This window comes from Psychrobacillus sp. OK028 (assembly GCF_900103605.1).
Taxonomy (GTDB): domain Bacteria; phylum Bacillota; class Bacilli; order Bacillales_A; family Planococcaceae; genus Psychrobacillus.
This window is the reverse complement of the sequence record NZ_FNHY01000008.1, coordinates 57,672-115,342: the sequence shown is the minus strand read 5'-3', so window position 1 is coordinate 115,342 and position 57,671 is coordinate 57,672. Positions and strand designations below refer to the sequence as shown.

Here is a 57,671-nt window from a genome sequence, read left to right as displayed (position 1 = left end):
CGTAACTATGTTAGTTACAACTATTTCAAAAAAGGATTCATCTTCATCCAATCTTTTTACTTAATACTTTGACTAGTTCTTCCATTGTGATTTCTTTTAATACCACTTCCATTGCATCTTGAGCCCGAAATAATATTAACTCCAACACATCTTGTATATTAGCCCCGACGGGACAATTAGGGTTAGGGTTTTCGTGCATTTGAAAGAGCTCTCCATCCTCCACGACTTCAACAGCTTTATACACATCAAGTAAGGTTATATCCGCTAGATTCCTTTGAAGAGTTGCACCTCCAAGACCACGACGAATGTCTAAAAGACCAGCTTTTTTCAGTTTTCCCATCACTCTACGGATAACAACAGGGTTGGTGTTTACGCTTTCTGCAATCCATTCAGATGTAGAAACAACATTTTTATTTAATGAAATTAGTGATAGTACATGTACGGCTACAGTAAATCGACTACTTATTTTCATATTATTCTACCTCCGATGTAACCATTATAATTACAACCATTTTGTTCTGTCAATGAAGCAATCTTTTTGAAAAATGAATGTAATTCCTTCTTCCTATAAGATGAATTTTTCTATAAACTAAGTGTATGATTACTTTGAAGAAAGAGGCGATTAACCTTGAGTGACTTAGCGAGTGAATTAAAACCTGTCAAAACTCCCCACCGAAGTACCCCCAAGAAAGTCGTGTTTGTCCGTTTATTTATGATTGCCATAGGAGCTATATTAATGGCTATTGGATTAGAACTATTTTTAGTTCCTAATCAAATATTAGATGGCGGTGTTGTAGGCGTATCTATCATCATATCCCACTTAACAGGAGTGCGTTTAGGGATCTTTATATTTATCCTAAACATCCCATTCTTTTTCCTCGGATATAAACAAATAGGAAAAACCTTTGCATTATCCACATTATTCGGCATTACTATCCTGTCCATTTGCACTTCTTACCTACACAATATAGATGCTATTACTCCTGATCTCTTACTTGCTACTGTATTTGGCGGTATCGTTCTAGGTACTGGTGTTGGCATAGTTATTCGATACGGTGGATCGCTAGACGGTTCAGAAATACTTGCCATTTTGTTTAACAAGGCTACTCCGTTTTCTGTAGGAGAAATCATTATGATTATTAATCTGGTTATCTTCGCAGTTGCTGGCTTTGTATTCACTTGGGAACAAGCCATGTATTCATTTTTAGCTTATTTTATCGCCTTTAAAACGATTGATATTGTGATTCAAGGATTAGATGAGTCAAAATCAGTCTATATCATTAGTGAAAATATAGAAGATATCGGTGACGCAATTATGGACCGGTTGGGACGTGGCGTGACTTACTTACACGGAGAAGGCGCCTATACGGGAGATAATAAAAAAGTCATTTTCACAGTAATCACTCGTCTAGAAGAAGCAAAACTAAAATCGATTGTTGAAGAAATAGACGACCACGCCTTTTTAGCAGTAGGCAATATTGCAGAGGTGCGTGGAGGTCGGTTTAAAAAGAAAGATATACATTAAGAAAAACCGAGCAAAAAACGTCTGGTCCTTTAAGAATAAAAACCTAGGTATGCCATTAATTGTAGCGAAGGCCGGACGCTTTCCGTGGGCACGGCCCGAGCCTGTAGTCTCTCCCTCGTGCTGTTCCCACAGGAGTCGCCGACCTGCGCTACAAATCCATAATAACCTCTTTTATATTAGTATAGTTCCATACAATATTATTTAAATGAAAGTCTGTCTTTACTTTTATCATTGCACTACAATCCTAATCCAAAAAGATTACTGGTAATTGGATGATTGTTTAATAAAATTTGCCCCATCTCTTTATGTTAAGGATAAGCTATTCCAAATCTTCGTGTAGTACTACACATTCATTGATTGAAGTGTAAGGTGGCGACTTCTGCGGGATGAGTGAGACAGATGAGATATCATAGCGGCGCGAAAGCCACGGTGATAGCTCATCGCTCACCCCGCGAAGGCCAACAGGATGTTGGTCACGAAGGCGTTGAGGCCCACAGGATGTGGGTTATGCAATCGTTGCCGCAGGACGCGGCGTACTTAGATTGCCTTCCCTTTCCGATGTGGCGCTCTTAGCCTTTGTACCCCACCTGTAACGAAAATCATGGGATTATTCATTCTTACTAATCCTTGAACCCAGTATTCATGGAATATTTTTATATCTTTCTTATCTTTTTAGAAAAGCGCAAGCGCAGGAAGGATTTCTTTCTTGCGAAAAAAACCGACTCCACAAGGAATCGGTTATTCATTATACTAATGCTGTTTCTTTATCGAGCATCGTTCCATTTTTCGCCAGGTTCGCATGGAATGAAAATGCTTTTTCTAGGACATGTGGAGTTTGTCCACCTCTCGTTAATGCTTCTTCATAGTAATCACGTAACTGCTTTTTGTACATTGGATGTACACAGTTTTCAATGATTAGCTCTGCACGTTCTCTAGGTGCTAAACCACGCAAATCTGCATAGCCCTGTTCGGTTACCACTACATCTACATCGTGTTCCGTGTGATCTACGTGAGCTACGAAAGGTACAATACTAGAGATGTTCCCGCCTTTGGCAATAGATTTTGTTACAAAAATAGCTATTCTACTATTGCGAGCGAAATCCCCGGAACCGCCGATTCCGTTCATCATTTTAGTACCTGATACATGGGTTGAGTTAACATTTCCATAAATATCAAATTCTAATGCTGTATTAATAGAGATAAGACCTAAACGGCGAATAATTTCAGGATGATTTGTAATCTCTTGTGGTCTTAGCACTAATTTATCTCGGTACTCTTCCAAGTTACCATATACTTTATCCATCATTTCCTGTGAAAGTGTTATTGAGCAGGCAGAAGCAAAATTTACTTTGCCGGCATCTATTAGTTCAAATACAGAGTCTTGAAGAACTTCGGAGTATACTTGTAAATCTTCAAATTCTGAGTTAATCATGCCACCTAGCACTGCATTGGCAACTGACCCTATACCAGCTTGAAGTGGTGCTAGCTTGTTAGTTAATCTACCAGCGCTTACTTCTTGACGAAGAAAAGAAATCAAGTGCTGTGCCATTTCTTCTGTTTCCTCATCTGGTGGAACAATTGGTGATGGTGAATCTGTGTAATTAGTAAATACGATTCCTTTTACTTTTGATGCATCAAAAGGGATTCCAATTTGGCCAATTCGCTCTTCTGCACTCATTAAAGGAATCGGTTGTCTGCTTCCTTGAGCAGCTGGTTCATATATATCATGAAGTCCTTCTAACATTTCAGATTGCTCTACGTTAATTTCTATAATGATATTTTTTGCTTGCGAGACGAAGGTTGTGGAATTACCCACAGATGTTGTAGGAATAATCATTCCATCTGCAGTAATTGAAACCGCTTCCACTACTGCGAAATCAATAGTTGGTAATACCCCAGAACGGATTAACTCTGATGTATGGGACAAATGCTGATCAACAAACAAATGATTCCCAGCATTAATATGTTTGCGCATCGTTGCATCCGCTTGGAATGGTAAACGTTTGTGCACAATTCCTGCTTCAGATAGTAACTTATCAATATCAGAACCTACGGAAGCGCCTGTAAATATATTCACTTTAAAAGATTCAGTTGCTGCTCTTTCAACCAATGCTAATGGAACCGCTTTCGCGTCACCCGAACGTGTAAACCCACTTAATCCAAGTGTCATACCGTGTTGAATCCATGAAGCAGCTTCTTCTGCTCCAACTACTAAACTATGTAAACTAGTATCCTTAATACGATCTAAATTATTTAACATATTAGTATCCCCCTCAAAGTGCATTTAAATTATTTTACCCCCTTTTGTCACAATTTTGTTGAAACTTGTCGAAGACACCTTATAATTGATTGAAACAGAAAATTTTCGTGATAGAACAGAAAATAATTATTTAACAACTATTTATATTTTTATTGTTAATAAAAAAACGCTTGAATTTCGGAGAAAATTCCCCTTATTCAAGCGTTTTGTATTAGAATCCTAATAATTTACGAAAATAACTAGCATAGGACTGACTGACAGATATTCTCTCTCCATTCACCATAGCTAATAAAAAAGTTGAATGTGTGTCGGGGAAAATCTCTTTAATATGATGCACATTGACGATAAAAGAACGATGACAGCGTATGAACAATTCCCGAGGTAGTCTATACTCAAAATCTTGAAGAGAGCTAGTGTGAGTTCCAGCAAAAGACTTAGTAACAATATGGGTTTTACGATCTTTTGCTTCCAGATAAATCACGTCAGAAAAAGGAATTGGAATCCATCCGTCCTGAGTCTTTATCGTAATGACAGATTTGCCGTCTGTAAATGCTGGATAAATTGCTAACACACAGCCTTCTATTTCACCCTGATGCATAAAAGGCACCGCCATCCCGTGATATGGGACGCCAAAAACCTCTCGATTGATAAATTCAGATACCTTTTGTCTGCTTTGAAGTGCTTTATAAGCTAAAGTTTCCTCTTTTAGTAGATCTCCAGGAGTAATTTTTAAGTCAATTCGCTTACTTGGTCGATAATAAATATACTTTTCCGTATCGGAGACAGCGATAGACACTTCATCAGAAAATAGTTCTCCAACAACATCTAATAATGCTACTATGGATAAATCCTTCATCCTTCCATCTCCTTTTCCCGTTAACCTACTCACAAACTAGTATTTCGCGTGTAAATTGCTGTTTTTTCGTTATGCACCGGTCTTTAATATGAAGCCCTACCGTTTCTAGTCGGTCATCCATCGATTCGATTGTAACAATCACTACTTTTTTAGCTATTCTACGAGCATGCTTCAAAATAGTGAATTGTTCCTCCCAGGATGCATGTGTATACAAATTATATGGTAAGTCTATTATCGCTACATCATACATCTCATTGATGTCTTCAATGGCACTCTTACGAACATCTCCAGTTAAGCCAAAGTAGGCAATATTTTCTCTAGATCCCTGACATACAAGAGGGTTTATATCCCTACCCACAATATCTATGCCCATGGATAATGCTTCAACAAGTACTGTACCGATTCCGCAGCAAGGATCTATAGCTTGAACACCTTTCGGGTGCGGAACAGCGATATTAGCTACTGCTCTGGCTACTCTTGTACTAAGGGCTGTAGAATACTCCCGTGGTTTTTTTATATGCTTAAACCAAATAGGTTCGCTTTTTGTATATAATCCAAAATACCAACGCCCTCCAAAAGGAACTACTGCAAATAACTGATCCGGATGATGTAAATCGAATTCCCCTTGCATGTCACTTCCAATAGCCCTTTCTATTTGAAGTCTTTCTGCATTTTCAATTTTATCGGTCCCTTGTCGGTCATTTATTTTTAAGAATATTACTTTGTTTGTTTCGTCCTCGGAACCAAAATTCGGGGCTTGAGCGATAATTTCCTCAACTGTGTCTCCTTCTGCTAATACCTCTAATCTCCCTTTCATAAAAGGGCTTCTACTAGGATCTATTTTGATGGAACTCTTTAATATTTTTGTTTCGGAGTCTATATCAAAAAAAGACCGCATCTCTAAATGACATAGAGAGCGTTCGTCCTCATTATATGCGTATGTATAAATAAATGCCGGTTGTCGGCTGCTGTTTATCAATGTATTCCCTCCAATAATACTCCTATTATATCATGTGTCTCTATTCAAATCATTTTTGCAAACAGTGAATAGTAATTCATTATTCAATAGAATATAATACAAATAAGTTTCGGAATTTTTTAAAAATGGGGGATATAGATGGAATGGGATGTAATTGTAGTTGGCGCAGGACTATCAGGACTCGTTGCTACAGCTGAACTAGCCGATGCAGGAAAGAAAGTTTTACTGCTCGATCAAGAGCCTGAAGCATCATTTGGGGGGCAAGCTTGGTGGTCATTTGGAGGATTATTTTTAGTGAATTCCCCAGAACAACAAAGATTAGGAATTCACGATTCATATGAGCTTGCCTGGCAGGACTGGCTAGGAACAGCAGGTTTCGATCGGGAAGAAGATGAAGATTATTGGGCGAAAAAATGGGCGGAAGCTTATGTACGCTTTGCTGCAGAGGAAAAACGAGATTGGCTTCACGCACAAGGGGTTAGATTTTTCCCTGTAGTAGGCTGGGCAGAACGTGGAGGCTATCTTGCGGATGGACATGGAAACTCTGTACCTAGGTTTCATATCGTTTGGGGTACCGGACCAGGTATCGTTAAGCCTTTTGAGACTCGTGTTCGAGCTGCCATCTCTAAGGGAAATGTGGAATATAAACCACGTCACCAAGTAGATGAACTCACCAGGGAAAATGGACGAGTTATTGGTGTGAGTGGTTCACTATTGACCCCTAGTTCTGCTGGACGGGGAGAACCAAGCCAAAGAGATGTGATTGGTAACTTTCAATATGAAGCTAAAGCCGTGATGGTTACTAGTGGCGGAATAGGTGCTAATCATGATTTAGTAAGAGAAAACTGGCCTTCAAGACTTGGTGAACCACCAAAGCAGATGATTTCTGGAGTTCCAGAGCACGTTGATGGCCGTATGCTTGCCATTACAAGGAAAGCTGGAGGTCGTTTAGTAAACAAGGATCGTATGTGGCACTATACAGAAGGTATTAAAAACTGGAATCCCATCTGGCCACTTCATGGGATACGTATACTCCCAGGTCCTTCCTCCATCTGGCTAGATGCTACAGGACAGCGCTTTTCTGCTCCTAATTTCCCAGGCTTTGATACACTGGGGACACTTGAGGCTATCCAAAAAACTGGATATGATTACTCTTGGTTTATACTTACCGAGAAAATTATTGAAAAAGAATTCGCACTATCAGGATCAGAGCAAAATCCAGACTTAACACAAAAAAGTATTATACAAGTATTGAAGCGAATTCTACCAGGACCCACTGCTCCAGTAAAAGCATTCATGGAAAAAGGAGAAGACTTTGTCGTATCAGACAATTTAGCAGACCTTGTAAATGGGATGAATAAAATTACCGGTGACAATCTATTAAACTTGGAGCATATTGAGAGTCAACTAGTCGCAAGGGATCGTGAAATCGATAATAAATTTACTAAAGATCTTCAAATTACTGCTCTACGTGGAGCTAGAAACTACATAGGCGATAAATTAATACGAGCAGCATCTCCTCACAAATTATTAGATCCTAAAAACGGTCCTTTAATTGCTGTTCGATTAAATATTGTGACTAGGAAAACCCTTGGAGGACTGCAAACTGATCTAGACGGTCGTGTTCTAAATGAGAACGGACTTCCCGTACCTGGTCTGTATGCAGCGGGTGAAGTAACAGGCTTTGGTGGAGGTGGAGTTCATGGATATCGCTCTTTAGAGGGGACCTTCCTAGGAGGCTGTATTTTTACAGGTAGAGAAGCAGCAAGAGCCTTGGTTCGCAATTTAAAGAATATGTAAATGCGGAAGTCATCTTTAAAAATAGACCTCCATTATCCAGAAACTAGAGGTCTATTTAGAGCAAAATGTGCTTTTGGGAAGCTACTCATTTTATACTGCTTTCTAATGTTTTAATTATACGAAACAACAGTTCATTCACAGGTGTTTTTATATGTAACTCTTGTCCAAGGTCTATCACTTTTCGCGAGAACATTGGCACTTCTGTAAGCCTCCCTGCTTCAATATCCTGGAGCATGGATGGCTTTCCTTCCTCACTTAATCCGCTAATAATCGTATTAAAAAACACCTCAATATCCTCTTCTCCTAATAGGATATTCTTTGCCTGAGCTAATTGTACAACCTCCTTCATTGCCTCCTTTGCAATTTCTTTTGCATATGAAACCTTTTGGAAAGTACCATATGAAGCCTTAGTTACTGCAGATGTTTGATTTATACCAACATTGATCATGAATTTATACCATAATACATGTTCCATATCTATTGGAATATCATTTCGAATATTTGCCCTGTCAAAGCAATCTTTTATCGCTAAAAGCTGTGGTGAAATCACCTCATTAAATTTCTTTCCAAATGAAATTTTTCCTGCATTGGAACAATAAACACTGTTGCCCTCTCTAGTTGCATCAATCCCATTGCTAATAGCATAAATAACTTTCTCTTCCCCATAAATATTAGCTATCTCTTCTTCACTCGTTATTCCATTAAGTAAAGACATGATCATCGTATTTTCTCCGACATGATTATGTATGTCTTGAATTGCCTGTGGAAGATGATTATATTTTACGGAAACAATGATTAGATCTGCCGGGATGGTTACTTCTTCAGGGGTAATGAAAACAAATGGAACTCTTTCTCCATTTACATACACCCCTTCCGCCTCGTAACGGGATTTTCTTTCCGTATCTACTAAAACTCGTAAGTTCACATTATTTACTTGTCTCAAGAGATTTCCATAAACACTCCCTATCGCACCTAAACCTATTAATGTAATATTCATGATCATTCTCCTTACTGTAAGTATTTATATATTTCCTCCCCGATTTGAGAAAGAATTCTTTTCGAAACTAAATCATCTTCATCCTTTGATAAAACCGTTGCCATTAACTTCCGATTACCTACATAAAAAATTCCAACATCATGACGAGTTCCCGGTATCCACCCAGTCTTATTAGCTAACTCCCATGGCGTCATTCCATGATCAAAATCAGTATATGGAGACGGTAATTTTTCTGGCAAACAATCTCGTACCTGTTGTTTTTTCATCACGTCTATCATTTGCTCACTTGCCGTTCTACTCACTAAGCTCCCAGAAGCCATCTTATTTAAAAGCATTGCTATGTCCAATGCAGCTATACAATTTGTACCTTCCGGATTAGGCTTACTCAACATCAGCTTGTTATAAAAAGTACTATAAAACATGTCAGCTTCTTTCATGGAATTCTGTATATTTTCTACTCCTACAAGGTCGATTAAAAGATTTGTAGCTGTATTATCACTTTGAATAATCATAAGCATAATGATGTCTTGAAGTGGGAGGGATGAGCCCGGAGTAAAATGCTGAAGCACACCCGAGCCTCCTACATAATCTTTTTTATCGAGGACGACTAAATCGTTTAGGGTCAAGTCGCCCTTGTCTACTGCACTATAAACCGAGGACATAATTGGTATTTTAATAACACTTGCCGCATAAAAAAGCTCCTGTTCGTTATGCTCCCATCTTTCTCCTGAATTTAAATCCTCTAGAACGATCCCCCATGTTCCTTTTGAAGCTGCTATTAATTGTTGAACTCTGCTCACAAGCTCTTTCACCAATTCATCCTCCTATAATAATTTATTTAGTTTATTATAGAATACAGGAATTTATTAGAATATTAAAATAAAAGTGAACCGATTTTATATTGCATCGGTTCACTCTTACTTTTTATAAATCTTGATAATCTCTTTGATATTTACCGCCGTCTTTTACTTCTGAATGATATAAAGCCTTTAAAGCAAAGCTTTTCTCTAAATCATGTTCTTTCATAACCTCTTTTAAACGCTTGTTTAACTCCGGGCTATATTTCACTAGCTCTTCCATTTTAGATTTCGAATATTGCATAATTTATCCCTCTTTCTAGGTTGTTATAGTCTTCCTAGTATAGCACTGAAACAAGACCTTTCACCGTAATTTGCTATAATTAAGTTCAGAGGTGAGAAAATGCACAAAACCATTGGAATTCTTGCACATGTGGATGCTGGAAAAACTACTTTTTCGGAGCAGCTACTTTATCATACAAATACAATTAGACAACGAGGACGAGTTGATCACCAAGACTCGTTTCTTGATAGTCATACAATAGAAAAAAATAGAGGAATCACCATCTTTGCAGATCAAGGAATTTTTTCCTACAATAACTCTACTTACTATATTATCGATACTCCTGGGCATGTCGACTTTTCACCAGAAATGGAACGGGCTATTCAAGTGATGGACTATGCAATCATTATTATCAGTGCAGTAGATGGTATAGAAGGGCATACAGAAACTGTTTGGCAATTACTACGAAAACACCAAGTACCAACCTTTTTCTTTATCAATAAAACCGATCACGAAGGAACAGATCCAGCAAGTATCCTTGCTGAAATTCGTACTACCTTATCGGAAGATATATGCGATATAACGAATACTTTCAACGAAGAACTAATAGAATTTATTGCCGAGCGAGATGAATCCCTTCTAGAAATTTATATGGACAGCGGATTTGATAAGGACATATGGACACAATCACTTCAACATATGATAAAGGAAAATAAAATCTTCGCCTGTGCTAGTGGTTCCGCATTGAAGGATATAGGAATAGTAGAATTTTTAAACAAGCTAGATTTATTAACCACAACCTCCTATAAAACAGACGGAGCATTTGCAGCACAGGTATATAAAATTCGACACGATGAAAGTGGAAATCGGGTTACCTTTTTGAAATTAGTCAACGGAAAGTTAAAAGTCCGTGATAGTGTAACCTATAGCGGTCAAACTGAGAAAATAACGCAAATCCGCTTATATAGCGGCAATAAGTTTAAAACCGTCGACCAGGCTTTAGCAGGTGAACTTGTTGCTGTTACGGGATTAACAAATGCTTCCATTGGTGATGGAATCGGAGCTATTTCCCAGAAAATAGAGTTCGCTATGATACCCACTTTAAAATCTAAGGTTCTCTTCGGTGCATCTATCCATGTAAAGGAAGTATTGCGTTGCTTTAAATTATTAGATGCAGAAGACCCCTCTTTACGTGTGTTTTGGGATGAACACTTCCAAGAAATACATGTTCATGTAATGGGAGTTATCCAGCTAGAAGTAATCGAGCAAATTGTATTGGAGCGTTTTGGTTTTCACGTAACCTTTGGAGAGCCTAAAATTCTTTATAAGGAAACTATTGATAACTCTGTTCGTGGATATGGACATTTTGAACCGTTAAGACATTACGCAGAGGTGCATCTATTAATCGAACCTGCAACAAGAAATAGTGGAATTACATTCGCAAATGTATGTCATGCGAATGATTTGTCCATTGGTAACCAAAACCTAGTTCGACATCACCTTTTCGAAAGAGACCATCACGGTTTACTAACAGGTTCTTCTTTAACTGATGTGAAAATCACTTTACTCACAGGTCGCGGACATAATGAACATACACACGGTGGCGACTTTCGAGAAGCAACCTATCGCGCACTTCGTCAAGGATTAGAAAAAGCAGAAAATATTCTGCTGGAGCCCTTTTATGATTTTACGATTAAAGTACATATGGATTTAATAGGTCGAGTATTATCTGATATCCAACAAGCTTCTGGAACATTCGAACCTCCAGAAAATGCCGGAGATAACGTTCTCGTAAAAGGAAAAGTGCCCGTGGCAACATTTATGAATTATAGCACTGTTTTTGCATCGTTCACGCATGGCAAAGGATCACTAAGCTTAGTCTTTGGTGGGTACGATCGCTGTCATAATGCAGAGGATGTAATGGAGACAATTGGTTATGATAAAGAAGCAGACCCTGAGTATACGTCTACCTCTATTTTTTGCGCTAAAGGAAAAGGATATCCAGTCTATTGGGATGAGGCGGAAGCCTCTATGCATTGCCTATAGCTTATGGAAAATGTAAAGCACTCCACTTATTAGCGGAGTGCTTACTTATGCTAAACGGAAGATTAAAAACCGTTCATTATTATTATCTTCATATAATCCCGGAAGACGGATCTCCTTCCATAATTCAAATACTGTATGAATTTCTAAAAAATGATTATATTCCGAGGTGGGATAATAGAGGATGACATCCACTGAGCGAGGATGGTTTTCAACGGACCTGAGGATATTATCGATAACCTTTTGAAAAATCTGTAATGAAAACGGATTAAAAAAATAAAATCGATTGTCCTCTTTTTCTATGTCGTATCCCTCTGCAAATATATGTTCAAACTGAATCGTAGCCCTTGAACTTTTGGCACGCTCCATATACCTAGTTAAGTTCTCCATAGCTTCTTGATAGAGCTGAGCATTCATTTCTACTCCTATCGCAGATGCATGCAAGTGATGAAAAACGTAAAAAGGAAATCTACCCTTCCCACAACCAAAATCTACAAAACGATCAGATGTCTTCCATTCGTATTCGTCAAAAAGAATTTCCAAAGCGGAATATGGGGTCGCTTCATATCGATTATAGTGAGATGATTGATGATTCCACTCTCTTACACCTGTTGTCTTAATACGTAATAACCTGTCATGATCTTGTTCCTGCACAGGATACCCCCTAACTTACTTTACTCCAAACACATGCTGTTGAACCCAAGCATCCGTTTTACCCATTTCACTTTCCACATTTGTTAAAAAGTTAACCGTATACGGGTCACCTTTCACAACTGCTGTAGACAAAAAAACTGGATTCTCTAGAGTCACTACTTGTTTACCATTAATGTTTTTCTTCAAAACCTCTATTTTAGCAATTCCGCCAATATTAGTATACTCGTCTTTTTGACCCGATAAAAAATTACCTAACGAATAAAAAACATGTGTCGGATGACCATTTTCGGACAAAATCAGTTCATATGGTTGGATCACATGAGGATGATGACCAAATACAATATCTGCTCCTGCCTCTGCCATTGAACGAGCAAGTTGTTTCTGGTTATCATTTGCCTCCAGGTTATACTCCGTACCCCAGTGGATGCTGACCACAACAAAATCTACTTTTGTTTTTAACTCCTTGATTTCCTTTGCAATTCTATCCTCGTTTATCCGATTTACTAAATAATCCTTACCTACTGGAGTTTCATGACTATTCGTTCCATATGTATAACCTAGGAGTCCAAGCGATACATTCTCTACTTGGAATATTCGATCTACCTTTAGATCCTCCACTGATTTATACGCACCGATATACGGCATTTCTACCTTCTCCATCTGCTGAATTGCTTCTAAAAGACCCTTTTCTCCTTGATCGAGTGTATGATTATTCGCTATCGAAAGAACGTCTACTCCTATTTCTTTTAAATCACTAATAATATGTGGAGGACTCGAAAAGTTCGGATATCCAGATACCTTAAAAACTTCACCTGCAGGAATGGACTCCTGGTTTGCTATTAACAAATCAATGGATTGCAATTCTTCCTGTACTGGAGAAAGAGAAGGGAGATAACTGGTATAGTTGTAGAGTGGTAAATGTAATAATACGTCTCCAATCATCCCTATCTCTATTTTCTCCTCCTCATAACCCATATAAAATGTCGAAAATTGTTTCCCGTGGAACTCTTTATTAAATGTAATAGGTTCTTCTATTTGTAGATTAAAATAAAACAAAATAGAAATCGTAACGATTAAAAAAGCAGCTAAAGATTTGATAAATAGCACCTCCACTCCAATCATTTACATCGATAACGTAAGTTATACAAACTTTCTTCTTATTAAATATGATATGAAAACTTTCAACAAAACATATTAAATATAGACAGAAAAAAATATTAATATATCAGTAACTTAAATTTATAGACTTCATCGAGTTTTTCTATATAAAAATTCAATTCAACCCAACAAAATAAAGTTTTCATAAGTTTCTTTCATCGGACTACTATTATATGAAAATATTAAATTTCTTTCATAAGTATTTGATATACAAGCAAAAAAAGAAAAACATATGGTTACATATGTTTTTCTTTTCTACTTTTTTTATTCCATAAAAAAACATATAAAAAAGCACCTGCTCCTAATAATCGTAATCCAGAGCTAATGTACATGGAGAAATCCATGCCGATAAGATCCAGCAACCAAATCCCAATCTGAGGTGCAACAAATGCCACAAAGGCAAGTAGAACATTATACGATGTTATACAGTATGTACGGTATTTTTCGGGTGATTGCTCCAACAACAAGTTAAATAACAGCAGAACTGTACCAGATAAGAAAAACCCAGAAGTTGTTTGCATAAGGGTTAAATAGTATAAGTTTGTAGAAAGTACTGTTAAAAATGGAGTGGTGGACATTCCAATTGCCGCCCATATAAACACTTGCATATTAGAATACTTATCGGCCCATTTCTTCCATAGTGGAAACGTGAGAAACTGCATAAGCATACTTCCAACAGAGAACATACTAATCCAGAAGATGGTGGCCCCTGCTATTCGGACATTATAAATATTAAACAAGCCCCAGGCCATTTGCCAACCAAAGTTAAACAAAAGAGCAGCTACTAAAAACCAAACATAGCTTGGATATTTGAAAATGATCCAGTCCATCGATTTCTTTTTTATTTGCTCATCTGAAGTTTCTACAACGTCCTCTTCCTGTTTTAACAAAAAAAACACTTCTACTAATCCGAAGCAAAACGCTAGTGCAAACAGAACTTGATAAGCAATAATACTTTCGGTCGCATCTCTCATGAATATTCCGATAAGTAATGTCGATATAAGTCCAACCAACGTTAGTAGACGATTACGATCACTAAAAAATTGTCCTCTTCTCGATTCATCAATCATTCCACTTATCAAGGTTTGCCAACCTACATTGGCGATCGTGTTCGGGACACTGATAAAAGCAATAATCCCTAAGAAAGCCCATGACTGAAACGAATTAGAAGGTAAATATACAACGAGGACAATGAGTAAGAACATTAACCGCGCTAGTAAAACAGACATCGCCACTAGTTTCTTTTGGGTGCTCGCACGATTAAGTAGAATCGCTGCTGGTATAGTCATTAACAGAGCTACCAACGGAGGCAAAGAGCTTATTAAGCCTACTTGATAATTAGTTGCTCCTAATATAGTTATCGCAAAGATAGGGAAAAAGTTATTGGAAAAGTTAAGCGCTATAGTAGATGCCATTCCATGGTAAATACTAATCTTTTCATTGTACGGTCTCAAGTCTTGTCAGCCCAATCAAATTTAATAAAGGATATGCTAGAATTATATACTTGCTTTGTCAAAAAACAAGTACTTCGGGACACAAAATTTATGATGATTTTAAAAAATCTTAAATCTAACTATTTTAGGATTTCAAGTAACATAATACTTGTTATATTCGTGACTATAAGCACTCTTTTATTTACAAATGCAGAGGAAAGAGTATAATGATTAGTTGATATAGATGAACAAATACGGAGTATAATGCACTGCAGAATATATAAAAAAGCTTCACTTTTTTGAGAAAATGAGGTGTTAAAAAATGGATCAAGAACAACAACTGACGCTTGTTGAACATTTAACAGAATTAAGAAAAAGACTTATAGTTGTTGTGTCAACTTTCATACTCTCCCTAGCCTTAGGATTTTGGTTAGCTCCCAAAACACTCACTTTCTTAAAACAGCAACCTACTGCCATGAATGTTGAATGGAACGTTTTTGGCTATACAGATGGTTTAATGATTTATGTTAAATGTGCGTTAATACTAGCCATATTAATAACTTTACCAATCGCTCTGCAGCAAATCTGGTTATTCGTAAGACCTGGTCTTAACGAGAGCGAAGCAAAAGGGACAGGCTATTATATTCCTGTTTCATTTTTCTTATTTCTATTAGGTATCAGTTTCAGTTATTTCATATTATTTCCATTGATGCTGAATTTTATGTCTAATATTAACGATTCTATTGGTGCTTTAGAGACATATGGGATGAAACAGTATTTCACTTTTATGTTTAACCTCGTTATTCCAGTAGGAATCGTGTTTGAACTTCCTGTAATTATTCTTTTTCTAACGAAATTGGGTATAATAAATCCAGAACGTTTAAGAAAAATGAGAAAAATTGCTTACTTTGTACTAGTAGTAGTGGGTGTTTCCATTACACCACCCGACTTTATCTCTGATTTCATTATTATTGTGCCTTTGTTATTACTGTTTGAAATCAGTATTCTTGTTTCCAGCTGGTCTTATAAGAAACAATTGGCGAAACGAGCACTTGAGGATGAAATTTTAGAACAGTAGTTTATACGCACACCAGCCACTGAAAATTTATCTACTAAATTAGAGGAGGAACTTCCATGCCTAACATTGGAGTACCAGGATTAATCATCATTTTAATAATTGCTTTAATCGTCTTCGGCCCAGCTAAGTTACCCCAATTAGGAAGAGCAGCAGGACAAACTTTAAGAGAATTCAAAAATTCAACAAAAGATATTGTTGATGATGTAACGGAAGAGTTTAAATTAGACGACAAAGAAGCAGATACTAAAAAGAAAGCATAATAAAAAACCAACTATCTTTGAAAGATAGTTGGTTTTTATTATGCTTATATATTTTACGAAAGGGGATTAGCTGCTGGCTTTCCAAAATAATACCCTTGAAATAACCTATACCCAGTTTCTTTCAGCCATTCAAAGTCTTCTCGCTCTTCTATTCCTTCTGCTAGAGGAGTAGATCCAACTTCTACTGCCTTTTCTAAAAACTGTTGGGCAATAGCTTGTTTCTTTATATCGTTTGAAACTCCTTGAACGTACTTCATATCTAATTTCATATAATTAGGTTTTATACCTCCTAGCATTTCCATCGTACTATAGCCCTCTCCTACATCATCGAGTGCATATTCAAAACCTTTTTCTTTATAAAATGTAAGGATTCTTTTTAAATGCTCTATATCTTCTACTTTTTCTGATTCCACTACTTCAAATACCAATTGGACAGGATTTATACCTAGTTCTTCTGCTAAGGCAGTAGTAGATTTTAAGCAAAACTCTGGTGAATAAATAGATGTAGGAATGAAATTGATAAATGCTTTCTTTTCTTTAATAACCGCTGCATGTTTTACCGCGGTCATTCTACACGCTCTATCCAAAGCGTAAAGCCTTCCCCTTGCCTTAGCGGCAGAGAATATTTCATTTGGATATATCATGGAACCATCTTCTTTTGGAAATCTCGCTAAAAGTTCATAACCAAAGACTTGTTCCTGTCTATTTACAATTGGTTGATAATGACAAATCATTAATTGTTTTGCGATGACCTCATCGATCCATTGAACTTTTAATACTTCCTCTATTTTTGTAATAGGCTCCCATCTTTGTTTAGATATTCTGAATAGGATTTGCGAAGTATCCATATGATCTTCGCAGAAGTCTATAAAATCTCTAACATCTGACTCACTAAGAATAAACTTGTTCTCTTTTGTATCTACTAATATGTTCCTACGTTTTAAATGCTTTAAGACACTATCTAACAGAGAGGTATTAAAATCTCCGTCTACTTTGAACTCGAATTTCAAATCATTTACTTGGCAATTATTGCACTCCAAATTCTTTCTCCCCTTTTTAGTTTAGTAGCTATAAAGTGAAATATCCCCTGTTCAGCACTTTGCTTCACAAGGGATAAGCTACCTATAGATTTTGGAAAAATACTCGTATGACATCTGCTCCACCTATAAAGGTGCCAAGCGATCCAAATAAGTTAGTTAATACAACGACGAGTAAAACTCGAGTTACTTTGTTTCTCCAAAACCCTTTAATCGTAAAAACATCTTCTGATAAACTTTCAAAATCGGCTATTGTGGGACGCTTGGTATACGCTTGGGCAAGTCCAGAAAACCAACCGGATGCCAAAATAGGATGTAGCGCCGTAACTGGTGCCGTGATGAATGCCGCTAAAATCGCCAATGGATGTCCTAATGCTACTGCCGCTCCAACTGCAGCCATAGATCCAGTCCAAAGAACCCAGCTCAGCGCTTGATCAAAACCTGCAGAGGGATTCGCAATGAATGTAATCACGATTAATGCCACAATTAATATCGGAATAGCCCAACCTATTATTTTAGGAACAATAGATTTTGGTGGTAACGCAGATAGTTTAACTAAATCCTGCTCCTTATGAATTTCCTTGGTAATACCAGGTACATGCGCAGCGCCTAAAACGGCTACAATTTTTTTCCCAGGTGCTTCTTTGATTTTTTGAGCTAAATATTGATCGCGCTCATCGATTAACGGTGTTTTTAGCTTTGGAAAGGATTCTGTAAACTCCGCTAGAACGGCATTTAAAGTATCCTTGGACTTCATATTCTCCATTTCTTCTTCCGTAATAGTATCCTTACTGAAGATGCTAAAGAAAACGGAAGTAAGTAATTGTATTTTACCTGTCCACCCCAGATTATGCCATATACGCGAAAAAGTAGTTTGGATATTACGGTCAGCTAATACAATCTCAGCCCCGTTCTCGTTAGCACTTGCAATACCTTGTATCATTTCTTGACCTGGTTTAATATCAAACTGTTTAGCCATCCGATTTTGGAAAGATGAAATGGCCAAGTTCATTAATAGTAGGGTAGCTTTCTTATCCTTAATGACTTTGAAGATATCCGTCTGCTTCCACTTATTATTATCTATAATGGATTGGTATCTTTGCTCATCCAATTCAATACAAACAGAATCCGGTTGTTCTCTATCAATAACTTCCTTAACCTGTTCTGCACTCTGTCTAGATACATGTGCCGTTCCGATGAGAATAATTTCTTTGTCATTTACATGTAAACGTGTAATATTTTCTTCAGACATAAACTACTTCCTTCATCTAGTGTATTATCTCTTAGCAAAATTACTAAAAGATTCCTTATACTCATAATGAAGTAGATTAGCCCAAATTTCAATGATGTTGCTGCTTCATTTGAGATCTTTTTTGAAAATCTTTCATTTGAGTCAACTTCATAAAACATTTTAAATAGTGAAATCCAACCAACACTGATTTCAGCTCTAGGCGGACGCTTTCCGCTGGAGTCGTCGCCTGTCGCTCCAATCAACGGTATTAACCTTATAAAAAACATAGTATTATTAAGTTAACATTCGTGTTTTAAAGTGAAACAGGCAGTTATGAAATTTGATTCATTTAGTAAATTCACTCTCGCTAAGCGCGAGAAAAACGTTTTTTCGCATAAATGTAAGTTACTGCTAGCGCTGAAACTAATACTGTTCCTTTAATGATATCAAAAGCATAATAAGGTAAGTTTAAAATGGTTAGTCCGTTCAGTAGGATTCCAATTACTGCAGCTCCAAAAAAAGTTCCCAGTGCATTAGGCTTCCCAATTCCAAGTACGGAGTAGCCAACAAAGACTGCAGCAACAGCCTCCATTAAAAGTGGAGTGCCGGCATCAATTTGACCTGAGCCTACCCTTGCTGTGAATAATACCCCTGCCAATGAGGCAAAAATACCAGAAATGATATACGCGATAAATTTAACTTTACGAGTATTCACACCTGACAATGTTGCAGCTTCCTCGTTTCCACCAGTCATATATAATATACGCCCCCAGCGTGTATGATTCAGAACGATATAAGCTACTATTACGAGTATTAACATTATCCAAACAGGTACAGGTAAACCAAACAATCTACCTTGGCCGATCCAGAGAAATGCTTCTGAAAATTGCCCTGGGGCAGTTCCACCAGAGGTAAGTGGCATATTATTGTAAATGGAGTATCCTTCTGTATAGGTCCGATGAAAGCCGGCGACAATATACATTGTGCTTAGTGTTGCTAGTAAATCAGGAATACCTAAAATGACAATTAGAAAACTATTAACTAATCCAACTAATACCCCTACAAGAATAGGTACAATTAATACAAGCCATAGAGGCATTTCATACCAAACCATTAATGATGCGGTCACAACTGTTGATAGCGACATAGTGGAACCAACACTTAAGTCAAAACCTCCTACTACAAGTGTGAAAGTTACTCCTAATGCCAAAAGGGTGACGATTGAAATAGAACGCAGAATATCCGTAAAATTTGCATATGTAAAAAAAGCATCACTTATTGAACTAAAATAAATAATAATACATATAAGAAGGGCAATAGCACCAAATTTAAATAAAAAGTTAACACCTGTTTCTTGCAACTTATTCTTCCTTACCTCCGCTTGCATATAGCAAAATCCTTTCCTGGGTCGCTTCTTCCCGTGATAATTCCTTCACGATTTGACCATCATACATAACTAAAATGCGATCAGAAATTCCTAAGACTTCATGAATTTCACTTGAAAAGTAAATACAGCTCTTTCTTTTTCGGGCAAATTCACGCACTAACCTATAAATATCTGTCTTTGCCCCAATGTCTACTCCCTTTGTTGGCTCATCGAATAAATAAAGAGTCGAATCTAGGGAAGTCCATTTGCCTATAGCAACTTTTTGCTGATTTCCTCCACTCAAATAAACAAGAGGTGTCTCTGTGTTGCTTGTCTTAATTTGTAATCGCTCAACAATCTCTTTCGCAAAGGACTTTTCTTTTCGTTTATCCATAAATAAAAACCGAGAAAAGTTTTGTAAATTAGGAAATGATGCGTTCGTTTGTAATGCTTCATGAACAAATAGACCTTCTTTTCTTCTTTCTTCGGGAATGAGGGCCATGCCTGCTTTGATCGCATCTTTTGGATGCTTTATTTTTAAGGTGTTACCCAAGACCTCAATAGTTCCTTCTGTATGTGGTGAATATCCAAATAACGTTTTAGCTAACTCTGTTTTTCCGGCCCCTACAAGCCCGACAATACCAACAATTTCTCCTTCAGATACGTCAAAAGAAATATTCCTTAGCTTTACTCCGTCTGAAACTTTCTTCACACGAAGTAATGTATTTCCTAATGTATGTGTGCGAACGGGAAAATCTTTACTATAAGAAGTTCCAAGCATAGCTTCAATGATCTCTTCCTGTTTAGTATTGGAAGTGCTATATGTCCCTACAAACTTACCTTCTGCCATAACAGTTATCCGATCACAGATTTCAAATACTTCTGGTAGTCGATGAGATATGAATATACATCCCACTCCACTTTCTTTTAACCTTTTAATAACTGAAAATAACTTAGTAGATTCGTGAATAGATAGAGGTGCCGTTGGTTCATCGAAGATAATAATTTTGGCAGAACTTATCAGCGCACGAGCTATTAATACTAGCTGTTTTTCTGCTAAAGTAAGCATAAACGCTGGTTTCTCTACTGGAATATCCTCCGCCTGTAATTGCTTCAAGGCATCACGCGCTTCGCTATTTAGTTTCTTTTTGGAGATAAACATACTAGTTCCAGCAACAATCGAATCTAGCAATATATTCTCTGCAACAGAAAGTTCTGAAACGATTGCAGTATCAACCTCTTGATATACACAATAAATACCTTGGTCCTTCGCTACTTTGGGAGAGCGTATACGTACTTTTTTTCCCTCAAACAAAATCTCTCCCATGTCTTGCTCGTATACACCTGAAAGTATTTTCATAAGCGTACTTTTTCCAGCACCATTTACACCAAGTAAAGCATGCACTTCTCCTTTCTGAAGATGAAATTCAGCTTTTTGCAAGGCATGAACTTTTCCAAATGTTTTATCTATAGCTTTCATGGAAAGAAAAGGATTTGGCATGTATTTCTCCTTTCTAAGAAAAAGCTGTCCCTTTAAACAGGACAGCTTAAATCTTATAAGTTATCTGTTGTCTTCTAACTCTTTTAATTCATCTGTGTAACCTTGATCACTTGCTCCCCAACCTTCAATATGGTCACTGAGTTCATTCGTCGTTACTGTTTCTTCCGGCAATTTAGATGCTTCTACAAAAACTGGCTCTAATACAACCTTTTCTTCTACATTACCTCCGCTAATTTTTTGGTATAAATAACGCACTTGAATACGGCCGATATCCTTAGGATCTACTGCTGCAGACGCAACCCAGGGACTATTGTCATTTTGAATCATTTGTAAATCTTCATCACTCATATCGATACTATATACTTTAATATCCGTACGTCCCGCTTGTTCTATTGCTCGAACTGCACCCTTTGCAAACTCGTCCCAAGCAGCCCAAACAGCTGTAATTTCACCTTTTTTAGGATATTTTTTTAATACCGCTTCCATTTGTGACTGAGTATCTAAAGCAGTATTTTGCGTTGCTGCACCGAATGTTGAGATTTCTTTAATTCCCGGATTCTCTCCAAGAAATTTTTCATATGCCACTTGGCGTCTTTCCATTGGTGCAAAACCTGCTACCCATATTTTTACGATATTCGCTTCACCATTTGAATCTTCCGCTAGTTTCTCTAGTGTCATTTGTGCCATTTTTTCATCGCCTTGCTCTAAAGAGGTTACTCCCTCCACTTCTACTCCCGCATCAAATGCTACAACTGGAATTCCTTTTGCAACTGCATTCTCTACTCCTTGGTTCAGTGCTTCTTTTGTACCGTGATCTATTAAAATACCGTCAACTCCTTGATTCACGGCTGCATCCAAATTAGAAGCCATTTTAGCTAAATCACCATCAGAAGTAAACACTGTTACAGTTCCGCCAAATTTCTCTACTTGCTCCTTAATTCCTTCAATATACTGAGCTGAAAATGTCCCTAAGTTTTGTTGCATAACTAACGCAATTTTCTTACCGACTAGTGGATTTTCTGAAGCTTTTGCATTATTACTAGAGCTTGATGACTTTGTTGCTTCTCCATCACCTTTTGGCTGACAAGCAGCTAATAAAATCCCTATAATTAAGATCGTGAATAGTAACCAATACTTATTTGTTCTCATTGTCCTTCTCCTTTTTCAATTGAATTGACTAGTTGTGTAGATATATTTTCAACGTAGTCAGGATAAATAATTCCTTTTTCTGTAATAATAGCAGTGATATATTTAGATGGTGTCACATCAAAAGCAGGATTAAAAACCTTCGTGTCAACTGGTGCAATAGCCTGACCATTAATATGTGTAATTTCCTCTGCTTTCCTTTCTTCAATTGGAATTTCCAACCCATCTTTTATAGACAAATCGAATGTAGAGGATGGTGCAGCTACATAAAATGGAATTGAATTTACGGAAGCTAGAATAGCCAAGTTCAGAGTTCCAATCTTATTTGCAGTATCTCCATTTTTGGCTATCCGATCTGCTCCGACTATAATTGCTTCGATTCCTTTTGCCCCGATTGTGTGTGCAGCCATACCATCGGTAATTAGTGTCACATCGACACCTGATTGCTGCAGTTCCCACACCGTCAACCTGCCACCTTGAAAGACAGGTCTAGTTTCACATGCGAATACTTCAAACTTTTTGCCGTGTTCCTTCCCTAGATGGAACGGAGCTAAAGCAGTACCATACTTTGCAGTGGCAATTGAACCTGCATTGCAAATAGTCATTACCTTCGTTTTGTCTTCCAGCAAAGTAAGCGCGAATTCACCAATATTCCGACAGGACTCCTCGTCTTCCTTATGTATTTTCCTTGCTTCTTCCACTAGTAGCTGCTTTGCACTCGTAACATTATCAACTTGATTTACTACTTTCAACAATCGCTTGAGGGCCCAAACTAAGTTGACAGCAGTTGGTCGAGATTCACCCAAGTAAGTTGCATCTTTTTTTAGTGTTTCTAGAAAATCTTTCATCGAATGTGTTTTATAATTTTGAGCCTCCAGAGCTAATCCATATGCCGCCGTAATTCCAATAGCAGGAGCACCCCGGACTTTTAGGGTAATAATTGCATCATAAACGTCTTTAATTGTATCTACTTTTAAATAGACAATTTCATGCGGAAGCTTCTGTTGATCTAAGAGTATTAACTGCTTATTTTCCCATTTAATCGATAATGGTATAGTCATTGTTGAATTTCTCCTAATAACTCAATTACCGCATCGATTGAGTCTATTTGATAACGTCTAACTATTAGTAATTCTCCCGCTTTAAGCGTTTGTTTTTTTAGTAAAATTCGTTGCTCTTGGTTTTCAATGCTATCTAAGTCTTTGACATGTGCCAATCCAATTGTTCTACGAATAAGTTCACACCCTGCAAAACCTAGTGAATCGTGAAATATTTTTTCCAATACAAATGCATCGTAGCCTTCTATATTCTTAAACGAATCGAATTCACTCTGTTTCAAAAAATCTGAAAATTTGGCAGAGAAAATAAGCCATGTGTTTTGTATATGCTCGTTAATAAACTCACGTTGTTCGCCTTCTCTTGTTATGGATTGAACGATTAAATTTGCCAAAAACAAGCCTATATCAAATCCAATAGGACCATAAAAAGCAAACTCTGGATCGATAACCTTTGTTTCTTGTTCACTTGCAAATATACTTCCCGTATGAAGGTCTCCATGTAGTAAAGCCTCTGCCTCTGTCAAAAAGCTTCGTTTTAGTTTTGCCACTTCGAGCTTTAATAAATGGTTAGTCCAAATAGCCTCGACTTCTGCTTGTAATGCAGGTTCAAAATCATTTGTTTCATGATTAAAAAAAGGATCCGTAAATATTAAGTCTTCTGTGATTTTACACAATTCTGGATTAGAAAACTCTACAACAAGCGCCTTTTTTTCAAAAGGGTGAAGTGCAAAATCAGAGGTATTAAAAAGTGTTAATGCTAGATATTCTCCAATATCGGTTGATAATTTAGGATATGATTCACCTTTTATCAAACCTTCCCGTACTATTTGCAGATGTGACAAATCTTCCATTACCGTGATAGCTAAATCTTCATCTGTTGCATAGACTTTGGGAACAAGCCCAACAGCATATTCTCCATGTTTTTGTAAGGTAGTTGCTTCAATCTTTGCCCTTTTCAGCGTAAGTGGCCAACTCTCTCCAATAACCTTTGCATATGGTAGGGCTTGTTTAATAATAATCCCTTGTTTACTCACCTGATCTGTTATATGGAATACATAGTTTAAGTTTCCATCACCAATCTCTTTGCAAACTAATTGAGCTTCGTTTGAGAACAAGGATAATTCCTTTGCCAATGAAATTGCCGTTTCTTCCGTTAATGATTCGTATTGTTTTGTAGTTACTACAGCCATTACTTTCTCCCTTTCATTTACAAAAATAAAAACCTCTTTCAAAAGAAAGAGGCTTAGAATAAGAGATTCTGAACCTCTTATCTCTCAGAAAGTAAACTTTCTGATGGAATTAGCACCGTGCCTTACGGAATTTTACATTCCGGCGCATAAAGCGCCCCGTCTCACAACGGTATTACGGTCGGTTGCTGGGCTTCATAGGGCCATTATCCCTCCGCCTGCTCTTGATAAGAGTACGTTACAACTATTTATGATTGATTAGAATCCTAGCATATTAGAAAAAGTTATGTCAACTGTTTTTTAAATAAAAATAAATTTAAATTTTCTTATTGACAGAATTTTTATACCATGGAATAATCAATATAATTTATTAAATACTTTAACCGAATATTTTTCTTATTTAGAGCAGGTGGAGGGACAAGCCCTATGATACCCGGCAACCGATTCAATTTTGAACACGGTGCTAATTCTTGCAGCTAACAAGCTGAGAAATAAGAAGTTGTTAGAATATTAACCTCTTCTTATTTGAAGAGGTTTTTTTAATGTCAGGAGTGAAATAAATGAGTGGAGTTACTGCGCACTATCAACTATATGGAAAAGCTGGATCCTTTGAAAAAAAGGCGGAAGATATTGCACTTGGATTGACTATTGGTTCTTGGACCACTTTAGCCTTGTTAGAACAGGAGCAGTTAAAAAAGCATAAAGGAGATGTCCTTTCCGTTACGGAATTTAAGGATATACTACATCCAATTCATCCTGAAAAGGTTAAAGGAGAAATTAAAATATTCTACCCTGCCGCAAATTTTTCTGCTGATATACCTGCAATTTTAACTACAGTATTCGGCAAACTATCCTTAGACGGTGAAATAAAACTATTAGATTTAGAATTCGATTCAAATATATTGTCCCTTTTCCCAGGACCTCGCTTCGGCATTCAAGGCATTCGAGAAAGATTAGGAGTTTTTGAACGTCCACTTATCATGAGTATATTCAAAGGAGTCATTGGTAGAGATATTGAATATTTAGCCGAACAGCTCAGACAACAAGCACTGGGTGGAGTTGATCTTGTAAAAGACGATGAAATACTATTTGAAAATCCTCTAACTACTTTTGAAAAGCGTATAACTACTGGACGAGAAGTGCTACATCAGGTGTATGAAGAAACCGGTCACCGTACGCTATATGCAGTAAATTTATCTGGACGTACTTTCGAATTAAAGGACAAGGCAAAAAAAGCACGAGAACTCGGAGCAGACGCACTCTTATTTAATGTTCATGCTTACGGATTAGATGTTCTTCAGGAGCTAGCGGAAGACGATGAAATTCAATTGCCACTCATGGCGCATCCCGCTTATAGTGGAGCATTTACTTCTTCAGCATTTTATGGAGTTTCAACGCCATTAGTTCTTGGAAAACTCACTCGTTATGCAGGTGCGGACTTCTCATTATTCCCTTCACCTTATGGAAGTGTTGCACTTGAAAAGTCTCTAGCTCTTTCTCTAGGTGAAGAACTAACAAAAAACAGTAAGGTTAAACAAAGCTTTCCTGTACCATCTGCAGGCATTCACCCTGGTCTTGTACCACTATTAATGAATGACTATGGAATAGATAGCATTATTAATGCAGGGGGCGGTGTCCATGGGCATCCCGCCGGTGCAATCGGAGGTGGGCAAGCTTTTAGGCAAGCTGTATCGGCGGTATTGGAAGGTATTCCATTAGAGCAGGCAGCGAAACAACATAGTGAACTAAAAACGGCACTTGAATTATGGGGTGATAAATAATATGAGTAAACTTGTAATTTTTTGTGACTTTGATGGAACTATTACCAATCAAGATAACATTATGGCAATCATGAAAAAATTTGCACCACCAGAATGGATACCCATTAAAGATGATATTTTAGGTCAACGAATTTCCATTAGGGATGGCGTAGCAAAAATGTTCTCTCTCCTACCTGTTGAATCAAAGGATGAAATTATTTCTTTTGTGCGTCAGCAGGCAATCATCCGTGATGGGTTTAGTGAATTTGTATCCTTTACAAAAAAGCATGACATACCACTTTACATCGTAAGTGGCGGGATAGACTTTTTCGTTCATAATCTACTAGAACCATTTGGACCATTTGCAGGAGTCTATTGTAATACATCAGAATTTTCCAAGGATACAATCCACATTGAGTTTCCGCATAGTTGTGATGAACAATGTACGAGTCAAGGCTGTGGTTGCTGTAAACCTTCTATTATTCGTACCCTTCTTCACCAAGAAGCAGTGAGTGTTGTTATTGGCGATTCGATTACTGATTTAGAAGCAGCAAAATTGGGAGATATCATTATCGCAAGAGATTTCTTAATCAAAAAATGCGAAGAATTAAATATTCCCTATGAGCCTTTTGAAAACTTCCACGATGTAATAGAGATTATTGAGCCGAAGTTAGGTGTGGAAATATGACATTACAATATAAATGGGAAGAACTTGCCGACATAAAAGATGAATTAGCCTCCAGAGATTGGTTTATGGGAACAAGCGGAAACCTTGCTATTAAAGTACAGACCGACCCTATAGAGTTCTTAGTAACTGCAAGCGGAAAAGATAAAAAAAAGAGAACATCAGAGGACTTTTTACTTGTTGATGTTGATGGAAAAGCAGTGGAAAGCACTCATTTAACTCCTTCAGCCGAAACATTACTACACTGTGCAATATATAAGAAAACAAATGCAGGTTGTAGTCTACACGTCCATACAGTGCATAATAACGTTATTTCCGAATTATATGGAGATCAAGGCTCAGTAAGTTTTCAAGGTATTGAACTCATTAAAGCTTTTGGAATGTGGGAGGAAGATGCTATCCTTTCCATCCCCATTATCCCTAACCACGCGCATATTCCAAGACTTGCAGAGGAGTTTGCATCTTCTATTTCAGCAGATAAGGGAGCTATCCTTATTCGTAACCATGGGATAACTGTTTGGGGAAAAGATGGATTTGAAGCTAAAAAACTACTAGAGGCTTGTGAGTTTTTATTTCAATATCAATTAGCTTTGCATCAAATAAACTTAAAATAGAAAGGGAGATTATTAATGGCTATTATTAAAATCCAAGGAACAAATGAAACAATTGAAGCTCAAAACGAAGTTGCAGCATTTTTAGAAAGTCAGGAAGTAATTTATGAACATTGGGATATTAACAAGTTACCGGAAAACCTTCGTGAAAAATTTGACTTAAGTGATGAGGATAAACAACAGATTCTTCAAGCTTTCCAGGTGGAAATTGACGATATTTCTACCCGCCGTGGCTATCAAGCAGCTGATATTATCTCGCTTTCTGATTCTAACCCTAACTTAGACGAGCTATTAAAAAATTTCGAACGCAAGCATATTCATACAGACGATGAAGTTCGTTATATTGTAAGTGGTCATGGTGTTTTCATCATACAAGGGAAGGATGAACGCTACTTTGAAGTACATCTTTCACCTGGTGATTTGATATCCGTACCTGAGAATATTACGCATTACTTCACATTATCAGAAGACCGTAAAGTTGTTGCTATTCGTATTTTTGTAACAACAGAGGGATGGGTGCCTGTTTATCAAGAGGAAGCAGTAGAACAATAAATTTAAGTATTTTATTGCCTCCACTTAGTTTTACTAAAAAAGTGGATGAACTCATTTTATGAGTTCATCCACTTTTTCCATGTCTATTCGGTAAATTCCTTTTATATCGCGTAAAATACAACCGTTTGTCTCGAAAATCTTCCTCATTGGGGCATTACCTGTATCTGTACTTCCTACATAAATTTTAGCACCGAGTGGTTTCAACAGCTCCAATGTAACAGCATGAAATAGCTTACCGTATCCTTTACCTCGTTGCTCTGGCACAACCCCAAAATAAAACATTCTTCCTTCATCAGTTGTACCCTCTTCAATATGAGGAATACTAATACCAGAATTCATCCCATTTTGAGAAAAAATAAAGCACTGGTCTCGCCAATTTTCACCTAGTTCCCGTTCAAGCGATTCCATTATCTGACTTATTGAGAACAAATTATTTTTGTTAGCTGAACCAGTCCTGCATGCATCGTACAATAAAGCAAATTCTGAATCCGACACTTGACTGTCTGAAAGAGCTACTACTTGAACACTCTTAGATGTTTTAAAAGGTCCTTCCAATATCCTTGTATACTCCACAATAGAAGATACCTTCTTGAACCGACGCTTTAAAAGCCAGTCCTCGTTCTCCTCATCCATCAGAAGTGAGAGATATGCTACATTTTGTTCCTGCCACTCTGTTAATAATTTATCAAATGCAACTAAATAATCTATATTTGGAATATGAGATACTTTAAGTTGATCCACAAGCCAGTATTCTTGGTCTTTTTTAATCAGATTGAACAGGTTCAACTGTCGATTCCCCCATTATTGTTAGCTTAATGTTCTTTTTAAGAAAGTTTTCGTTCTTTCTTCTCTTGGGTTATTAAAGATTTGTTCTGGAGTGCCTTCCTCAGCAATTACACCTTTATCCATAAAAACAACTCGATCCGCTACTTCTTTTGCGAACTCCATTTCATGTGTAACAACTAACATGGTAAGTCCAGTGCCTGCTAACTCTTTCATTACTTTTAACACCTCTCCAACCATTTCTGGATCAAGTGCCGAGGTTGGTTCATCAAATAACATAACATCTGGCTCCATAGAAAGGGCTCTAGCTATCGCAACACGTTGCTTTTGACCTCCTGATAATTGCTTTGGTTGGGCATTCACATAATGATCCATCCCAACTACTTTTAAATATTTTAACGCAATTTTTTCAGCATCCTCTTTCGAGCGTTTTAATACTTTTACTTGACCCACGATACAGTTATTCAAAACATTATGGTTATTAAATAAGTTGAACTGTTGGAAAACCATTCCCAACTTTGTTCGATAGGCATGAATATCATGTTTTTCGTCTAAAATATTCTCCCCGTGATAAATGATTTGTCCACCACTAGGTTTTTCTAACAAATTTATACACCGAAGTAAAGTCGACTTTCCTGAACCAGAGGAACCGATGATACAAACAACCTCTCCTTTGTTCACTGAAAAATCTATATCTCTTAGAACCTCATGATTTCCGAAGGATTTACTTAAATGTTGAACTTCGATGACATTATCCATAGATTTCTCCTCCTTCGTTTAATCGATTTTAGCATTTTTAGGTAACATAAGCTGTGGTGGTGGCTGTCCAATCATACTGTAGTTTTCTGGACCATCTAATTTTCTTTCTATATATCGTAATATTAACGTCACCGTAAATGTCATGACAAAGTACAAAATACACGCTATAAAGAAAGGTTCAAAATATTTGAAGCTGATTCCTGCAACTGTTTTCGTTTGAAAATATAGTTCCGTAACACCAATAACATTTAATACGGAAGTATCTTTAATATTAATAATAAATTGATTGCCTGTTGCTGGTAAAATATTTCGAATTACCTGTGGCAAAACAACATTCCACATTGTTTGAACATGATTCATACCTATTGCTTGGGCAGACTCAAATTGTCCCTTATCAATAGAAATAACTCCACCTCGGACGATTTCTGCCATATAGGCACCGGTGTTAATAGAAACGATAAATATCGCCGCCAATGTACGGTCCATATCTACACCAAACGCTAATGCAGAGCCATAAAAGATAACCATCGCCTGAACTATCATTGGAGTTCCTCTGAAAAATTCTATATAGACAGAGAGTATCAAATTTACTATTTTTAACAAAGCCCTTTTTAGTTTTCTTTCCGGCGTGGGAATTGTACGAATAACCCCTGCAAGCAAACCAATAACTGCTCCAAAAATTGTACCTATAATAGAGATTAACAGGGTCATCCCCGCTCCACGAAGGAACATCGGCCAGTTATTTGTAATCATCGAAATAATATACTCCAAACTCATACATTTCCCTCCTTTCTTAGAAAAGCGGCAGACGCCGCTCAGCAGCGAAGAACGCCGGAAGACTAGAAGTAAAAGGCGACGCTTTTTGCCTTTTCTACAAGTCTGAAGCGATTGAGCTGCTGGCGTCTGAAGCTAGACAGTTTAGAAAAGCGCAAGCGCCTAGGCAAGCCACGACTGTCGCTGGAAGAATTTCACGTAAACGCGTCCTTTACTGAAATTCCGAAGCGACTCAGGCGGGCTAGGCGCTGTAGCTAGACTGATAATTAGTAAAAATTAATATAAAAACCGACTGCAAAAAGATGCAGCCGGTATCACTTCATCCTTATTCCGCTGCAGGTTGGTTATTAATAGCAGCATCCATAATTTCTTGACGCTCTTCCTCCGAAATTTCAGCTAAAATTTTGTTAATTTCTTCAGTTAACTTACTACCTTTTTTCAATCCTACAGCTACTGCTGTATCCTCTTCTGCTGCTTTAAATCCATCTGTAAACTCTACCATTGCGAAGTTTTTGTTTGCAGAAGAAGCACTAATTCCTTCTGGACGCTCTGATACGTAGCCATCAATTACTCCAGATTCTAAAGCTACACGCATTGCGGAGAAATTATCAGATGCAGGTTGCTTTTGTACATCTTTGATTTGATCAATTACACCATAATGCGAAGTATTAAGCTGACCTGTGATTTTCGCACCGCTGAAATCTTGAATAGAAGTAGCCCCTTCAAAAGGACCACCTTTTTTCACAACCATTACAAAGTTCGATGTATAGTAGTTTTCCGAAAAGTCGATTGTTTGTTTACGTTCTTCTGTAGGTGACATACCTGCTATAATTGCATCAATTTTACCAGATTGTAACGAAGGAACAAGTCCATCCCATTCCGTTTTGACAATTACTAGTTCTTTCCCTAATCCTTCTGCAAGGCGTTTAGCAATTTCTACATCATATCCACCAGCATACTCTGCATTTCCATCAATCTTCACTCCGCCATTAGAGTCATCTAGTTGAGTCCAGTTAAATGGTGCGTAACCAGCTTCTAATCCTACTGTAAATGTATTAGCAGCTTCCTTAGAATCAGACGAGGATCCTGAAGTTTTTGTATCATCTGTTCCACATGCCGCTAATAACAATAATATAGATGCGAATATGGATAAAAATATTATTCTCTTATTCATTCTAATTGCTCCCTTTTTGATTAATATATGTTCTTATCTATAAAAAAAGACAACTTGTACAAAAAAAGACCTGAGATGAACTCAGGTCGCAATATGTATAGTTGCCCTAAATCCTCTACTTTTCCCAAATGAGATAGCACACCATTATAAACCGGGATGTTTATAGTGGACAGTCCTGCAATTATTCATTGCAGACCCAGCAAGCAATACCGAGAAATATTACAAACTTCGGCGACATCTCCTTCTCCCTAGCATCATAGCTTCTCAAACTTCACTAAGGACTGTTAAATATCGCGCCTCTACCTCACTATACTAAGTGAGGTCGTATTCAATTATGTTTCATAGTCTACAATATACATATATATCTGTCAACTGCTAAAAAATTAATATTTAGCTAGGTATATGTTATAATGATTAGTGGCAATATAAAAAAAAGGAAAATTAATTGTTATTGCGTCTTTTCGCATTAATAATTATTTTTTTTATTAGGAGTTGATATTATGGGATCTGTCGAACTTACAGATCACAAAGTTACAGAAGAAATAGACAAAGACTATTCATTAGAGAAGGTGCCCCGTAGCCAAAGAAATATGGGTTGGTTAAGTATAACCAATATTACATTAGGAATAGCAACTGCCATTTTTTACTTTCAAATGGGCAGTGTAATGGCTCTTCAGTTTGGAGCAATAAATGCTATTATCTCCTCCATCTATGCAATAATAGTTGCCGGCATATTAGGAACCTTTATTGCTTACTTATCTGCCAAATCTGGTATGAATGTTAATCTACTTTCCAGAGGAGGAGGATTTGGATATATAGGTGCTTCCTTAACGTCCTTCCTCTACGCCACTAACTTTATTATGTATTGCGCATTTGAAGGTCTCATTTTAGTTTCTGCGGTCCACACCTTCTTCCCTAATCTTCATGAATGGGCATTAATTATATTCTTCGGGTTTATCGTTATACCCCTTAACTGGTTTGGAATCAAACAACTGGATAGAATACAAAAATGGTCCCTACCAATATTTGTTGTTTTCTTAATAGTAGCTATTGCTATATCGTTTAATACCCCTTCTGTATTTGACGGACCATTTTGGACTTATCTACCGGAAGGAGTTCAAGTTGGAGGACAAGCTTTACTTTTATGTATAGGAGTTCAACATGGAATAATGGGTCTAACAGCCTTAATAGCTTCTGACTATGCACGTTTTTTAAAACCGAAAGATATAAAAGTCGGATCTGTTGCAATCGGTTTCGTTCCTCAAATCATCTGTTTCGGGATTATGGGCGGTCTAGGCATATGGTTTGGTGTTCGCTTAGGAGAACCGAATCCAGGTGTTTATATTGTCATGCTTCTCGGCATCGGTGGAGCATTATTCACTATGTTAACCCAATTACGTATAAATATTACCAATATATATAGCAGTTCCTTATCTTTATCTAACTTCTTCGAAAACATATTTAAATTTACTCCTGGTCGCCGTTTTTGGGTTGTCGTAAGCGGAATTAGTGCAATAATTCTTATGCTTGGAGGAATTGTTGATCACTTAGATACCGCTATGACGTTTCAAGGTGTATTTTTACTTGCATGGGCGGCAGTATTAGTTACCGATGCATTGGTCGTTAAAAAAGCATTGAAAATTGGTAAGGGCTATTATGAGGATCGCCAAGAGTATTTATACAAATGGAATCCCGTTGGAGTTGTATCTCTAATTGTATCTAGTATCCTAGGCACATTTGCAGCACTAGGTTATATGGGATCATTTTTACAAAGTACCGCTGCTTTCTTTGCAGCTATTCTAGCAGCAATTCTTACAGTTGTTATTGCGGTAGCAACAAAAGGTAAGTATTATAGTAAAGGTTCTGCAGATGATATTCCAAAAGAAGACTATATTGCCTAAGAATAAAATTACTTCTTCTAATTTAGTAAACCCCTAAATAATAAATCAAAAATATACTCATTATTGACAATAAAAAAGTAATCCATTTTTGAGTTAACACTCGGGATGGATTACTTTTCACTTCTGTCATTTTCTTTAAAGAAAATTTTAGATGAGTGAAAATTAGCCTAATCTAGTTTTCAATTTATATGATCAACAGGACATCAATTCATTCCGTGTTACACTTCACTTTCTTTTTTCTATACTATTGTTAACAACATTTGCTATATTGTGAATGGTATTTTCAAGAGAGTCTATTTTATTTTCAAATCGATGCAATAAATAAATAGTGACTACAATGGGAAATCCAAAGTTTCCAATTAATTGTACGATGTTTTCCTCCCCGATCATGTGTATCCCCCTTTCCTTTTTATTTACCATTCCTCAAGCTATTGACATACCCGTTGAGTAAAACCTAGTACATTAAAAAACTCACTTGTCCAAAAAAGAAGAAAAGTTGTACCAAATGTTCATCCCTGCATTCCTCCGATTAAAATATTTAATATTTATTAGATTATACTAAATTTTTATTATTTTTAGAATAATTATAAATTGGGAAATCCACTTTAATCTCTTCCATTATTGATATATAAATCAATCAACTTTCCTGAATCCAAGAAATTTTATTATTTCTTAATAAAAATTGGATAATTATTATGCTTATATTCTACAGTCTTCTATTAATTTCTTTGTTTTTCTCCAATTTGTTAGTCGTATTGAGTCGAACGATTGAAAAAGGATATTTTGTTTTTTTCTAGAATTAGTACATTACTAATTCATAAGGGGTGAAGAAAATGAGTAGTATAGGTCATATAATAAAATCAGAAAGAATCAACCAAAGTATGAAACAAACGACATTGGCCAAGGGAATCTGCTCTACATCCTACTTAAGCAAAATAGAAAATAATTTGACTGTTCCAAGTGAAGAAGTAATAACGTTTTTACTAAAAAAACTAAATATAGAAATAGATCGAGTATCCAGTGAAAAGGAAAATATAGTGTTAGCATCATTATCTGAATTGTACAAAATGGGAGTTTTAAAGAGGGACAAAAAATTTATAAGAGAATCCTTGAAAAAATTCACAAATCAAAAACTACATTTTTTACAGTTAAATAATTATTACAGTTATCACCTTTATCTATTTCGTCTCCTATTAATACTAGGTGACGAAAAGGATAATTTACAATCCGCCTATAATGTTATTGTAAAAATAGGAGATGATATGGGTGAAAAACAAAGGTTTATTAAGAATCTGAATTTGGGCATTTATAGTTATTTGGAGGGAGACTCTCAAGTTGCATTAAGTCGATTAGAAATGTCTTTAGAATTGGTAAATAGCGGAATAAATGAAGAATGGGAAATAGCAGATTTTTATAATGTACTAAGCTTAACCTACACTAAATGTAATGAATTTTATAATGCAATAAATTACGCATCAAAATCATTACTTTATTATAAAGACAATCTTTTATTTGAAAGAGCAATCGATAATTATATCGTTATAGGAATTGCACATAAAGAAATGAGAAAATTTCAAGAAGCAGAAAAGAACTATAATTTAGCTAAGAAACTAGCAGAAGATTATAGACTGATTAATTATGAGGAGGTGATCTATCAAAATTTAGGTTCATTATATGCAATTCAAGGGAGTCACGAAAAAGCAATTGAGTTTTATAAGCATAGTTTAAAAGTTAAAGAAGAGGATTGTAACGCCGAAGGGTATTTACTAACCATTCTATCTATTATAAAAGAGTATTCCAAACAGTCTAATCATCAACAGGTCCTCAAATGGTGTAAGAAAGGCTTAGACAAAATACTGGAAGAAAAAAACTCTACAAAAGAATATATTTCCTATTATTACCACCTAGAAATATATAAGCATTACCACAATTTAACCGAAGAACTTGAAATGGTACTAAGGGAAGCAATAGGTTATTTTGAAAACGAACAAGATGAACGTCACGTTCAAAAGTATTCTATATTATTGGCTGATTACCTTTTTATACATCACAAATTTAAAGCTGCAAGTTTATATTATCAAAAAGCAAATCGGATTCTACTTAAACAAAAATTTATTAATAAATGGGAGGATTTATAAAATGAAAAAAAAGATTGTTTTGCTAACTATATCAAGTATTGTCATCCTCGCTTTGAGCTTTACAACAAACATAAAACAAATGAGTGAAAATGAACTTCCAAGAATTACATCAAATACAATAATTTAAACAAGGTCGAGTAATTAGAGCTGCCAAAAATCAGTATTAAAATGAAGACTTGTCTGAGACGACTGAAAAACCGGCATCCTAATTGGATAGCCGGTTTATTTTTTCTTCTTATTATTGTTTCTATAGTTAAGAACTTACCTTACAAAAGAAAGACATTAAACTGTTTTTTCTAAAGAAAGGTAATACTCTTCCTCTTTTTGTTGATCGAATCGACCTTCCCATTTAGCCATAACAACCGTTGCTAACGCATTCCCTACCACATTAACAACTGTACGAGCCATGTCAAGAAGACGGTCAATTCCAGCGATGAATGCTAGACCTTCAAGTGGGATACCTACCGTTCCTAAAGTAGCTAATAACACAACAAACGATACGCCTGGAACTCCCGCAATACCTTTTGAAGTTACCATAAGAACTAACACTAACGTAACTTGTTGTGAAATACTTAGGTCAATTCCATACATCTGAGCTATGAAGATAGCCGCAATTGCTTGGTATAAAGTAGATCCATCCAAGTTAAATGAATACCCCGTTGGCACTACAAACGACACGATATCCTTTGGTGCTCCGAACTTCTCCATCTTCTCCATTACTTTCGGTAAAACCGTTTCCGAACTTGACGTTGAATATGCTAAAAGGAGTTCATCTTTTAATACTTTCAACAGATGGAATATATTGATACCTACTAATTTGGCAATACCGCCAAGTACAACAAATATAAAGAATATCATTGTTGCATACACGAGAATCATCAACTTACCTAAAGGTAATAAAGACTCTAGACCAAACTTAGAAACAGTCACTCCTATTAGAGCAAAAACTCCAAAAGGAGCAAACCTCATAATAAGATTGGTAACCCAGAACATCGCATCTGCAGTTCCTTGGAAGAAAGCTAGTACTGGCCTTCCTTTCTCCCCAATTGCTGCTATACCTAATCCAAATAATACAGAGAAGAAGATAATAGGAAGCATTTCTCCTGCTGCCATCGCTTCCACAATATTATCGGGAACTATTCCTACAATAATATCCAATATTCCGTGGTCCTCTTTTTGCACTTGCTCAGTTGTTTGAACATATTGATCGATATCACCTTTTGCAAGGTTAGACATATCTACCCCATCGCCTGGTTGGAAAATATTCGCTGCAAATAATCCAACGATAATCGCAAACGTTGTCACCACTTCAAAGTATATAAGTGTTTTCCCACCTAATTTACCTAATTGTTTGATATCACCAGTTCCTGCAACACCTAAGATTAATGTTGAAACGATGATTGGAACAACAATCATTTTAATCATATTGATAAACATGGTCCCTATTGGCTGCAAATATTTTTCTACTGAAGGATTTCCAAAGAAAACTGCACCCACAATAATCCCTAGGATTAGACCTACTAATATTTGATATGCTAATGTAAACTTAAACTTTCTTTTCATATTAAGCTATCCCTCCTAGTTTGTAAGCGCTTTCCGCATGTGAATTAACTTAAAAACTATATTAAAGATAACTTACGAAATCCTACTAAATCCTACAAACCTTTTATTAAAGTTAGGTTTTTTTAAATATTCTTATAGCTTTCTAGCACTTCTAAATATAAAACCTGTATAAACTTCTTAATATTGACCTTTATCTTAGAAGAATTTAATCGATTCTCTCCTACCTCAATCATCAATTTTCGAATTTCTTGATATTCAAAATATCGCGGTGCATAATGCTCAAACTCTCTACTTGTATAGTCGATAGAACCAATTGTAGCAATATGTTGGATTGCAGCTAATATAGTTCTTCGAAGTCTTTGCTCAATTGCTTTCATTTCTTTTTTTATATCTTCTGCATTTTGTCTCTTCGCTAGAGATTCGTATATATCTATTAAAGGCGGAAAAGTGTTCGGCTCATTGTTTTTGTAGACGAGCATTTCTATTATCTCTTTTAGATCATTGCTGCCTACTTCACTCATTATCCCCATGTCACTTAGCTTAGTTCTAACTATTTCACCCACGTTTTGCTTTTTAAGAGCTGGCTTTGCAGTAGTAAAGCTTGCCAAAGATTCTTTTATCGTTAAAAGTGAATCCCTTAATCGGTATTGTTCTGCTGTTTTCTGTAATATAGTTTGAACCTCTACCTTATTAATTGGTTTATGTATAAAAAACTCAATACCTTTTTTATAGGCTTCTCCTACCATTTCTTTATTTACAATTTGAGAAATCATTATAAACTGACCTTCGAATCCTTGACTTTTTAATTTTTCAATTGTTTCTATTCCATCTAAATCTGGCATTAGAAAGTCAATCAGGACTATATCTGGTAACGTACTAAGTATAGGAGCTATACTTTTCTCACCGTTTTCTGCTTCCCCAATAACTAACCCTAACTCGCCGTCCACTATAATTTTTTTTAGCATCATTCGACTTGCTGAATCATCATCTACAATATAATAACGCACTATTTCTCCTCACCTTCTTATGTTTTTCGTTGGAATATTTATTTTAAAAACAGCACCTTTTTCAGATGATTCAATTTGTACTTTGCCTCCCAATGTAGTAATAATTTCTTTTGCATGTGAAAGCCCAATCCCTGTGGCAGCTACTCCGGATTCATTAAACTTTGTCGTGTAGCCTGGTTCAAAGACAATTTCCTGATCATCCATAGATATACCTTTTCCAGTATCTTTGATAATAAACCATGTTTTGTCTGACTCTTCATAAACGTCTATATTAATCTCACCAGTAGATGAAATAGCTTCTACTGCATTTGCACATATATTATTCAATAGTGCCAACAACGGAATTTGTTGCTCTGTCTCAAAATCGATCGAAAAAGTACATTGAATAACAATTTCTTTCTTTAGTAATTCGCTGTATTTTTCGTTCGCTTGAGTAACAAGCTTTACAACCTCTGAAAGAAAATAGTACTTTTCTCTTTTAACTTTTGTGATTTTCTGCAGTCCTGCTAAAATACGTTGTGAATCCTTCTTAACCTCATGAATTTCCTGGGCAATCTTCAAAGCTTGGGTACTTAAAGCAAGATGCTCCTGACTTTTTAATTTACGATATAAATCATGGCTAGAGGCAGTAATTTGCTCAATATGATTCATCGATTTTTGTAGATAAAGTGTTTCCGCGTATAAATTCGAGCCAACCTCTAACATTTCTTGCACACGTTTATTTTGTTCCATCATGACAATAGAACTATATAAACCTACTACAAAGTAACTTCGAAAAATGGCTACTAATGCTAATAACATCCATTCTTGAAACTCAAAATGTAAATTGCCCAATAACAAATAACGAACAATATGCTCCACACTATTCGCTGTAAACTCCAATGCCGCGGCAATCGCTCCCAGATGTAGAGGGGTCTTTTTGAATCGTTCTAAACGTATAACACTTAAACCAGCTCCAAATAGTAAATAAAATAAAAAAGCGGGTAAATGATTTCCTAGTATTAACCAAAAAGCATCTCCTGTAATTATCATATCTTCCACAATACGTACAATTACAACAACAACTCCAGTTAAAAAACCAGTTAAGATATAAGATGTCGGCTGAAATATTAACAGAAGAAAGAAAAAAGCAGCACTTCCTAATCCAAAACGGAAATCCTCGCCATTAAAGGGAATTACTTTAAACTCGCTAGCAATTACAGTGATTAATATTGTTAAAATCAGTACACTCCATTTATTGGTGACTAACTGATGTCTTTTAAAAACCATAAAACTCTCCTATAGTGGATGTATTTAATAGTATGAGTATAACATTATCAGCTCAACTATAGACGTAGACCATATTGGTCACATTGTATTTTCTATACATTTAAATCACACTCATATATAGTGAATTTAGGTGATGATATGAATATAAAAATGTATGTAAACAATGAAAAGATAATAGCAGGAATGACAATGAAGGACAGAGAAGAATTAGAACAGGGAAATATGGCCCTTCATGTGTGTCTAAATACAGAGTACGTTTTAGAAAACCGAAAAAAATTAGCAACTTCTCTATCTAGTGAGATCGATAATTTTGTTTGTGCCAATCAAACTCATAGTGATCATTTTCATCGAGTAATACTTGAAGATAAGGGACGTGGTGCCAAAACGAAGGATACCGTAATACCTGATACAGATGCCTTGTATACTTTTGAACCAAATATTATACTATCTAGCTTTACCGCAGATTGTGTTCCAGTTTTCCTTTACAACAATGTGAATGGTCTTATTGGTGTCGTTCACTCTGGCTGGCAAGGGACGATAAAAGAAATTACCCCGAAGCTGTTCAACCATCTAATAGAGGTGGAAAATTGTAATCCAGGTGACTTCCACGTTCAAATAGGAGCTGCGCTAAGCCAAGAGAAATTCGAGGTCGATGAGGATGTCTATGTAAAATTTAAAAACTTAGGCTATGCCAATGACTTTATATATTATAAGGAATCTACGAACAAATATCATATTGACAACCAACTGACTGTGAAAAAGCAATGCGAGCTTGCAGGAATCCCTTCGGACCAAATTACGATTGACCCTACCTGTACATTTTTGAGCCCAGATGGATTTTCTTATCGAGAGGATAAACAAGCAGGAAGGCATTTGAGCTTTATTATGAGAAAAGAATAATCGTCTAAAGGAGGCTGGGACAAAACCCACCTCAAAATTAAAGCAGTTCCAATTTTACGATGGAGTAAAATTGGAACTGCTTTATTTTATGTCTACTTCGTAGCCGTTGTTCTCCGTTACGGCGGACGCTTTCCTGGGGGGACGGGTCGAGCCTGTAGTCTCTCCCACGCGCTTGTCCCCTAGGAGTCGCCGCCGTAACGAAGAACAACTAATATTTCTTCTATATCAAGTAAATGGCGGCAAGATCATAAGCTCATACCCAAGTAAAATACAAAAAGTGAAATCGCACACATGATTTCACTTTTTGCATTCATTGAGACCACTTCTGTCTCAGCTTCTTTTATTTAACCCCAAATTACGAGCCTCACTAATTCAGGATTATTTTCATATACTTCTATGATTGATCTTTTCTATGAAAGGAGGAACGACATGGATGTATACGTTAGGTCCGGGGACTCACTTTGGTATTATAGTCAATTATTTAAGATTCCTTTTCAATTATTAATGGATTCTAATCGGAATATTAATCCTCAAATACTATCGGTAGGTGTGCGCATTCAAATTCCGGGATATATTACTACTCCGTATCAAATTAGACCGGGAGACTCCTTATGGTCTATTGGTACTAGTAGAAACCTGCCGCTTGATGCACTTCTTCTTGCTAATCCTTCACTTAATCCAATGCGCTTACAAATCGGACAGACAATTAACGTTCCTTTAAGAGTGACTTGGAGAATTGTGAATGGAAAACAAAATTACGATTTCAGCACGATGATGAGTGATTTGGGGCAATTACAAACTGTTTATCCCTTCTTACAGGTATCTTCTATTGGAAATTCAGTTGAAAATCGGCAAATACCTGAAATTTTAATAGGTAGCGGAGAGGAAAGGGTTCACTATAACGCTTCCTTTCATGCGAATGAATGGATTACGACACCAGTCCTATTAACGTTTTTAAATGATTATGCATTATCCTTAACTAACCAAAAGCCTATTCGAGGGCTTGATACATTTCCTTTATATTTACAAACCTCATTGTCCATAGTTCCAATGGTTAATCCTGATGGAGTGGATCTTGTACAAAATGGGCTGCCCGACGAAAGCCCTTGGCGAAGTAGAGTGATTGCCTGGAACAATGGCAGCACAGATTTTTCAGGATGGAAAGCAAATATCCGAGGTGTAGATTTGAATGATCAATTTCCTGCGAGGTGGGAATTAGAACAAGCACGGAATCCAAAAAGTCCAGGACCGAGAGACTATGGAGGAGAAAGCCCCTTATCTGAGCCCGAAGCAATTGCAATGGCAGATTTGACAAGGAATCGTGATTTTGCTAGAGTGCTAGCATTTCACACACAAGGAGAAGTTATCTATTGGGGATTTGAAAACCTTGAGCCACCAGAGTCCGAAGCAATGGTATTAGAGTTTAGTAGAGTCAGTGGATACGAGCCTGTACAAACCATCGATAGCTACGCTGGCTATAAAGACTGGTTTATCCAGGACTGGCGCAGACCAGGCTTCACTGTTGAACTCGGTACAGGAACAAATCCGCTACCACTTTCCCAATTTGATGAAATTTATGAAGAGGTACTAGGAATATTTTTAGCAGGACTGTATTTATAAGACTTTAAGAAAAACGCTCGTACCTTTATTTTGGAAGTCAGTCGTCGCGACATTATGTCGCGAACTTAGACTGGCCGAACAGCATCATGTGGCTTCGAAAATTGGTTAACCACTTTTTGACTCTGTTAGTTTAACCTGAATAATAGGCTTTTAATAGTTAAGCTTAAATAATCTCTAAATTTTAGTAAATCATTTTTGTCAAAGGTAGCATTCGAGTTCTTATAGGCGTACGCTTCTGCCACCTGCTGAATGAGTGAATGAAACTCTGGTGGAAGATGCGATAACCCCCACTTCGCTGCCTCTTGCTTGGAGGAAATATTCTCTTCTTTTAAGTAACAATAAACTCTAATCAAATTAAGAATACAATAAATAGGGTCATGTTCAATATTATTTAAACAGTCTTCATAATCCGCTAAAATGGAGGTAAGAAAATCTGACTGAGGGACTGCGGGGAAAACACATGTTATTGGCTTTCCTGCTATACAAACACCACGATGATTTAGCACCATAATGTGAGCAGCCAAATCTCCATCCTTTTTTTCATCATTATTCAAATAGAGCTCTGTTCCTTCTTTTATCTCATCTTCATATCTTTTTCGCCAATACTCACTGTAATGGAAATCATAAGGTGTGGGAAAGTTCCAGTTATCCAATTGGGAAACATTTAAAAAGCTAACCTCAATCGGATAAGGATAATTTGAATTCTCTAAACAAAGAACAGCTAACCTTCTCATGGCATCAGTAGTTAGCGGATTTTCAGTTACAATTACTAAATCAATATCACTACTTTCTGGATTAAATCCTCCCATTGCTAGTGAACCATGTAAATAACAACCAATCAACCGGTCGTCTATAATTTTATGTGTCTTAGTTAGTAAATTTGATACAAATACTCTTATTTCCTGAGGACAAGATTCCCACCTGTAGTTCACATTAATCCCCCCTTATTTCAACTTTTCCCGAGTTGTTAACTTTTTGGAAATTTTTTTAAGATTGATTCTATAAAACCTCCTTTTCCCTGCGTGTAAAATTCTCTGTCATTTGTACATCTAGCCAATTCTCTTTTTAAATTTTCATATGCACGGACAGCTTCAATATTCCCCCGTAAATAATCTCTAAAGATTAGATGTCGCTTCAGTTCCTCACTACTTTGAAGACATACATATAGATGATGTTCCATCCAGATTGTACCTTCATTGTCTTTTGGGACATTTTGATTGATTCTGGCAAAGGCTTCCCTGTTCTTAATTCCCAAATCTCCTTCATGATAATAACCTAATTCCTCGAGTCCTTTTATCACGGGAGGAAGGAGGTGTTTATTTTTGATGACGATATCAATATCGATTATTGGTTTAGCGCTCAATCCTTTTACCGATGTGCTACCTACATGTTCTATAGAGAGAATTAGGTCTCCTAATTTCCTTTGATAAATAGAGGATAAACAACGAAATGTATTTTCCCACTCAGAAGTGTATTTCTCTATTTTTATTTTCTTTTCCATAACCTATGTTCCTTTCAGTTTATGAGCCCAGATAAACTTTTTAGTTCCTCCGTTTACTATTTATATTAGAAGCTTCAACTAAAATTTCTTGATATAATTCATTCCACTCGTGGTAATAATCAGCTATTTGGTCTATAGAAAGCAAAATTCTTTGATCAGATTCATACTCTGCATTAAAAGGATACAACTTATCTATATCCATTCTATAGAATATTTGGTAACCGATCTTAGGGTATTTTCCTTTTACATCCCAAAATTGATTTTGTGTATGATCCACAATGATGGATCCAATTAATTGGCAATCACCTGTGACATATCCCTCTTCCATAGCTTCCCTTTTAAAACATTCTTCAGAAGTCTCATTTCCTTCCATATGACCACCTGGAAAATCCCACCCTCTGTGGTTTAAATCTACCAAAAGTATTTGCTCTTTATAAAAACAAAATCCATGCACACTAGTAATAAATTCATATTGGGTAGGATACATTCCCGGTTTCCAAGTTAATTTGACTGTTGCTTCTCCCCACTTTACATAAGTCGTTGTCATATATTTTTTCCCCAATTCTTATAAGACTCGATTGCTTTACCTCTAATCTAATTCGATATTCAATTTAAAAGTCCTCTTACAATGAAAATCAATTAAACTGACCACTATACTTTTCATTAAATTGATACTTTTAAAAACATCAATTCCTTGCTAATGTAATTATTAACTCATACAAATGATTTGAAAAGGAAGGTATTAACAATGCAAAAAACAACAAGTTATTCCCAAGTACGTACTTTTGATTTAATTATTACATCTATGTTAATTGCACTTGTCTTCGTTGCTACGGTCTTATTAAACATTAAATTACCTATCACGGCAAATGGTGGTTTAGTTCACCTTGGTACAGCCGTACTCTTTATGTCTTCTATTTTATTTGGTCCTAAAAAAGGTGCTATTGCTGGGGCAGTTGGAATGGGATTATTCGACTTAGTCGGTCCTTGGATTTTATGGACACCAATTACGGTTTTAGCACGCGGCTTGCAGGGATATATCGTGGGCAAAATTGCTTGGTCGAAGGGGCGTAATGGAAGTAGTTTAGCACTCAATATAATTGCAACTATTGTTTCCATTCCTTTTATGCTAGGTATCTATTATCTTGGTGAAGCAATCATATTTAAAAGTTGGATTGTACCAGCAGCCTCTATTCCTGGAAACATTGTCCAAAATGTTGTTGGACTTTGTGTAGCCATTCCAGTTTGTGTAGTACTGAAAAAAATTCCGTATTTTAAATAGGTAACGTAAAGAAGAGTGCTCGGTACTTTGAGCATTCTTCTTTTTTGATAGATCTGTTTATTAATTTACCTATAAAAAGGGACTAAAGAGATTATTCCCTTTAGTCCCTTCATCCCAATGTTTAGATCAATGCTGCCAATATGTTACCTATTCGATTAGACACTATTTTAGCATTAAAACTAATACTATTTTCTGCCTTCATCTTTAGATTTAAATGTTTTACAGCATGTATCTGCAGAATGACTTGCTTCTGCAGAAATAGAGCGGTAATCAAATTCAGAAGCAAATTCTGTACTTTTGTGGTTTGCATGGTAATCCATATCTATTTCAATTTTTTCTGCTCCACAAACATTTCCTTTTGCATGGAAAATACAATTTGATACTGCACATTTCACTTCTACATTTGGCATAACTGTCCTCCTTATTGAGATATCTTAAGAAATACAAAAAATGTACTCCTCATAGATTATCTTGTCCAATTCAACGATATTAATTTATATAAGAAGTTTTTTACTGTGATGGTCCTAGAAATCAAAAAAGAATCTTTAATCTATCTTTGGACAGATTAAAGATTCTACTTTTTTTAATAAAGTCAATTTAAAGAATTAACTATAGACACGCTCTTGTTTGTTTAGTCCAAGTATTTCTGCAGTGGAAGCATGAACTTCTTGCAGAAGCTCTGGGTTTTCCATTAACGAAACGCCGTAAGAAGGAATCATTTCTTTAATTTTTGGTTCCCACTCATCAATATGTTGTGGGAAACATCTAGTTAGTATCTCAATCATAGCTTGTACAGCAGTTGAAGCACCTGGAGAGGCTCCTAAAAGGGCAGCGATCGAACCATCAGCTGCAGTAACAATTTCCGTACCAAATTGTAGCGTTCCTTTACCACCGGTCTCTGTATCTTTAATAACTTGTACACGCTGACCAGCTACTACTGTATCCCAATCCTCTAATTTCGCTGTCGGGATAAACTCTCGTAATTCTTCAATACGTTTTTCTTTTGATAGCATAACTTGCTGTATCAAGTATTTTGTTAAAGACATTTCTTTTGCCCCAGCTGCTAGCATCGTTGTTAGGTTATCAGGTTTAACGGAAGTCACTAAATCCAACATCGAACCTGTTTTTAAAAACTTTGGTGAGAAACCAGCAAATGGTCCAAATAATAATGATTTTTTATTGTCAATAAATCTTGTATCAAGATGCGGCACGGACATTGGTGGAGCACCGACTTTAGCTTTTCCATATACTTTTGCATGGTGCTGCTCGACAATTTCCGGCTTGTTACATACTAAAAATAGTCCACTTACCGGGAATCCTCCAATATGCTTTCCTTCAGGAATACCAGACTTTTGTAGCAAATGAAGACTTCCGCCTCCACCTCCGATGAATACGAATTTAGCAGTATGATATTCAATTTTACCTTCTGCCTCATTCTTCACTTTCACTTCCCACTTGCCATCATTCGTTCTTTTAAGATTTTCCACACTATGACTGTAATTTATATCAACGTTTTGTTTTTTTAGATGCTCAAGCAGCATACGTGTTAATGCTCCGAAGTTAACATCTGTTCCAGTGTCAATTTTAGTAGCTGCAATGACATCGGTTTCTGGACGATTTTGCATAATAAGCGGAATCCATTCTTTTAGTTTTTCTGGATCATCCGAAAACTCCATTCCTTCGAATAGAGGATTGTTAGACATCGCTTCAAAACGTTTCTTTAAAAAAGCTACGTTATCTTCCCCTTGCACCATACTCATATGAGGCAATGACATAATAAAGTCACTTGGTTTTTTTAGTAGCCCACTTTTTACTAGATGGGACCAAAACTGCATAGAAAGTTGGAACTGTTCATTTATGTTGATCGCTTTATTAATATTTATAGATCCATCTGGATTAGCTGAAGTGTAATTTAACTCACACAGTGCTGCATGCCCTGTTCCGGCATTATTCCATTCGTTAGAACTTTCTTCTCCTGCTTTATCCAGTTTCTCAAATACTTTAATTTTCCACTCTGGTTTTAGTTCTTTCAATAATGTTCCCAAAGTAGCACTCATAATTCCGGCACCTATTAAGATAACTTCTGTTTCTGTTTCTATCTTGTTCATATTAACCTTCCTTACTCCGTATATTTGTATAAAGGATGTATACTACTTAGGCATAACAATATGTCAAGTTGAATTACAGGAATACATCTTTTTTATTTCTATTATAACCATAGCATAGATTATCAAATTTTATTGATAATATATATTCTATTATCTGTTAATTATAAGCTATTTGTAAGCGATTTAAAAGTCATACTTATTCATACAAAAGAGCCATTCTCATTGAAAACAATTAGAATAGCTCTTTTTATATTAAAATGCTGGAATGGCAGTTTCATCATAATTTTTTTCTAAAAACTCGCGTACCTCTGGACTTGTCATAGCTTCAGCAAGCTTTTTAATAGCTTCTGAATCCTTGTTATCTTTACGTGCTACTAGAGTAATGGCAAAGTCATTATCGTCTCCTTCAGTGATAAGAGCATCACTTTTTGGCGTCAGATTAAGTGGTGCAGCATAAGCAGGTGTCATTACTACTGCATCTGCATCATCATACATTCTCGCCAACATTAACAAGTCTACTTCCTCAAACTTATAGTTTTTTGGATTTTCCACAATATCAGCTTTTGTATAGTAGGGACCTGTTTTCTCTTTTAAAGTTATCACATTATGTTGAGCTAACAATGCTAATGAACGATCTATATTTGAAACGTCATTCGCAATAGCGATAACGGCTTCCTCCGGTAATTCATCCATCGAATTGTATTCTTTAGAATAGGTACCATAATTAGCAAAATAGATTGGTACAATTGGAACTAGTTCTGCATCATTATTTCTATTGAATTCCTCCATATAAGGAACGTGTTGAAAGAAGTTCACGTCTACTTCACCTGCCGCAAGAGCACTGTTAGGTTGAACATTATCCCCTAATACAACAATTTCAAGATCAATAGATTCCGCTGCTAATTTTGGTTTAACAAGCTCTAAGATCTCTGTCATTGGGGGAATTAATGATGCTACTTTTAATGTTACTTCTTCTTGAACCTTATCTTCACTACCTTTATCCTTAGCCTCTTTCTCTTGACCACAACCAGCTAAAATTAATATTAGCATTGTTATTAGAAATATTATTTTCTTCATTTTATTTCCTCCTATTACTTATCTTTTATCAATCACTCTTGATACAGTTGTTCCAATAAACTGAATGAGCTGTACTAGGATGACCATAATGATAATCATATAAATCATTAATTCTGTTTTAAATTGTTGATATCCGTATCGAATGGCAAAGTCTCCTATACCACCGCCTCCAACCACTCCCATGATGGTCGAATATGATATAAAACTAATAATGGATGTTGTTAATCCAAGAACAAGTCCCGAACGAGCCTCCACGTAAAGAAACTTAAAAACAACCTCCTTAACTGAAGCACCCATTGATATAGCAGCTTCCATTACCCCTCTTGGTACATCCAATAGAGACTGCTCGACTAATCTAGAGTAATGCGCAATGGCTATTATTGATAATGGAACAGTTGCAGCCGTTGTGCCAATGGCTGTCCCAATGATTAACCTTGTAAAAGGGATCAAAAAAACAACTAATAATAAAAATGGAAAAGAACGGGTTATATTAACTAATAAATTTAAAGTTGAAAAAATAAACCGATTCTCAAGTACTTGCCCCTTCTTACAAAGGAAAAGCAAGGTCCCTACTGGGAGACCAACTAGAATAGCAGCTAAAATAGATACACCAACCATTACAAAGGTTTCTCCAATTGACACCCATATTTCAGCTTCGTACTGAACTAATATATCAGGCATTGACCTTCCCACCATCCTTTATTAGTTGTTCTACAAAGTAACTTGGGCTATTGTTTATATTTTGAATCCTTTTTGGTTCAATTAATACGGTGTTATAGATTTCTCCAGCTGCCATTACAGTTACTCTATTACATATGCTTTTAATCACTTCCATCTCATGACTAACAATGACAATTGTAACACCAAGGCTTTTACTAATATTTTCCAGTACTGATAATATTTCAGCGGTTGTATTAGGATCTAGAGAGGATGTGGGTTCATCACATAACAAAACTTGCGGATTATTCGCTAAAGCCCTTGCAATTGCAACTCGCTGCTTTTGTCCGCCACTTAACTGCGCTGGATATTGTTCTATTAAATTCTCCAAACCAACAAATTGAAGACACTCTAGCACGCGACTTTTTTGTTCTTTCTTTGGAATGTTAGCCAGCTCTAAGGAAACGGCAACATTTTCATAAACAGTTTTATTTGCCACTAAATTAAAATGCTGAAAAATCATACCAATTTTTTTTCGTGCCTGTCGAAGCTCCTTGCTGCTCAAATTGGTTAACCTTTGACCATTCACTTCTACTTCCCCATCATCTGGCATTTCCAACAAATTCATTAGTCGCAATAAAGTGGATTTTCCTGCTCCACTTGCCCCTATAATTCCGTGAATCTCGCCTTTATCTATCGTTAAAGACACAGATTTAATGGCTTGGAATGTTGAAAAACTTTTACTGACATTATGTAATTTAATCACAAAAAAACCCCTTTCAAATAGTTAAAGGGTGATTACAACGTTTTTAATTATAGCCTAATATAGTTTTAATGTCATTTTGCAGATATTTCCGGATAATCTAAGTCAAAAGAAAAAATCACAAGAGTTACTTTAAAAATAGTGTGTACCCTTGTGATTTTATCTTCCCATTTCATCTAGCTCTACTTTTGCTGATACTCCATCGAATATAAATCATTCAAAGTCACCGTTCCAAAACTAAAATCAAACAATCCTTGAGAGATTAGATACTGAGTGATGTGACCTAATAAAGCTATTTTATGCTCACTTACATCAATAAGCGTTTTACCATTTGGCAACATCTTTACTTCTAGTTCTGTAAATTGTTTCTTAAAGGCTTCGAGGTGCTCCTGTGAAAAGTTAGATACGCGGATTGTCGTTACTTTTTCCTCGTTAAAACCAGTAGCCATTTCATCCACAAGCTTAAGTTCACCATTTTTCATAAAGAATATTCGATCTGCATATTGCTCCAGATTTTCTAATAAGTGAGAGGCAATAATAATTGTTTTACCTTCCGATTTCTTTTGTAAAAGAATTTGAGATATTAGCTCCACATGTGTTGGATCCAAGCCGTTCATCACTTCATCCATCAGCATCACTTGCGTATTAGAAACTATTTGCATTGCAAAACATAAACGTTGTCGCATACCTAAAGAATACGTACCTGTCTTTTTCTTCACATAAGACTCCATACCAAGTTGAACAATTGTATCGTCAATTAGTTTAGGGTCACTATTCCACATCGCCTGATATATTTTCAGGTGGTTCTTACCAGATACATGATTATATAAATCACTCTGATCAGGCATCATAGATACATCTTGATGAATCTTCACTTCGTTTGTCTTATTGGAATATTGTAGTTCATTGTTCAAAATTACTTTTCCTTGACTTGGTGTTAAGTAATTCATAATTACGTTCATCAGTGTCGATTTCCCTGTTCCATTTGGTGCAACTAAGCCAACAATCTCACCAGGTTGAAATGTAATAGATATATCCTTTAATACTTGTTTATCTCCAAATTGTACGTGTATTTGTTTTAACTCCAGCATGGTCTATCACCCTTTCCTTAATCTATTAACTTAAATCTTTTAGACTGACTCACAATTAATGTCAATATCATCATGAGGATTGTGCAACTTCCTACAATTATTAATCCATTTTGATAGGTTAAGTGCCAGGATTCATAAATAAAGTTTTTATAACCTGAAATAATTTGTCCTACTTGTACATAGGAGGTTGGAAAGCGCTCTATATCTGTATAAGTTCCCATTCCTCGAACAAAATAAAGCCACTCAGCCGCTATCACGATAAAGCTGACAAATAAATTAATAAACTCAGTCTTCACAATTAAACTTAGGAACAAAATGATAGCTATAAAGAATAGAAGCCAAACACTAATAAACAAAGTGCTTTGTAAAATGAACGTTCCCATCGTCATATTCGTAAAGGTTCCTTCCAAGTACGAATAAATAGGTACCGGGAGTGAAAAATCACCAAACCCACTTTGTATCCCGATAATGATAAAACCTACACATAAAGGAATGACTGCCACCATGCTTCCTAAAAAAGCAACTAGTCCTTTCATCCATAGTTTTTCCCAATCAGCCATTGGAAATCCTTTTAGTAAACTTGGATAACGACGATCTTTCAATACAATATCTACAGAAAATAAGATACAGCTTATAAACAATACAACCGGTAAATAACTATTTAATAAACGTTGCAACGTTTGTAGAGCAGTTCTTTCTTCAAACAACTCAATCGAAAGCTTCGATTCTCCCTCTACGTATCCAGTAAATCGACTACTTGTATAGCCATAACCATAATGTCCATCAGCATGACCAAAACTATTGTTATAGGTGTAATAAAGGGGGTTGTAGAATAATTCTTTACTTTTTACGATATATTGATCAGAATACTTATACCATTTTGCTGTCGCTTTCGCATATTTTAAATAATCCTTCTCCCGAATTGCTTCTATCCTTGCTTTATCATAATTATTCCATTGAAGAAATATGGAAAGTGCGTAGACCACTTCAGTGTGTTTATTTTTTATACCTCCTACACCTTTGTTAAATTCATCTCTCGTTTCATATCGTGCTTCCATTTCCGCTACATCAACTTTTTCAATAGGCTCATACGAAGGTGCGACTTTTAATGCAAAATACACAGCTAAAAATAGTAAGATTAAATACACAGCTATATTTTTCTTATTGGTAAAAAATTGTTTTAATTCCCATTTAAAATAATTCCACATTTCATCCACCCCCTATATTTTCTGAAGTCGATAAATACTATTTAATAATAGCCATTAGCAATACAACGCTAATAAACAGAGCAACTAAGTATTACAATTTAGTGCGATGGGAGCAGCTAAATTCAGGAAATCTCCTTTTAAAACACTTAGAAAATTAACATGGATTAAACGGTCTAAACTTGATTAGTTCTGGGAAAAAATGGGAATTACGACAAGAGTAACCTGTATAAATATAGTTAAATAAACATTTTTAATAGTACATTTAAAATTACAGATAGTAGTATTGCAAAAACAGCTAAACAAATTATATAAACAATTGAAACTGCTATGTATTTGTAATTTGAAACGTAATCGATACATCCATTAATACTTGGTTATCCCCAAATTGAACACCTATTTGTTGTAATTCCAACATATCTATCTCCTTGCCTTAGGCTATTAACTTAAATCTATTAAAATGACTCACAATCCATGTCAATATCATTAAGATAAGCGTGCAACTTCCTACAATTATTAACCCACTTTGATAGGTTAGGTATGGAGACTCATAAACAAAATTTCTATACCCTGAAATTACTTGTCCTACTTGCACATAAGAGGTTGGATATAGTTGTATATCTGTATAAGCTCCCATAACCCGTTCAAAATAGATCCACTCAGCTGCTATTACTAATAAGCTAACAAATAGATTAACAAATTCAGCCTTCACGATGATACTTAGAAACAAAACGATAGCTATAAAGAATAAGAACCAAACACTAATGAACAAAGCGTTTTTCAACATGAATGTACCCATCGTCATATTGGAAAAGGTTTCTTCAATATAAGAATAGATAGGCACCGGAAGTGAAAAATCACCAAAGTCATTTTGTAATCCGATAATGATAAAACCAACACATAGCGGAACGAAAGACAAAATACTTCCTATAAAAGCTACAACCCCTTTCATCAAAAGCTTTTTCCAATCGGCAATTGGAAACCCTTTTAATAAACTTGGATAACGACGATCTTTCAATACAATATCTACAGAAAAAAAGATACAGCTTATAAACAATACAATTGGTAAATAACTATTTAATAAACGTTGCAACGTTTGTAGAGCAGTTCTTTCTTCAAACAGCTCTATCGAAAGCTTCGAATCTCCCTCTACATAGCCAGCAAATCTACTACCTGTATAGCCATAACCAAAGTGACCATCGGCATGCGCATAACTATTGCCAAATGTATAATAGAGAGGATTATAGAAGAATAGACCACCGTTGAAGATTATTTGATCTGAGTACTTATACCATCCTACTGTCGCTTCTGCATATTTTAAATAATCCTTCTCACCAATTGCCTCGATTCTTGCCTTATCATATTCATTCCATTGAGGGAATATAGCAAGCGCGTAGGCTACTGAAGGATATAACTGGGATTTTCCTTCTACGCTTTTGATAAAATCATCTCTCGTTGCGAAACGCGCTTCCATTTCCGCTACATCCACTTTTTCTATAGGGTCATACGAAGGTGCGACTTTTAATGCAAAATATATAGCTAGAAAAAGTAATATCACATACACAGCTATGTTTTTCTTATTCGTAAAAAATTGTCTAAATTCCCACTTAAAATAAGCCCACATTTCATACACCCCCTATATTTTCTGAAGCTTACCTGTCGATAAAAACCATTTGATAAAAGCTATGAGCAATACAATGCTAATACACAAATAGAGCAACCCAGCATTACTATTTAAGGCGACAGGAGTAGCTAAATTCAGAGAATCTCCATTTAAGACACTTGGAAAGTTAACATAGTTAAATGGATTAAACGGTATAAGCACGATTAGTCCTGGGAACAAAATAGGAATTACAACAAGCGTAACCTGTACAAATATAGTTAAATAAACATTTTTTAATAGTACATTTAAAATGACAGATAATAGTATTGCAAAAACAGCTAAACAAATCATATAAACAATAGAAACTGCTATGTATTTGTAAATTGGATAAATCGTTACTTCCCCGTTAAAAACAGCTACTGGATAAGATGACTGCCCTAGACCTTTAAAATAGATTAGCGGTAAACTACATATAATAAGCTCTATAATGAAAATAAAAACAATCCCCATCGAAGTCATACATTTCGCTAACACATACTTAGTAAAAGCGATAGGATAGCCTTTAATAAGAGAAGTATGTCGGAAGTCATCTATCATTATGTTTGATGAGTAGATACAGATTAGAACAAACCAAACGGAACCTACTACACTAAACAAAAATGCTAAAAATGGAAAGAAGCTTAGTGAACCAAAGGATACTTCTAAATTATTTTCCTTTAAGTGTTGATAATAGGAGGAATCCATTTGGTTTTCTATTTGGGAAGGTAAGTTTGCAGCTATAAGCTCATAACCGTCCATTTCATATGCTTGTTTTCTTAATTCTGTTAGTTCAATTGCTGTTTCAATAAATAAATCAGGACGCTCTGTTTTTAAAGCCATTCCCTGTTTCGGATACGTGTAATATTGTTTAACGATATTTTTATAAATGTCACTACCTTCACCATATTCACTGGCATCCACAATCTGAAATTTATTTAAAGCTACCTTGACTGGTAGTGATTCACTTGATTTCTCTTTAATCGGATTGCCTAACTCTGTCGTATTTGCATAAACGACTATTCCAATAATACATAGTGCTACCAGAATACAAGAAAAAATGTTTTTCCTATTCGTTTTCTCTAAAATAAATAGCGTTCTTAACATTCCACTCAACTGTTTCCACTCCCTATCAATCCTAGTGAATTATCGTTCATTTACTATTCTACCATTAAATTACTATTTATTTTAGAATATTTTGTTTATTTTGATTTATAGATAAAATTATAGTAATATAATAACAAATTGACTATTAATGGAGAAATTAACTGTAAGGAAACTGTATACCAAACATTTAATACTTTCCTAAAATAAAAAAAGGTATGTACACATGCAGTGTACACACCTTCTCATTTTATTTAAAATTCTTTAATTGGTCTTTAATTTCCTGTAGACTCGGTAATCCTGTCATGGCACCTTTTTGAGTGGTTGCTAGACCCCCAGAAATGCTTCCAAACCTAATGATTTCTTCCATTTCCGTATCAGTGAAGTTTGGAAGTGATTTAGCCGACTCATTGATCAAATAGAGCATCCCTGAAACAAAAGCATCCCCTGCTCCTGTTGTATCTACTACTTTGCTCTTTAAAGCTGGAACCCTAACAGTCTGATTATTAAATCGATAGATACTTCCTTTTTCACCTAGAGTCACTACAATTAGTGGTAAGTCAGGTAGGGACGCTATTCCTTCTTCCAAATTAGTTGCACCTGTCAAAAATTCGAGTTCTTCCTCGGATATCTTCAAAATATCTGCACTTGGAATAGTAGATATAATAGCTTCCTTTGCCATCTCACTTGAACTCCACAAATCTAAACGGAGATTTGGATCATAGGAAACAAGCATTCCTTTTTCTTTGGCTAACTCAATTGCCTTCAGGGTTGCTGACCTGGAAGGCTCACTGATCAATGAAATAGAGCCAATATGAAGAATCTTATTTGTTTCAAATAGTTTGTGATCCAATTCCTTTTCTTCTAGAAATCTGTCAGCACTAGGATTAATATAAAAACTGAAAGTACGATCCCCGGAAGGATCCAATGTCACAAATGTGACCCCTGTCTTTGCGTCCTCTGTAAATAACATGGACGTCGTCTGAACGCTATATCGATTCAACGTATCAACAAGAAAATGTCCTAGTACATCGTTTCCAACCTTCCCATGAAAGACCGATTTACCTCCTAGCTTTGCTATACCGACAGCAACATTTGCCGGTGCACCGCCAGGAGCTTTTTGGTAGGTTAAATTTTCATTATCTAATGGAATAAAATCAATTAGCGCCTCTCCTAAGCATATAACTCCGTACAAGCATTTCACCTCTTTCTGTTAAGCCTTACTCCAGATCCCAATAGTGCAATCTATAGTCTGTATCACATTGAATTGTTAATGTTTTATCTCTTAGTTCTGGAAAATAGCGAGCCGTAAAGACCTCTTCACCATTATTGATGAAAATTTCAATGGATGAGTGATCTAAAAGAATTTGAAGCTCCCTAACTGACTTTATTTTGCATGTTCTAGATTCTATTGCGTTTGTCTTTATATTTCGCCTTTGCAAGCTAATTTCCTGCTTGCTTGGGTCAAAGCAAAGCGATGCTTCATTTCGAAATGAAATATTAAAATAGCTGTTTTCATTTTGTAGTTCTAAAAGCAATTCACTTGTGCTAATCTCTAACCCATTTAAAAGTGCCTTTTCTTCATTGGTAATTACTACCTGATTTTTACGGAGTTTTTTCAGTTCCTCGACAGGATTTTGATATATCTTGCCTTCTCGAAGACTTAAGTTGCGCGGAATGGTTAAAGCATGCACCCAGTGATTCGAAATAGTCGGCTGATGCTCCTCCATTTCATCAGTAATTCCCATCCAAGCAAATAGGATTGTTCTTCCAGAAGAAGTCTCAAAGGTTTGAGGGGCATAAAAGTCAAAGCCCCGATCGAGTTCTGTAAAAGGTCCATGCGAAAAATTCCCTTTTTCATAATCAAGTTTTCCTACAAAATAACCCGATTGAAACACATTTTGATATAAATGCCCACAAGACTTTACTCCTTGTGGTGAAACGAGTAATACGTCTGTTCCGTTTAAATTAATCAAATCAGGACACTCCCACATATAGCCGAATTCTTTTAGACCATGCATGCCTGATCCAGCAATTTGCCCCACCTCTTGCCAATCATAGAGATTATCTGAAGTAAACAAAACAACTGTCCCTTTTTCCTCGTAGGTTTGAGCACCGAGAACCATGTACCATCGATCCTCCTTTTTCCAAACCTTTGGATCACGAAAATGTGGCGTATAGCCTTTTGGAAGAGTAAGAATCGGTCCTTTTTTTTCAAAGTGGATACCGTCTGATGAAACCGCAAGGCATTGATATGTTTCTCGTGAATCATCTTCCAACTTTACATTTCCCGTATAAAATAAGTACAGCTTGCCTTCCACTTCAATTGCACTCCCTGAATAGCAGCCATTCTTTTCATAGCTTTCACTAGGAAGTAAAGCAACTGGTTCTTCCCTCCATGTCACCATATCTGTAGATGTATAGTGACCCCAAAATTTAGAACCATGAGTGGTATCAAAAGGGTTCCATTGATAAAATACATGGTAGACTCCTTCATACTGGATCAACCCATTCGGATCATTCATAAGTCCAACAGGTGGCATAAGATGAAATTTCAAACGATATGGGTCTTGCATAACCTTATTTTTAAAATTATTTACTACTCGTTGAACCTCTTGCGTAAGGAGAGTTTCTTTTTCAGACACAACAAAACCTCCTATTCTTATTAAAACTGGAATTATCCAGTAATCTCAGCAAATGATATAGCTATTCCTATAACTGTTCTAATATCCTAAAAAGAAAAGACAAGTGATATCTTGCCTTTTCCCACTATTTACTGTTCAATTTCCTTCTTCATCTTATCTGAATAGCCGAACATCCAAGTCAAGGCGAATGCAACAGCTATAGCAACTACATTAACAAGAATATATTGCAGTACCTGTCCGTTTAAATAAAGCAGAATACCTGGAATTACTGTTACTGCCATTCCTGTTGCTTTGAGCCCAAGAATAGATGCCAAAAATCCTCCGACTCCTCCACCAATTAATCCCATGATGAAAGGTTTCCCGTAGCGAAGGTTAACTCCGAAGATTGCCGGCTCAGTAATACCTAAGAATGCAGAGAAGGATGAAGGTAAAGCAAGTGCTTTTAATTTCGCAG

General features: G+C 36.1%; 54 protein-coding genes and 3 riboswitches (1 of these 57 only partly in view). Of the genes, 14 read left to right on the top strand and 40 right to left on the bottom strand.

The window, feature by feature from the left end; genetic code table 11:
- Positions 1-43: 43 nt before the first annotated feature.
- Complete coding sequence (locus tag BLR36_RS14135; protein WP_093062400.1) at positions 44-472, bottom strand: Rrf2 family transcriptional regulator; 429 nt, start codon at positions 470-472, stop codon at positions 44-46.
- Positions 473-694: 222 nt separating this feature from the next.
- Here BLR36_RS14135 and BLR36_RS14130 point away from each other — a divergent pair, with 222 nt between their 5' ends.
- On the top strand, positions 695-1,525 hold the full coding sequence (locus tag BLR36_RS14130; protein WP_371326734.1) for a YitT family protein: 831 nt from the start codon (positions 695-697) through the stop codon (positions 1,523-1,525).
- A gap of 745 nt (positions 1,526-2,270) precedes the next feature.
- Here the strand turns inward: BLR36_RS14130 and BLR36_RS14125 are convergent.
- The 3 genes from BLR36_RS14125 to BLR36_RS14115 all read right to left on the bottom strand — a co-directional run bounded on the left by BLR36_RS14125 (position 2,271) and on the right by BLR36_RS14115 (position 5,620).
- On the bottom strand, positions 2,271-3,785 hold the full coding sequence (locus BLR36_RS14125; protein ID WP_093062399.1) for an acetyl-CoA hydrolase/transferase family protein: 1,515 nt from the start codon (positions 3,783-3,785) through the stop codon (positions 2,271-2,273).
- Positions 3,786-3,996: 211 nt separating this feature from the next.
- Positions 3,997-4,641, bottom strand: a complete 645-nt coding sequence (locus BLR36_RS14120; protein ID WP_093062398.1) for a LytTR family DNA-binding domain-containing protein — start codon at positions 4,639-4,641, stop codon at positions 3,997-3,999.
- Between the two features lie 25 nt (positions 4,642-4,666).
- Positions 4,667-5,620 carry a TRM11 family SAM-dependent methyltransferase gene (locus BLR36_RS14115; protein ID WP_139185101.1) on the bottom strand — a complete coding sequence of 318 codons (954 nt, stop codon included), beginning with the start codon at positions 5,618-5,620 and terminating at the stop codon, positions 4,667-4,669.
- Between the two features lie 138 nt (positions 5,621-5,758).
- On the opposite strand from BLR36_RS14115, the gene BLR36_RS14110 reads away from it, so the two are divergent.
- Entirely contained in the window at positions 5,759-7,420 is a 1,662-nt protein-coding gene (locus tag BLR36_RS14110; RefSeq protein WP_093062397.1) for an FAD-binding dehydrogenase, read from the top strand.
- Between the two features lie 85 nt (positions 7,421-7,505).
- On the opposite strand, the gene BLR36_RS14105 is transcribed toward BLR36_RS14110, so the two are convergent.
- The 3 genes from BLR36_RS14105 to BLR36_RS18865 form a co-directional block, all read right to left on the bottom strand.
- Positions 7,506-8,417: a ketopantoate reductase family protein gene (locus BLR36_RS14105; RefSeq protein ID WP_175454088.1), complete on the bottom strand. Its 912-nt coding sequence runs from the start codon at positions 8,415-8,417 to the stop codon at positions 7,506-7,508.
- An 11-nt stretch (positions 8,418-8,428) separates the two neighbouring features.
- Positions 8,429-9,229: a serine hydrolase gene (locus BLR36_RS14100; RefSeq protein WP_175454087.1), complete on the bottom strand. Its 801-nt coding sequence runs from the start codon at positions 9,227-9,229 to the stop codon at positions 8,429-8,431.
- A 112-nt stretch (positions 9,230-9,341) separates the two neighbouring features.
- Positions 9,342-9,518 carry a hypothetical protein gene (locus BLR36_RS18865; RefSeq protein WP_093062394.1) on the bottom strand — a complete coding sequence of 59 codons (177 nt, stop codon included), beginning with the start codon at positions 9,516-9,518 and terminating at the stop codon, positions 9,342-9,344.
- Between the two features lie 99 nt (positions 9,519-9,617).
- Between BLR36_RS18865 and BLR36_RS14090 the strand changes: the two genes are divergently transcribed.
- Positions 9,618-11,543, top strand: coding sequence for a GTP-binding protein (locus BLR36_RS14090; RefSeq protein WP_093062393.1), 1,926 nt, complete (start codon positions 9,618-9,620; stop codon positions 11,541-11,543).
- Between the two features lie 45 nt (positions 11,544-11,588).
- Here BLR36_RS14090 and BLR36_RS14085 read toward each other — a convergent pair whose 3' ends face one another.
- The 3 genes from BLR36_RS14085 to BLR36_RS14075 all read right to left on the bottom strand — a co-directional run bounded on the left by BLR36_RS14085 (position 11,589) and on the right by BLR36_RS14075 (position 14,806).
- A complete protein-coding gene (locus tag BLR36_RS14085; RefSeq protein WP_093062392.1) occupies positions 11,589-12,194 on the bottom strand; it encodes a class I SAM-dependent methyltransferase in 606 nt (201 codons plus the stop codon).
- Positions 12,195-12,209: 15 nt separating this feature from the next.
- On the bottom strand, positions 12,210-13,301 hold the full coding sequence (locus BLR36_RS14080) for a CapA family protein (RefSeq protein ID WP_175454086.1): 1,092 nt from the start codon (positions 13,299-13,301) through the stop codon (positions 12,210-12,212).
- A gap of 287 nt (positions 13,302-13,588) precedes the next feature.
- Positions 13,589-14,806: an MFS transporter gene (locus tag BLR36_RS14075; protein WP_093062390.1), complete on the bottom strand. Its 1,218-nt coding sequence runs from the start codon at positions 14,804-14,806 to the stop codon at positions 13,589-13,591.
- 301 nt (positions 14,807-15,107) lie between these two features.
- Here BLR36_RS14075 and tatC point away from each other — a divergent pair, with 301 nt between their 5' ends.
- Together tatC and tatA are read left to right on the top strand one after the other, a co-directional pair.
- Positions 15,108-15,863 (top strand): twin-arginine translocase subunit TatC, encoded by a 756-nt coding sequence (gene tatC, locus BLR36_RS14070; protein ID WP_093062389.1) that lies wholly within the window; start codon positions 15,108-15,110, stop codon positions 15,861-15,863.
- Between the two features lie 56 nt (positions 15,864-15,919).
- Entirely contained in the window at positions 15,920-16,123 is a 204-nt protein-coding gene (tatA, locus tag BLR36_RS14065) for a twin-arginine translocase TatA/TatE family subunit (protein ID WP_093062388.1), read from the top strand.
- Positions 16,124-16,176: 53 nt separating this feature from the next.
- On the opposite strand, the gene BLR36_RS14060 is transcribed toward tatA, so the two are convergent.
- The 7 genes from BLR36_RS14060 to mtnK form a co-directional block, all read right to left on the bottom strand.
- Complete coding sequence (locus BLR36_RS14060) at positions 16,177-17,163, bottom strand: EAL domain-containing protein (RefSeq protein ID WP_093062387.1); 987 nt, start codon at positions 17,161-17,163, stop codon at positions 16,177-16,179.
- Positions 17,164-17,245: 82 nt separating this feature from the next.
- Positions 17,246-18,412 (bottom strand): TraB/GumN family protein, encoded by a 1,167-nt coding sequence (locus BLR36_RS14055; protein WP_093062386.1) that lies wholly within the window; start codon positions 18,410-18,412, stop codon positions 17,246-17,248.
- Between the two features lie 346 nt (positions 18,413-18,758).
- A complete protein-coding gene (locus tag BLR36_RS14045; RefSeq protein WP_371326727.1) occupies positions 18,759-19,751 on the bottom strand; it encodes an ABC transporter permease in 993 nt (330 codons plus the stop codon).
- Position 19,752: 1 nt separating this feature from the next.
- Positions 19,753-21,258 (bottom strand): sugar ABC transporter ATP-binding protein, encoded by a 1,506-nt coding sequence (locus BLR36_RS14040; RefSeq protein WP_093062383.1) that lies wholly within the window; start codon positions 21,256-21,258, stop codon positions 19,753-19,755.
- Between the two features lie 60 nt (positions 21,259-21,318).
- Positions 21,319-22,407 (bottom strand): sugar ABC transporter substrate-binding protein, encoded by a 1,089-nt coding sequence (locus BLR36_RS14035; RefSeq protein WP_093062382.1) that lies wholly within the window; start codon positions 22,405-22,407, stop codon positions 21,319-21,321.
- Positions 22,404-23,465: an S-methyl-5-thioribose-1-phosphate isomerase gene (gene mtnA / locus BLR36_RS14030; protein ID WP_093062381.1), complete on the bottom strand. Its 1,062-nt coding sequence runs from the start codon at positions 23,463-23,465 to the stop codon at positions 22,404-22,406. The genes BLR36_RS14035 and mtnA overlap by 4 nt, the downstream gene beginning before the upstream one ends.
- Positions 23,462-24,652: an S-methyl-5-thioribose kinase gene (mtnK, locus tag BLR36_RS14025; protein WP_093062514.1), complete on the bottom strand. Its 1,191-nt coding sequence runs from the start codon at positions 24,650-24,652 to the stop codon at positions 23,462-23,464. The genes mtnA and mtnK overlap by 4 nt, the downstream gene beginning before the upstream one ends.
- Positions 24,653-24,726: 74 nt before the next feature.
- A riboswitch (SAM riboswitch) is annotated at positions 24,727-24,883 on the bottom strand.
- A gap of 159 nt (positions 24,884-25,042) precedes the next feature.
- Positions 25,043-25,147: riboswitch (SAM riboswitch) on the top strand.
- Between the two features lie 62 nt (positions 25,148-25,209).
- Here mtnK and mtnW point away from each other — a divergent pair.
- From mtnW to BLR36_RS14005, 4 genes are read left to right on the top strand one after another with little or no spacing between them, the layout of a single operon-like run.
- Positions 25,210-26,430: a 2,3-diketo-5-methylthiopentyl-1-phosphate enolase gene (gene mtnW, locus BLR36_RS14020; protein WP_093062380.1), complete on the top strand. Its 1,221-nt coding sequence runs from the start codon at positions 25,210-25,212 to the stop codon at positions 26,428-26,430.
- A gap of 1 nt (position 26,431) precedes the next feature.
- Positions 26,432-27,097, top strand: coding sequence for a 2-hydroxy-3-keto-5-methylthiopentenyl-1-phosphate phosphatase (locus BLR36_RS14015; RefSeq protein WP_093062379.1), 666 nt, complete (start codon positions 26,432-26,434; stop codon positions 27,095-27,097).
- Positions 27,094-27,708 carry a methylthioribulose 1-phosphate dehydratase gene (locus BLR36_RS14010; protein WP_093062378.1) on the top strand — a complete coding sequence of 205 codons (615 nt, stop codon included), beginning with the start codon at positions 27,094-27,096 and terminating at the stop codon, positions 27,706-27,708. The genes BLR36_RS14015 and BLR36_RS14010 overlap by 4 nt, the downstream gene beginning before the upstream one ends.
- Before the next feature lie 15 nt (positions 27,709-27,723).
- Positions 27,724-28,257 carry a 1,2-dihydroxy-3-keto-5-methylthiopentene dioxygenase gene (locus BLR36_RS14005; protein WP_093062377.1) on the top strand — a complete coding sequence of 178 codons (534 nt, stop codon included), beginning with the start codon at positions 27,724-27,726 and terminating at the stop codon, positions 28,255-28,257.
- Between the two features lie 51 nt (positions 28,258-28,308).
- On the opposite strand, the gene BLR36_RS14000 is transcribed toward BLR36_RS14005, so the two are convergent.
- The 4 genes from BLR36_RS14000 to BLR36_RS13985 form a co-directional block, all read right to left on the bottom strand.
- Positions 28,309-29,043 carry a hypothetical protein gene (locus tag BLR36_RS14000; RefSeq protein WP_093062376.1) on the bottom strand — a complete coding sequence of 245 codons (735 nt, stop codon included), beginning with the start codon at positions 29,041-29,043 and terminating at the stop codon, positions 28,309-28,311.
- A gap of 21 nt (positions 29,044-29,064) precedes the next feature.
- Positions 29,065-29,799, bottom strand: coding sequence for an amino acid ABC transporter ATP-binding protein (locus BLR36_RS13995; protein WP_093062375.1), 735 nt, complete (start codon positions 29,797-29,799; stop codon positions 29,065-29,067).
- Positions 29,800-29,817: 18 nt separating this feature from the next.
- Positions 29,818-30,576: an amino acid ABC transporter permease gene (locus tag BLR36_RS13990; RefSeq protein WP_093062374.1), complete on the bottom strand. Its 759-nt coding sequence runs from the start codon at positions 30,574-30,576 to the stop codon at positions 29,818-29,820.
- Between the two features lie 322 nt (positions 30,577-30,898).
- Positions 30,899-31,747, bottom strand: coding sequence for a transporter substrate-binding domain-containing protein (locus tag BLR36_RS13985; RefSeq protein ID WP_093062373.1), 849 nt, complete (start codon positions 31,745-31,747; stop codon positions 30,899-30,901).
- Between the two features lie 126 nt (positions 31,748-31,873).
- A riboswitch (Lysine riboswitch) is annotated at positions 31,874-32,057 on the bottom strand.
- Positions 32,058-32,247: 190 nt separating this feature from the next.
- On the opposite strand from BLR36_RS13985, the gene BLR36_RS13980 reads away from it, so the two are divergent.
- On the top strand, positions 32,248-33,648 hold the full coding sequence (locus BLR36_RS13980; RefSeq protein ID WP_093062372.1) for a purine-cytosine permease family protein: 1,401 nt from the start codon (positions 32,248-32,250) through the stop codon (positions 33,646-33,648).
- 225 nt (positions 33,649-33,873) lie between these two features.
- On the opposite strand, the gene BLR36_RS13975 is transcribed toward BLR36_RS13980, so the two are convergent.
- On the bottom strand, positions 33,874-34,038 hold the full coding sequence (locus BLR36_RS13975) for a YvrJ family protein (protein ID WP_093062371.1): 165 nt from the start codon (positions 34,036-34,038) through the stop codon (positions 33,874-33,876).
- A 443-nt stretch (positions 34,039-34,481) separates the two neighbouring features.
- Between BLR36_RS13975 and BLR36_RS13970 the strand changes: the two genes are divergently transcribed.
- On the top strand, positions 34,482-35,786 hold the full coding sequence (locus tag BLR36_RS13970) for a helix-turn-helix domain-containing protein (RefSeq protein ID WP_093062370.1): 1,305 nt from the start codon (positions 34,482-34,484) through the stop codon (positions 35,784-35,786).
- Positions 35,787-36,068: 282 nt separating this feature from the next.
- Here BLR36_RS13970 and gltP read toward each other — a convergent pair whose 3' ends face one another.
- The 3 genes from gltP to BLR36_RS13955 all read right to left on the bottom strand — a co-directional run bounded on the left by gltP (position 36,069) and on the right by BLR36_RS13955 (position 39,625).
- Positions 36,069-37,349, bottom strand: coding sequence for a glutamate/aspartate:proton symporter GltP (gene gltP, locus BLR36_RS13965; protein WP_093062369.1), 1,281 nt, complete (start codon positions 37,347-37,349; stop codon positions 36,069-36,071).
- A gap of 122 nt (positions 37,350-37,471) precedes the next feature.
- Positions 37,472-38,356, bottom strand: a complete 885-nt coding sequence (locus BLR36_RS13960) for a response regulator (RefSeq protein ID WP_093062368.1) — start codon at positions 38,354-38,356, stop codon at positions 37,472-37,474.
- Positions 38,357-38,365: 9 nt separating this feature from the next.
- Entirely contained in the window at positions 38,366-39,625 is a 1,260-nt protein-coding gene (locus tag BLR36_RS13955; protein ID WP_093062367.1) for a sensor histidine kinase, read from the bottom strand.
- Between the two features lie 138 nt (positions 39,626-39,763).
- Here BLR36_RS13955 and pgeF point away from each other — a divergent pair, with 138 nt between their 5' ends.
- Both pgeF and BLR36_RS13945 read left to right on the top strand, forming a co-directional pair.
- Entirely contained in the window at positions 39,764-40,525 is a 762-nt protein-coding gene (gene pgeF, locus BLR36_RS13950) for a peptidoglycan editing factor PgeF (protein ID WP_093062366.1), read from the top strand.
- 429 nt (positions 40,526-40,954) lie between these two features.
- Positions 40,955-42,145, top strand: a complete 1,191-nt coding sequence (locus BLR36_RS13945) for a M14 family metallopeptidase (RefSeq protein ID WP_093062365.1) — start codon at positions 40,955-40,957, stop codon at positions 42,143-42,145.
- A gap of 125 nt (positions 42,146-42,270) precedes the next feature.
- On the opposite strand, the gene BLR36_RS13940 is transcribed toward BLR36_RS13945, so the two are convergent.
- The 3 genes from BLR36_RS13940 to BLR36_RS13930 are packed head-to-tail and all read right to left on the bottom strand — an operon-like array spanning position 42,271 to position 44,193.
- Positions 42,271-43,077, bottom strand: a complete 807-nt coding sequence (locus BLR36_RS13940; protein ID WP_093062364.1) for an aminoglycoside adenylyltransferase domain-containing protein — start codon at positions 43,075-43,077, stop codon at positions 42,271-42,273.
- A 35-nt stretch (positions 43,078-43,112) separates the two neighbouring features.
- The gene (locus BLR36_RS13935; protein WP_093062363.1) at positions 43,113-43,646 is read right to left on the bottom strand and encodes a GrpB family protein; all 534 of its coding nucleotides are present in this window, start codon (positions 43,644-43,646) and stop codon (positions 43,113-43,115) included.
- Positions 43,647-43,686: 40 nt separating this feature from the next.
- Positions 43,687-44,193: an NUDIX hydrolase gene (locus BLR36_RS13930; RefSeq protein WP_093062362.1), complete on the bottom strand. Its 507-nt coding sequence runs from the start codon at positions 44,191-44,193 to the stop codon at positions 43,687-43,689.
- A 201-nt stretch (positions 44,194-44,394) separates the two neighbouring features.
- Between BLR36_RS13930 and BLR36_RS13925 the strand changes: the two genes are divergently transcribed.
- Entirely contained in the window at positions 44,395-44,928 is a 534-nt protein-coding gene (locus BLR36_RS13925; RefSeq protein WP_093062361.1) for an ECF transporter S component, read from the top strand.
- 185 nt (positions 44,929-45,113) lie between these two features.
- Here BLR36_RS13925 and BLR36_RS13920 read toward each other — a convergent pair whose 3' ends face one another.
- The 12 genes from BLR36_RS13920 to BLR36_RS13865 all read right to left on the bottom strand — a co-directional run.
- Positions 45,114-45,338 carry a DUF1540 domain-containing protein gene (locus BLR36_RS13920; protein WP_093062360.1) on the bottom strand — a complete coding sequence of 75 codons (225 nt, stop codon included), beginning with the start codon at positions 45,336-45,338 and terminating at the stop codon, positions 45,114-45,116.
- A gap of 195 nt (positions 45,339-45,533) precedes the next feature.
- Positions 45,534-47,036 (bottom strand): malate:quinone oxidoreductase, encoded by a 1,503-nt coding sequence (locus tag BLR36_RS13915; RefSeq protein WP_093062359.1) that lies wholly within the window; start codon positions 47,034-47,036, stop codon positions 45,534-45,536.
- A 252-nt stretch (positions 47,037-47,288) separates the two neighbouring features.
- Positions 47,289-48,113 (bottom strand): MetQ/NlpA family ABC transporter substrate-binding protein, encoded by an 825-nt coding sequence (locus BLR36_RS13910; protein WP_093062358.1) that lies wholly within the window; start codon positions 48,111-48,113, stop codon positions 47,289-47,291.
- Positions 48,114-48,131: 18 nt separating this feature from the next.
- A complete protein-coding gene (locus tag BLR36_RS13905; RefSeq protein ID WP_093062357.1) occupies positions 48,132-48,794 on the bottom strand; it encodes a methionine ABC transporter permease in 663 nt (220 codons plus the stop codon).
- On the bottom strand, positions 48,787-49,536 hold the full coding sequence (locus BLR36_RS13900) for a methionine ABC transporter ATP-binding protein (protein ID WP_093062356.1): 750 nt from the start codon (positions 49,534-49,536) through the stop codon (positions 48,787-48,789). Before BLR36_RS13900 ends, BLR36_RS13905 begins: the two co-directional genes overlap by 8 nt.
- A 179-nt stretch (positions 49,537-49,715) precedes the next feature.
- Complete coding sequence (locus tag BLR36_RS13895; protein WP_093062355.1) at positions 49,716-50,624, bottom strand: ABC transporter ATP-binding protein; 909 nt, start codon at positions 50,622-50,624, stop codon at positions 49,716-49,718.
- Positions 50,625-50,641: 17 nt separating this feature from the next.
- Positions 50,642-51,832, bottom strand: coding sequence for a hypothetical protein (locus tag BLR36_RS13890; RefSeq protein ID WP_093062354.1), 1,191 nt, complete (start codon positions 51,830-51,832; stop codon positions 50,642-50,644).
- Between the two features lie 430 nt (positions 51,833-52,262).
- Positions 52,263-53,453, bottom strand: a complete 1,191-nt coding sequence (locus BLR36_RS13885; RefSeq protein WP_093062353.1) for a hypothetical protein — start codon at positions 53,451-53,453, stop codon at positions 52,263-52,265.
- Between the two features lie 12 nt (positions 53,454-53,465).
- Positions 53,466-54,584 (bottom strand): hypothetical protein, encoded by a 1,119-nt coding sequence (locus BLR36_RS13880; RefSeq protein ID WP_093062352.1) that lies wholly within the window; start codon positions 54,582-54,584, stop codon positions 53,466-53,468.
- A gap of 238 nt (positions 54,585-54,822) precedes the next feature.
- Positions 54,823-55,767: an aminoimidazole riboside kinase gene (locus BLR36_RS13875; protein ID WP_093062351.1), complete on the bottom strand. Its 945-nt coding sequence runs from the start codon at positions 55,765-55,767 to the stop codon at positions 54,823-54,825.
- Positions 55,768-55,792: 25 nt separating this feature from the next.
- Positions 55,793-57,217: a glycoside hydrolase family 32 protein gene (locus tag BLR36_RS13870; protein WP_254771420.1), complete on the bottom strand. Its 1,425-nt coding sequence runs from the start codon at positions 57,215-57,217 to the stop codon at positions 55,793-55,795.
- Between the two features lie 128 nt (positions 57,218-57,345).
- On the bottom strand, positions 57,346-57,671 hold the end of the coding sequence (locus BLR36_RS13865; RefSeq protein ID WP_093062350.1) for a sucrose-specific PTS transporter subunit IIBC. 1,078 nt of this gene lie beyond the right edge of the window; the window shows 326 of its 1,404 coding nt (coding positions 1,079-1,404); its start codon lies beyond the right edge, outside the window; its stop codon occupies positions 57,346-57,348.

Excerpts from the sequence above, each read along its gene's own strand:
- BLR36_RS14135 (WP_093062400.1), bottom strand. The coding sequence starts at position 472 with ATGAAAATAAGTAGTCGATTTACTGTAGCCGTACATGTACTATCACTA.
- BLR36_RS14125 (WP_093062399.1), bottom strand. The coding sequence starts at position 3,785 with ATGTTAAATAATTTAGATCGTATTAAGGATACTAGTTTACATAGTTTA.
- BLR36_RS14120 (WP_093062398.1), bottom strand. The coding sequence starts at position 4,641 with ATGAAGGATTTATCCATAGTAGCATTATTAGATGTTGTTGGAGAACTA.
- BLR36_RS14110 (WP_093062397.1), top strand. The coding sequence starts at position 5,759 with ATGGAATGGGATGTAATTGTAGTTGGCGCAGGACTATCAGGACTCGTT.
- BLR36_RS14105 (WP_175454088.1), bottom strand. The coding sequence starts at position 8,417 with ATGAATATTACATTAATAGGTTTAGGTGCGATAGGGAGTGTTTATGGA.
- BLR36_RS18865 (WP_093062394.1), bottom strand. The coding sequence starts at position 9,518 with ATGCAATATTCGAAATCTAAAATGGAAGAGCTAGTGAAATATAGCCCG.
- BLR36_RS14090 (WP_093062393.1), top strand. The coding sequence starts at position 9,618 with ATGCACAAAACCATTGGAATTCTTGCACATGTGGATGCTGGAAAAACT.
- tatC (WP_093062389.1), top strand. The coding sequence starts at position 15,108 with ATGGATCAAGAACAACAACTGACGCTTGTTGAACATTTAACAGAATTA.
- tatA (WP_093062388.1), top strand. The coding sequence starts at position 15,920 with ATGCCTAACATTGGAGTACCAGGATTAATCATCATTTTAATAATTGCT.
- BLR36_RS14055 (WP_093062386.1), bottom strand. The coding sequence starts at position 18,412 with ATGTCTGAAGAAAATATTACACGTTTACATGTAAATGACAAAGAAATT.
- BLR36_RS14040 (WP_093062383.1), bottom strand. The coding sequence starts at position 21,258 with ATGCCAAATCCTTTTCTTTCCATGAAAGCTATAGATAAAACATTTGGA.
- BLR36_RS14035 (WP_093062382.1), bottom strand. The coding sequence starts at position 22,407 with ATGAGAACAAATAAGTATTGGTTACTATTCACGATCTTAATTATAGGG.
- mtnA (WP_093062381.1), bottom strand. The coding sequence starts at position 23,465 with ATGACTATACCATTATCGATTAAATGGGAAAATAAGCAGTTAATACTC.
- mtnK (WP_093062514.1), bottom strand. The coding sequence starts at position 24,652 with ATGGCTGTAGTAACTACAAAACAATACGAATCATTAACGGAAGAAACG.
- mtnW (WP_093062380.1), top strand. The coding sequence starts at position 25,210 with ATGAGTGGAGTTACTGCGCACTATCAACTATATGGAAAAGCTGGATCC.
- BLR36_RS14015 (WP_093062379.1), top strand. The coding sequence starts at position 26,432 with ATGAGTAAACTTGTAATTTTTTGTGACTTTGATGGAACTATTACCAAT.
- BLR36_RS14010 (WP_093062378.1), top strand. The coding sequence starts at position 27,094 with ATGACATTACAATATAAATGGGAAGAACTTGCCGACATAAAAGATGAA.
- BLR36_RS14005 (WP_093062377.1), top strand. The coding sequence starts at position 27,724 with ATGGCTATTATTAAAATCCAAGGAACAAATGAAACAATTGAAGCTCAA.
- BLR36_RS13995 (WP_093062375.1), bottom strand. The coding sequence starts at position 29,799 with ATGGATAATGTCATCGAAGTTCAACATTTAAGTAAATCCTTCGGAAAT.
- BLR36_RS13990 (WP_093062374.1), bottom strand. The coding sequence starts at position 30,576 with ATGAGTTTGGAGTATATTATTTCGATGATTACAAATAACTGGCCGATG.
- BLR36_RS13985 (WP_093062373.1), bottom strand. The coding sequence starts at position 31,747 with ATGAATAAGAGAATAATATTTTTATCCATATTCGCATCTATATTATTG.
- BLR36_RS13980 (WP_093062372.1), top strand. The coding sequence starts at position 32,248 with ATGGGATCTGTCGAACTTACAGATCACAAAGTTACAGAAGAAATAGAC.
- BLR36_RS13975 (WP_093062371.1), bottom strand. The coding sequence starts at position 34,038 with ATGATCGGGGAGGAAAACATCGTACAATTAATTGGAAACTTTGGATTT.
- BLR36_RS13970 (WP_093062370.1), top strand. The coding sequence starts at position 34,482 with ATGAGTAGTATAGGTCATATAATAAAATCAGAAAGAATCAACCAAAGT.
- gltP (WP_093062369.1), bottom strand. The coding sequence starts at position 37,349 with ATGAAAAGAAAGTTTAAGTTTACATTAGCATATCAAATATTAGTAGGT.
- BLR36_RS13955 (WP_093062367.1), bottom strand. The coding sequence starts at position 39,625 with ATGGTTTTTAAAAGACATCAGTTAGTCACCAATAAATGGAGTGTACTG.
- pgeF (WP_093062366.1), top strand. The coding sequence starts at position 39,764 with ATGAATATAAAAATGTATGTAAACAATGAAAAGATAATAGCAGGAATG.
- BLR36_RS13945 (WP_093062365.1), top strand. The coding sequence starts at position 40,955 with ATGGATGTATACGTTAGGTCCGGGGACTCACTTTGGTATTATAGTCAA.
- BLR36_RS13935 (WP_093062363.1), bottom strand. The coding sequence starts at position 43,646 with ATGGAAAAGAAAATAAAAATAGAGAAATACACTTCTGAGTGGGAAAAT.
- BLR36_RS13930 (WP_093062362.1), bottom strand. The coding sequence starts at position 44,193 with ATGACAACGACTTATGTAAAGTGGGGAGAAGCAACAGTCAAATTAACT.
- BLR36_RS13925 (WP_093062361.1), top strand. The coding sequence starts at position 44,395 with ATGCAAAAAACAACAAGTTATTCCCAAGTACGTACTTTTGATTTAATT.
- BLR36_RS13920 (WP_093062360.1), bottom strand. The coding sequence starts at position 45,338 with ATGCCAAATGTAGAAGTGAAATGTGCAGTATCAAATTGTATTTTCCAT.
- BLR36_RS13915 (WP_093062359.1), bottom strand. The coding sequence starts at position 47,036 with ATGAACAAGATAGAAACAGAAACAGAAGTTATCTTAATAGGTGCCGGA.
- BLR36_RS13910 (WP_093062358.1), bottom strand. The coding sequence starts at position 48,113 with ATGAAGAAAATAATATTTCTAATAACAATGCTAATATTAATTTTAGCT.
- BLR36_RS13905 (WP_093062357.1), bottom strand. The coding sequence starts at position 48,794 with ATGCCTGATATATTAGTTCAGTACGAAGCTGAAATATGGGTGTCAATT.
- BLR36_RS13895 (WP_093062355.1), bottom strand. The coding sequence starts at position 50,624 with ATGCTGGAGTTAAAACAAATACACGTACAATTTGGAGATAAACAAGTA.
- BLR36_RS13890 (WP_093062354.1), bottom strand. The coding sequence starts at position 51,832 with ATGTGGAATTATTTTAAATGGGAATTAAAACAATTTTTTACCAATAAG.
- BLR36_RS13885 (WP_093062353.1), bottom strand. The coding sequence starts at position 53,453 with ATGTGGGCTTATTTTAAGTGGGAATTTAGACAATTTTTTACGAATAAG.